The 57,671-nt window shown below is 71.3% G+C and carries 43 protein-coding genes and 5 pseudogenes (2 of these 48 only partly in view); 19 read left to right on the top strand and 29 right to left on the bottom strand.

Going from position 1 to position 57,671, the window contains the following annotated elements; genetic code table 11:
- The 3 genes from HNP84_RS29435 to HNP84_RS29425 form a co-directional block, all read right to left on the bottom strand.
- On the bottom strand, window positions 1–1,640 hold the 5' portion of the coding sequence (locus tag HNP84_RS29435) for a SpoIIE family protein phosphatase (RefSeq protein WP_312925943.1). 721 nt of this gene lie to the left of the window's left edge; only the first 1,640 of its 2,361 coding nucleotides appear in the window; it begins with the start codon at window positions 1,638–1,640; its stop codon lies beyond the left edge, outside the window.
- 44 nt (window positions 1,641–1,684) lie between these two features.
- A complete protein-coding gene (locus HNP84_RS29430) occupies window positions 1,685–5,953 on the bottom strand; it encodes a HAMP domain-containing protein (RefSeq protein ID WP_185053171.1) in 4,269 nt (1,422 codons plus the stop codon).
- A gap of 275 nt (window positions 5,954–6,228) precedes the next feature.
- On the bottom strand, window positions 6,229–6,738 hold the full coding sequence (locus HNP84_RS29425; protein ID WP_185053170.1) for a hypothetical protein: 510 nt from the start codon (window positions 6,736–6,738) through the stop codon (window positions 6,229–6,231).
- Between the two features lie 156 nt (window positions 6,739–6,894).
- Between HNP84_RS29425 and HNP84_RS29420 the strand changes: the two genes are divergently transcribed.
- A complete protein-coding gene (locus tag HNP84_RS29420; RefSeq protein WP_185053169.1) occupies window positions 6,895–7,245 on the top strand; it encodes a helix-turn-helix transcriptional regulator in 351 nt (116 codons plus the stop codon).
- Window positions 7,246–7,280: 35 nt separating this feature from the next.
- Here HNP84_RS29420 and HNP84_RS29415 read toward each other — a convergent pair.
- Together HNP84_RS29415 and HNP84_RS29410 are read right to left on the bottom strand one after the other, a co-directional pair.
- Window positions 7,281–7,634, bottom strand: a pseudogene (locus tag HNP84_RS29415) (zinc ribbon domain-containing protein); the annotation flags it as partial.
- Window positions 7,635–7,880: 246 nt separating this feature from the next.
- Complete coding sequence (locus tag HNP84_RS29410; RefSeq protein WP_185053168.1) at window positions 7,881–8,858, bottom strand: L-threonylcarbamoyladenylate synthase; 978 nt, start codon at window positions 8,856–8,858, stop codon at window positions 7,881–7,883.
- Between the two features lie 444 nt (window positions 8,859–9,302).
- On the opposite strand from HNP84_RS29410, the gene HNP84_RS29405 reads away from it, so the two are divergent.
- Window positions 9,303–9,488 (top strand): hypothetical protein, encoded by a 186-nt coding sequence (locus HNP84_RS29405; RefSeq protein ID WP_185053167.1) that lies wholly within the window; start codon window positions 9,303–9,305, stop codon window positions 9,486–9,488.
- Window positions 9,489–9,972: 484 nt separating this feature from the next.
- On the opposite strand, the gene HNP84_RS29400 is transcribed toward HNP84_RS29405, so the two are convergent.
- A complete protein-coding gene (locus HNP84_RS29400) occupies window positions 9,973–11,304 on the bottom strand; it encodes a prolyl oligopeptidase family serine peptidase (RefSeq protein WP_221336895.1) in 1,332 nt (443 codons plus the stop codon).
- Between the two features lie 627 nt (window positions 11,305–11,931).
- Here HNP84_RS29400 and HNP84_RS29395 point away from each other — a divergent pair.
- On the top strand, window positions 11,932–12,582 hold the full coding sequence (locus HNP84_RS29395; RefSeq protein ID WP_221336894.1) for a TetR/AcrR family transcriptional regulator: 651 nt from the start codon (window positions 11,932–11,934) through the stop codon (window positions 12,580–12,582).
- A gap of 444 nt (window positions 12,583–13,026) precedes the next feature.
- Here the strand turns inward: HNP84_RS29395 and HNP84_RS29390 are convergent, their stop codons facing one another.
- From HNP84_RS29390 to HNP84_RS29375, 4 genes are all read right to left on the bottom strand, one after another.
- Window positions 13,027–13,731, bottom strand: a complete 705-nt coding sequence (locus HNP84_RS29390) for an ABC transporter ATP-binding protein (protein ID WP_185053166.1) — start codon at window positions 13,729–13,731, stop codon at window positions 13,027–13,029.
- Entirely contained in the window at window positions 13,728–16,430 is a 2,703-nt protein-coding gene (locus HNP84_RS29385; RefSeq protein WP_185053165.1) for a branched-chain amino acid ABC transporter permease/ATP-binding protein, read from the bottom strand. The genes HNP84_RS29390 and HNP84_RS29385 overlap by 4 nt, the downstream gene beginning before the upstream one ends.
- Before the next feature lie 6 nt (window positions 16,431–16,436).
- Entirely contained in the window at window positions 16,437–17,666 is a 1,230-nt protein-coding gene (locus tag HNP84_RS29380; protein WP_185053164.1) for an ABC transporter substrate-binding protein, read from the bottom strand.
- A gap of 115 nt (window positions 17,667–17,781) precedes the next feature.
- On the bottom strand, window positions 17,782–18,546 hold the full coding sequence (locus HNP84_RS29375) for an enoyl-CoA hydratase/isomerase family protein (protein ID WP_185053163.1): 765 nt from the start codon (window positions 18,544–18,546) through the stop codon (window positions 17,782–17,784).
- A 339-nt stretch (window positions 18,547–18,885) separates the two neighbouring features.
- Between HNP84_RS29375 and HNP84_RS29370 the strand changes: the two genes are divergently transcribed.
- Genes HNP84_RS29370 through HNP84_RS29365 form a run of 3 tightly spaced genes read left to right on the top strand, consistent with a single transcriptional unit; the run spans window position 18,886 to window position 21,577 of the window.
- A complete protein-coding gene (locus HNP84_RS29370; RefSeq protein WP_312925940.1) occupies window positions 18,886–19,785 on the top strand; it encodes a thiolase family protein in 900 nt (299 codons plus the stop codon).
- Complete coding sequence (locus tag HNP84_RS53625) at window positions 19,704–20,069, top strand: thiolase C-terminal domain-containing protein (RefSeq protein WP_246518842.1); 366 nt, start codon at window positions 19,704–19,706, stop codon at window positions 20,067–20,069. Before HNP84_RS29370 ends, HNP84_RS53625 begins: the two co-directional genes overlap by 82 nt.
- 29 nt (window positions 20,070–20,098) lie before the next feature.
- Entirely contained in the window at window positions 20,099–21,577 is a 1,479-nt protein-coding gene (locus HNP84_RS29365; protein ID WP_185053162.1) for an AMP-binding protein, read from the top strand.
- Between the two features lie 431 nt (window positions 21,578–22,008).
- Here HNP84_RS29365 and HNP84_RS29360 read toward each other — a convergent pair whose 3' ends face one another.
- Window positions 22,009–24,537, bottom strand: a complete 2,529-nt coding sequence (locus HNP84_RS29360) for an FG-GAP-like repeat-containing protein (RefSeq protein WP_185053161.1) — start codon at window positions 24,535–24,537, stop codon at window positions 22,009–22,011.
- A 238-nt stretch (window positions 24,538–24,775) separates the two neighbouring features.
- Here HNP84_RS29360 and HNP84_RS29355 point away from each other — a divergent pair, with 238 nt between their 5' ends.
- Entirely contained in the window at window positions 24,776–28,711 is a 3,936-nt protein-coding gene (locus HNP84_RS29355; RefSeq protein ID WP_185053160.1) for an ALF repeat-containing protein, read from the top strand.
- A gap of 309 nt (window positions 28,712–29,020) precedes the next feature.
- On the opposite strand, the gene HNP84_RS29350 is transcribed toward HNP84_RS29355, so the two are convergent.
- Window positions 29,021–29,473, bottom strand: a complete 453-nt coding sequence (locus tag HNP84_RS29350) for a hypothetical protein (RefSeq protein ID WP_312925936.1) — start codon at window positions 29,471–29,473, stop codon at window positions 29,021–29,023.
- Window positions 29,474–29,613: 140 nt separating this feature from the next.
- Between HNP84_RS29350 and HNP84_RS29345 the strand changes: the two genes are divergently transcribed.
- The 4 genes and pseudogenes from HNP84_RS29345 to HNP84_RS29330 all read left to right on the top strand — a co-directional run bounded on the left by HNP84_RS29345 (window position 29,614) and on the right by HNP84_RS29330 (window position 32,366).
- Entirely contained in the window at window positions 29,614–30,222 is a 609-nt protein-coding gene (locus HNP84_RS29345) for a TetR/AcrR family transcriptional regulator (protein WP_185053159.1), read from the top strand.
- 47 nt (window positions 30,223–30,269) lie between these two features.
- Window positions 30,270–30,416: pseudogene (locus HNP84_RS56810) on the top strand (methyltransferase, FxLD system); the annotation flags it as partial.
- Between the two features lie 338 nt (window positions 30,417–30,754).
- Window positions 30,755–31,183, top strand: a complete 429-nt coding sequence (locus HNP84_RS29335; RefSeq protein WP_221336892.1) for a MarR family winged helix-turn-helix transcriptional regulator — start codon at window positions 30,755–30,757, stop codon at window positions 31,181–31,183.
- A 97-nt stretch (window positions 31,184–31,280) separates the two neighbouring features.
- A complete protein-coding gene (locus HNP84_RS29330) occupies window positions 31,281–32,366 on the top strand; it encodes an FAD-dependent oxidoreductase (RefSeq protein ID WP_185053157.1) in 1,086 nt (361 codons plus the stop codon).
- Window positions 32,367–32,943: 577 nt separating this feature from the next.
- On the opposite strand, the gene HNP84_RS29325 is transcribed toward HNP84_RS29330, so the two are convergent.
- The 9 genes from HNP84_RS29325 to HNP84_RS29285 all read right to left on the bottom strand — a co-directional run bounded on the left by HNP84_RS29325 (window position 32,944) and on the right by HNP84_RS29285 (window position 42,538).
- Window positions 32,944–33,411 carry an acyl-CoA dehydrogenase family protein gene (locus HNP84_RS29325; RefSeq protein WP_185053156.1) on the bottom strand — a complete coding sequence of 156 codons (468 nt, stop codon included), beginning with the start codon at window positions 33,409–33,411 and terminating at the stop codon, window positions 32,944–32,946.
- 235 nt (window positions 33,412–33,646) lie between these two features.
- A complete protein-coding gene (locus tag HNP84_RS29320; protein WP_185053155.1) occupies window positions 33,647–34,861 on the bottom strand; it encodes an FAD-dependent monooxygenase in 1,215 nt (404 codons plus the stop codon).
- Window positions 34,858–36,192, bottom strand: a complete 1,335-nt coding sequence (locus HNP84_RS29315; RefSeq protein ID WP_221336891.1) for an MFS transporter — start codon at window positions 36,190–36,192, stop codon at window positions 34,858–34,860. Before HNP84_RS29315 ends, HNP84_RS29320 begins: the two co-directional genes overlap by 4 nt.
- Window positions 36,193–36,436: 244 nt before the next feature.
- Window positions 36,437–37,147 (bottom strand): YoaK family protein, encoded by a 711-nt coding sequence (locus HNP84_RS29310; protein ID WP_221336890.1) that lies wholly within the window; start codon window positions 37,145–37,147, stop codon window positions 36,437–36,439.
- Window positions 37,148–37,426: 279 nt separating this feature from the next.
- Complete coding sequence (locus HNP84_RS29305; RefSeq protein WP_221336889.1) at window positions 37,427–38,629, bottom strand: DUF3500 domain-containing protein; 1,203 nt, start codon at window positions 38,627–38,629, stop codon at window positions 37,427–37,429.
- A gap of 163 nt (window positions 38,630–38,792) precedes the next feature.
- Complete coding sequence (locus HNP84_RS29300) at window positions 38,793–39,596, bottom strand: alpha/beta fold hydrolase (protein WP_221336888.1); 804 nt, start codon at window positions 39,594–39,596, stop codon at window positions 38,793–38,795.
- A 432-nt stretch (window positions 39,597–40,028) separates the two neighbouring features.
- Window positions 40,029–40,646: a TetR/AcrR family transcriptional regulator gene (locus HNP84_RS29295; protein ID WP_185053152.1), complete on the bottom strand. Its 618-nt coding sequence runs from the start codon at window positions 40,644–40,646 to the stop codon at window positions 40,029–40,031.
- A 108-nt stretch (window positions 40,647–40,754) separates the two neighbouring features.
- A complete protein-coding gene (locus tag HNP84_RS29290) occupies window positions 40,755–41,915 on the bottom strand; it encodes a pyridoxal phosphate-dependent aminotransferase (protein WP_221336887.1) in 1,161 nt (386 codons plus the stop codon).
- Window positions 41,912–42,538, bottom strand: coding sequence for an RraA family protein (locus HNP84_RS29285; protein WP_312925932.1), 627 nt, complete (start codon window positions 42,536–42,538; stop codon window positions 41,912–41,914). Before HNP84_RS29285 ends, HNP84_RS29290 begins: the two co-directional genes overlap by 4 nt.
- Window positions 42,539–42,921: 383 nt before the next feature.
- Here HNP84_RS29285 and HNP84_RS29280 point away from each other — a divergent pair, with 383 nt between their 5' ends.
- From HNP84_RS29280 to HNP84_RS55320, 4 genes are all read left to right on the top strand, one after another.
- On the top strand, window positions 42,922–44,688 hold the full coding sequence (locus HNP84_RS29280) for a gamma-glutamyltransferase family protein (protein WP_185053150.1): 1,767 nt from the start codon (window positions 42,922–42,924) through the stop codon (window positions 44,686–44,688).
- 440 nt (window positions 44,689–45,128) lie between these two features.
- Window positions 45,129–45,626, top strand: coding sequence for a helix-turn-helix domain-containing protein (locus tag HNP84_RS29275; protein WP_185053149.1), 498 nt, complete (start codon window positions 45,129–45,131; stop codon window positions 45,624–45,626).
- Window positions 45,623–45,874 (top strand): transposase, encoded by a 252-nt coding sequence (locus tag HNP84_RS29270; protein ID WP_312925931.1) that lies wholly within the window; start codon window positions 45,623–45,625, stop codon window positions 45,872–45,874. Before HNP84_RS29275 ends, HNP84_RS29270 begins: the two co-directional genes overlap by 4 nt.
- Window positions 45,875–45,969: 95 nt before the next feature.
- Window positions 45,970–46,092 carry a hypothetical protein gene (locus tag HNP84_RS55320; RefSeq protein WP_281396294.1) on the top strand — a complete coding sequence of 41 codons (123 nt, stop codon included), beginning with the start codon at window positions 45,970–45,972 and terminating at the stop codon, window positions 46,090–46,092.
- Between the two features lie 282 nt (window positions 46,093–46,374).
- Here the strand turns inward: HNP84_RS55320 and HNP84_RS29265 are convergent, their stop codons facing one another.
- Window positions 46,375–46,989 (bottom strand): TetR/AcrR family transcriptional regulator, encoded by a 615-nt coding sequence (locus HNP84_RS29265; RefSeq protein ID WP_312925929.1) that lies wholly within the window; start codon window positions 46,987–46,989, stop codon window positions 46,375–46,377.
- Between the two features lie 49 nt (window positions 46,990–47,038).
- Here HNP84_RS29265 and HNP84_RS29260 point away from each other — a divergent pair, with 49 nt between their 5' ends.
- Window positions 47,039–47,989 carry an NADP-dependent oxidoreductase gene (locus HNP84_RS29260; RefSeq protein WP_185053147.1) on the top strand — a complete coding sequence of 317 codons (951 nt, stop codon included), beginning with the start codon at window positions 47,039–47,041 and terminating at the stop codon, window positions 47,987–47,989.
- Between the two features lie 572 nt (window positions 47,990–48,561).
- Here the strand turns inward: HNP84_RS29260 and HNP84_RS29255 are convergent.
- The 4 genes and pseudogenes from HNP84_RS29255 to HNP84_RS29240 all read right to left on the bottom strand — a co-directional run.
- Complete coding sequence (locus HNP84_RS29255) at window positions 48,562–49,746, bottom strand: GDSL-type esterase/lipase family protein (RefSeq protein ID WP_185053146.1); 1,185 nt, start codon at window positions 49,744–49,746, stop codon at window positions 48,562–48,564.
- Between the two features lie 18 nt (window positions 49,747–49,764).
- Complete coding sequence (locus HNP84_RS29250; RefSeq protein ID WP_185053145.1) at window positions 49,765–50,334, bottom strand: TetR/AcrR family transcriptional regulator; 570 nt, start codon at window positions 50,332–50,334, stop codon at window positions 49,765–49,767.
- 188 nt (window positions 50,335–50,522) lie between these two features.
- Window positions 50,523–50,813 (bottom strand): helix-turn-helix domain-containing protein, encoded by a 291-nt coding sequence (locus HNP84_RS51380; protein ID WP_221336886.1) that lies wholly within the window; start codon window positions 50,811–50,813, stop codon window positions 50,523–50,525.
- Between the two features lie 654 nt (window positions 50,814–51,467).
- Window positions 51,468–52,199, bottom strand: a pseudogene (locus HNP84_RS29240) (IS982 family transposase); the annotation flags it as partial.
- A gap of 70 nt (window positions 52,200–52,269) precedes the next feature.
- Here HNP84_RS29240 and HNP84_RS56285 point away from each other — a divergent pair.
- Together HNP84_RS56285 and HNP84_RS53610 are read left to right on the top strand one after the other, a co-directional pair.
- Window positions 52,270–52,407 (top strand): annotated as a pseudogene (locus HNP84_RS56285) (TetR-like C-terminal domain-containing protein); the annotation flags it as partial.
- Window positions 52,408–52,495: 88 nt separating this feature from the next.
- The gene (locus HNP84_RS53610; RefSeq protein ID WP_376771976.1) at window positions 52,496–52,669 is read left to right on the top strand and encodes a TetR-like C-terminal domain-containing protein; all 174 of its coding nucleotides are present in this window, start codon (window positions 52,496–52,498) and stop codon (window positions 52,667–52,669) included.
- Window positions 52,670–52,788: 119 nt separating this feature from the next.
- Here the strand turns inward: HNP84_RS53610 and HNP84_RS55315 are convergent, their stop codons facing one another.
- Both HNP84_RS55315 and HNP84_RS29225 read right to left on the bottom strand, forming a co-directional pair.
- On the bottom strand, window positions 52,789–53,433 hold the full coding sequence (locus HNP84_RS55315) for an ISAs1 family transposase (protein WP_281396309.1): 645 nt from the start codon (window positions 53,431–53,433) through the stop codon (window positions 52,789–52,791).
- A 618-nt stretch (window positions 53,434–54,051) separates the two neighbouring features.
- Window positions 54,052–54,855 (bottom strand): nuclear transport factor 2 family protein, encoded by an 804-nt coding sequence (locus tag HNP84_RS29225; RefSeq protein ID WP_185053143.1) that lies wholly within the window; start codon window positions 54,853–54,855, stop codon window positions 54,052–54,054.
- 133 nt (window positions 54,856–54,988) lie between these two features.
- Here HNP84_RS29225 and HNP84_RS29220 point away from each other — a divergent pair, with 133 nt between their 5' ends.
- On the top strand, window positions 54,989–57,199 hold the full coding sequence (locus HNP84_RS29220) for an ATP-binding protein (RefSeq protein WP_185053142.1): 2,211 nt from the start codon (window positions 54,989–54,991) through the stop codon (window positions 57,197–57,199).
- A 269-nt stretch (window positions 57,200–57,468) separates the two neighbouring features.
- Here the strand turns inward: HNP84_RS29220 and HNP84_RS29215 are convergent.
- Window positions 57,469–57,671 (bottom strand): annotated as a pseudogene (locus HNP84_RS29215) (ATPase, T2SS/T4P/T4SS family) (its annotated part continues 131 nt past the right edge of the window); the annotation flags it as partial.

Raw genomic sequence — 57,671 nt, 5'->3', positions numbered from 1 at the left:
TCGCTGTGCGCGAGCTGGTCACGGGTGGCGGCCAGCGCGACCTCGGTCCAGTGCTGGGCCGAGACGTCCTGGAACGCCCCGCGCACGGCCAGCAGGGTGCCGTCGCTGTCCAGGACGGGCTCGGCGACCACGCGGATGTGCCGCGCCACGCCGTCGGGCCGCTGGAGCCGGAAGGCGGTGGAGGCGGGGCGGCGGTGGTGCAGCAGGGTGCGCAGGAACCGGCCGAGCGCGACGCCGTCGTCGGGGTGGGCGTGCCGCGGCAGCCGCTGGAGCGGGATCGGCGGCTCGGTGGCGGGCAGGCCGTGCAGGGTGTACATCTGCTCGCTCCACACGACGCCGCCGGTGACCGCGTTCTCCTCGAAGGCGCCCACCCGGCCCAGCCGCTGGGCGTGCTGCAACAGGTTCGCCAGGCGGGCGGCCTCGTCCATGACCCGCCAGACCAGCAGCACGTCCTCGCCGACCCGGCTGATGCTGACCGAGGCGACCACGCTCAGCGGCACCTCGTCCACCAGCGCGGTCAGCGTCATACGCTCGGCCCGGAACGGCTCGCCGGTGGCGTAGACACGCTCGACCTTCTCGTACAGGCCGCCCTCGCCGGCCGACATCGGGTACGACTCCAGCAGCAGCGTGCCCATCACCATGCCGCGAGGGCGGCCGGCGAAGTCCACGAACTCCCCGTTGACGTGGTGGATGCGGAAGTCGGCGAGCCGCCCGTCGGCGTCGAGGTGCGGGCGCAGCACCAGCGCCGAGTCGTGCAGACCGTCGGCCAGGTCCACGAGCTCCGAACCCGGCTCGTACGCCACCGGCCGCGAGCCGGTCTCCAGGGTGTGCGCGGCCAGCTCGGCCAGCGCCTCCACCTGCCGCTCGACCTGAGGCGGCTGCGGCGGCACCGGGTGCGGCCAGGCGATCTCCAGCACGCCGAGGACCCGCCCGCCCGTGCCCGCGGGCAGCGCGACGCGCCCCTCGGCGGCGTCCCTGCGGTGCCCGACCGACGGCAGGCCCGTCCGGGACAGATCGGTCCACCACACCGCGCGTCGCTCCAGCAGCGCCTGCCGGGCCGGTGTCGCGACGCCGGGGGGCACGTACCGCCAGCGCCGGGCCTCCTCCTCGCCGAAGCCCGCCGACCCGGCCAGGGTGAGCGAGGCGTCCATGCCCGCGGCCCACACCGCGACGGCGTGCGCGCCGAGCGGCACCAGGGCGTGTTCCAGCAGCGATTCCGCGACCGCCTGGGTGTCGGCGGCGGCCAGCGCGCCGCTCTCGGCGGTACGCAGCCGGACGGCGACCGAGAGCTTCTCGGCGTCGCCGTCGCCGGTGGCCGCGGACAGGAACTCGCCGGCCGCCTGGGTCATGCGGTCGCGGGCCGCCTGGTTGACGATGTCGGCCGCCAGCTCCAGCGGCGACAGCCCGGCCTTCTCGGCGAGCCCGGCGAGCTGCCGGGCCGCCTCGGCCGGATTGCACCCCAGCCGCTCCACCAGGATGCCCTTGGCCAGCTCGATCAGGGCGCGGCCGTCGGCCGCGGCGTGCGCCTCCCGCACCTCGCGCCGCAGCCGCTCCACCGTCGCCGCCAGCCGCCCGAGGCCCATGGTCGCGGGCACGTCCGCGGGCGGCTCGTTCCCGGACGGCTCGTGGGGATCGTGCACGTAACGCTCCTTCGCTGTGGCCGAGGGTTCGCCGGGGGAGGGGGCTATCGGTCGAGCCACCGCTGGATGCACGCGATCAGGTGGTCGGCGTCCACCGGCTTGGTGACGTAGTCGCTGGCGCCGGACGCCAGGCTCTTCTCCTGGTCGCCGGGCATCGCCTTGGCCGTGACCGCGATGATGGGCAGGTCGGAGTACTGGGGCATCTTCCGGATGGCGGCCGTGGCGGCGTAGCCGTCCATCTCCGGCATCATCACGTCCATCAGGATGATGTCGATCTCCGGGTGCTCCAGGAGCGTGTCGATGCACTTGCGGCCGTCCTCGGCGTGCAGCACCTGCATGCCGTGGATCTCCAGGATGCCGGTCAGGGCGTACAGGTTGCGGCTGTCGTCGTCCACCACCAGGACGGTGCGGCCGGCAAGGCCGCGGTCGAGCGTGTGCGGCGCGGACGGCTCGGTGGCCTCCTCCGGCCGTACGAGCGGGAGCACGTCGCCCGGCACCTCGGCCGACAGGTGCAGTGCGATGCGCTCGCGCAGCTCGTCCAGGCTGGACAGCAGCTCCAGCGGCTGGGACGCGGCCCGCGCCTGCAGCCGGGCCTCCTGGTCCGGGTCCAGTCGCCAGGTGTTGTAGGCCAGCACGGGCACGCCGCGGAGCGCGGCGTCGCCGTCCATGTGCTCCAGGAAACGCAGCGCGGCGCCGTCGGGCATGTCCAGCTCCAGCACGATGCAGTGGTAGGCCTGGGTGGCCAGCGCGGCGGCGGCCTCCTGCGGCCCCAGAGCGGTGACCGTCTCCACCGGGATGCGTTGCTCGCCGCGGCCGCGGCGGTCGACCAGGTCGGCCACCGCGCTCTCGGCGACCAGGGACAGCAGGCCCCGGTCGCGGGCCTCCACGACGAGCAGGCGGCGCTGCTGCGGGGCGGGCGGCGGCACGACGGCTGCGGGCTCGCGGTCCCCGGGGGCCTGCGCCGCCGGCGCCGGGGTGGTCTCCTCGAAGTCGGGGCGGGCCACGGGCAGGTAGAGGGTGAAGACGCTGCCCTCGCCCGGCGTGCTGCGGGCCGTGATCGCGCCGCCGAGCAGGTAGGCGATCTCGCGGCTGATCGACAGGCCGAGGCCGGTGCCGCCGTACTTGCGGCTGGTCGTGCCGTCGGCCTGCTGGAAGGCGCCGAAGATGGCCTCCAGTTGGTGCTCGGCGATGCCGATGCCGGTGTCGGCGACCCGGAAGGCGATGGCCGCGCCGTGCGAGCGCACCGACGCGGGCACCTCGGCCGGCGAGGCCGGCTCCACACGCAGCTCGACGCTGCCGGACTCGGTGAACTTCACCGCGTTGGACAGCAGGTTGCGCAGCACCTGGCGCAGCCTGGAGTCGTCGGTCAGCACGTCCACCGGCACGCCGTCGGCCGTGGTGATCCGGAAGTCCAGGCTCTTCTGCGTGGTCATCGGGCGGAAGGTGGCGTCGAGGTCGTCCAGGAGCTGGCGCAGCGGCACCCGCTCCGGGAAGATGTCCATCTTGCCCGCCTCGACCTTGGACAGGTCCAGGATGTCGTTGATGAGCTGCAGCAGGTCCGAGCCGGCCGAGTAGATGATGCCGGCGTACTCCACCTGCTTGGGCGTCAGGTTGCGGGTGTGGTTCTGCGCCAGGAGCTGGGCCAGGATGAGCAGGCTGTTGAGCGGGGTGCGCAGCTCGTGGCTCATGTTGGCCAGGAACTCCGATTTGTACCGCGAGGCCAGCGAGAGCTGGTGCGCGCGTGCCTCCAGCTCCTGGCGGGCCTGCTCGATCTCCAGGTTCTTGGTCTCGATGTCGCGGTTCTGGCTGGCCAGCAGCGCGGCCTTCTCCTCCAGCTCGGCGTTGGAGCGCTGCAGCTCCTCCTGCTGGGTCTGCAGCTCCTCCGAGCGGGCCTGGAGCTCGGCGGTGAGCCGCTGCGACTCCGCCAGCAGCTCGTCGGTGCGCGCGTTGGCGATGATGGTGTTGACGTTGACGCCGATGGTCTCCATCAACTGGTCCAGGAAGGCCCGGTGCACGGGGGTGAACGTGTACACCGAGCCCAGCTCGATGACGCCGAGCACCTGCTCCTCCACCACGATGGGCAGCACGATCAGCGAGGACGGCGCGGTCCGGCCCAGGCCGGAGGAGATGGTCACGTAGCTGGGTGGCAGGTCGTCCATGGCGATGGTGCGCCGGGCCCGCGCCGCCTGGCCGACCAGCGACTCGCCCAGTCTGAACCGGGTGGGCCTGGGGGAGTCGCCGTCGGAGGGGTAGCCGTAGGCGCTGATCAGCTTCAGCTCCACTCCCCCGCCGGTCTCCTCGGCCAGGAAGAACGCGCCGTACTGGGCGGAGACCAGCGGGGCCAGCTCGTTCATCACCAGCTCGGCGACCGCGCCGAGATCGCGGTGGCCCTGCATCAGCCCGGACATGCGGGCGAGGTTGGACTTCAGCCAGTCCTGCTCCTCGTTGGCCCGGGTCGTCTCGCGCAGCGACTTCACCATCGAGTTGATGTTGTCCTTGAGGTCGGCCAGCTCGCCCTCGGCGTCCACGGTGATCGAGCGGGTCAGGTCGCCGGAGGTGACGGCGCTGGTGACCTCGGCGATGGCGCGCACCTGGCGGGTGAGGTTGCCGGCCAGCTCGTTGACGTTCTCGGTGAGGCGCTTCCAGGTGCCCGAGACGCCCTCGACCTCGGCCTGGCCGCCCAGGCGGCCCTCGCTGCCCACTTCGCGGGCGACGCGGGTGACCTCGGCGGCGAAGGAGGAGAGCTGGTCCACCATGGTGTTGATCGTGGTCTTCAGCTCCAGGATCTCGCCGCGGGCGTCCACGTCGATCTTCTTGGTCAGGTCGCCCTTGGCCACGGCGGTGGTGACCTGGGCGATGGAGCGCACCTGGCCGGTCAGGTTGTCGGCCATGGAGTTGACGTTGTCGGTGAGGTCCTTCCAGGTGCCGGCCACGTTGGGCACCCGCGCCTGGCCGCCGAGCTGGCCCTCGGTGCCCACCTCGCGGGCCACCCGGGTCACCTCGTCGGCGAACGCGCTGAGGGTGTCGACCATCGTGTTGATGGTCTGGGCCAGCGCGGCGACCTCGCCCTTGGCCTCGACGGTGATCTTCTGCGACAGGTCGCCGCGGGCCACGGCGGTGGCGACCTGGGCGATGGAGCGCACCTGGCTGGTGAGGTTGGACGCCATGAAGTTGACGTTGTCGGTGAGGTCCTTCCACGTGCCCGACACGCCGCGCACGGTGGCCTGGCCGCCGAGCTGGCCCTCGGTGCCCACCTCGCGGGCCACCCTGGTCACCTCGTCGGCGAACGCGGAGAGCTGGTCCACCATCGTGTTGATGGTCTCCTTCAGCTCCAGGATCTCGCCGCGGGCGTCCACCCGGATCTTCTGCGTCAGGTCGCCCTTGGCCACGGCGGTGGTGACCTCGGCGATGGAGCGCACCTGGGCGGTGAGGTTGTCGGCCATGACGTTCACCGACTCCGTCAGGTCCTTCCAGGTGCCCGAGACTCCCTTGACGTCGGCCTGGCCGCCCAGGCGTCCATCGGTGCCGACCTCGCGGGCGACGCGGGTGACCTCGTCGGCGAAGGAGGAGAGCTGGTCCACCATCGTGTTCAGGGTGTTCTTCAGCTCCAGGATCTCGCCGCGCGCCGAGACGGTGATCTTCTGCGACAGATCGCCGCGCGCCACGGCGGTAGCGACCTGGGAGATGTTGCGCACCTGCGCGGTCAGGTTGCCCGCCATGTAGTTCACCGAGTCGGTCAGGTCGCGCCAGGTGCCGGCGACGCCCTTGACGTCCGCCTGGCCGCCGAGCTGCCCCTCGGTGCCCACCTCGCGGGCCACCCTGGTCACCTCGGCGGCGAAGGAGGAGAGCTGGTCGACCATCGTGTTGACGGTGTTCTTCAGCTCCAGGATCTCGCCACGGGCGTCAACAGTGATCTTCTGCGACAGATCGCCCCTGGCCACCGCGGTGGTGACCTCGGCGATCGAGCGCACCTGGTCGGTCAGGTTGCCCGCCATCGCGTTGACCGACTCCGTCAGGTCCTTCCAGGTGCCCGAGACGCCGGGCACCTCTGCCTGACCGCCGAGCCGCCCGTCGGTGCCGACCTCTCGCGCCACTCTGGTGACCTCGGAGGTGAACAGGGAAAGCTGGTGCACCATGCCGTTGAAGACCTGCGCGATCTCGCCGACCAGCCCGCCGGCGTCGGCAGGCAGGCGGGTGCCGAAGTCGCCGTCCCTGACCGCCGTCAGCCCCGCCAGCAGCATGCGCAGCTCGGGCTCCTCGACCGTCCCGCTCCCCGCCGCCTGGCGCGTCGCGCCGGTCGCCGTCTCTTCCATGTCCGCCCTCGCTTGTCCGCCGCCGAAATGCGCGGAGTTCGTCGTCGACATCGGTGGTGCGGGCCCGGGCCGCCGCCAGGCGGATCGACCAGAAGCCCGATCAGACTTTCGCGAATCCTACTACCACTCCCCTATGTCACCTTATGGCGTTTCACCTGCGTCCGGCTCCCTCAGGGGGAAACGAGGCGCGGATGTCGCGGGGAACCGCCGATTACTACACCAAGCGACCGCCCCGGTCCGCAACGAACTGGGGCGGCTCCCGCACGATCAGCCCTTCAGGGGTCAATCAGGTTCCGTACATGCCGGCCGATGTCCGCATGCCGCTCCTCCAGCGACGACAGCACATACTCGGCCAGCCACCCGCGAGGCACCGACGTCAGCCGATCCAACTCCGCGACGCCGCCCCCACGGACCGACTCGGTCACGAGCCGCGGCCCCATCCACGTCGTTCCTCGCACCGGCACGACCACGACCATGTCGCTCTCGGCCGCGCGGTACAGGTCAGGCGACCCGATGAGAACGGGCGGCCCGAACCGCTGCTCACCCTGGGGCTTTGAGACGCCATACATCGCCAAAGCGTGGACCTCGGTACTCAGTCTGCATTGTGTCCTTTCTTCGACGGCCCATACCTTGGTGTGTCGATCTCGCGCGCAGCCGCCCGGACGTGGCGAGCGCAGGCCGACCTGGTCCAGCTCCGAGTGCACGGTCACGGCCTGGCCCGGTGTGGCCGCAGCCACCTCGATCTGTAGCCGGCGCCGCGGATCGGTCGGGTCCTGCGGGTTCATCGCTTCCCCTTTTCCTTGATCGGCCGGGTCACGGGGGTGGCAAGAGGTGCTGCCGACCCAGTGGTGGCAGGATAGGCATGAGGGATGTTTCACGTAATCGGCTTCGCTCGTGTGGTGTGACGGGGTGTATCACGGGAGCCCGAGGGGAGACGGATCATGCCAGGTGCGCAGGCCGAGCCAAATCGGCCGGGGTGGACGTTCCTGACGCATCACCTGCGGGTGCTGGCCTACCTCGCCGGCCATCCCAAGGCACGGCAGCGGGAGGTGGCCGCCGCGCTCGGCGTGACCGAGCGCACCGTGTTCGCCATCATCGCCGATCTGGCCCGGGAGGGGTATGTGCGGCGCATCCGCGACGGCCGCCGGCTGCGCTACCTGGTGGACCTGCGCCGGCCGTTGCGCCATCCGGCCGACGCCGGGGTGAGGGTAGGCGAGGTCGTCGGGCTGTTCACCTCGCCCGCCGCGCCGACCGGTGTCCCGGCGCGGAGTACCTCCATGTCTCGCTGTTGAATCCTCCCGGCCCTGAAAAGGCAGGGATTCCACGCCGTCGCCGGTCGGGCTTCCTGTTTCACTGCCGGTCGCCCGCCCGACAGGACTCTCGTTGATGTCTTACACCGGCTCCGCAGGCGTTTGACCTCCCCGCCAGCCGGTGGCGAGGATGTTCGCGGCCGCGTTCACATCCCGATCATGGACCGCGCCACAGGCGCAGCCCGTTCCCGGACGTCCAGCGGCATCGTCTTCTGCAGCGCGCCGCATGCCGAGCACAGCTTGGAGGAAGGCGACCATCGGTCCACCACCATCAGCGTGCGCCCGTACCAGGCCGCCTTGTACTCCAGCATCAAGCGGAGTTCCCGCCGGCTCGCATCGGAGATGGCGCGGGCCAGCCGCCCGTTCTTGACCCCGCGTCCTGGCCGGCGCGGCCCCATAGGAGCCGGTGCACTCCACTCCGGCCCGGTGCAGGACGCCGGAGGATCGCGCCCAGGCCAGCAGTTGCGCATAGCCGTCAGGGCCGGCGGGAAAGCCGCGGCTGTCCAGCAAGGCTCCCAGCCCGGTCAGGATCGCGGCTAGTAGCAGCCGGCGGCCTCGAAGTCACCGCCGGCTCCGCATCGTGACCCGAGCACCGCCGGCCGTTGGGGCGTTGCGGGTCACTCGGAGGGCCGGGGCCCCGCGGCGCGGCAGAGCCGGTTGGCGATCGCGAGTCCCAGCCCCTCCTCCACCGGCAAGGACGCGACGATGAGGTCGCACCCCCGCTGGTCGAGCTCGCGCAGAAACCCGTACAGCCCGCGCGCGTAGGCGGCCATCGAAGCGGGGACCGCCACCACGGCGTGCGCCTTCACCTCGGCGTCGGCGAAGGAGGGGGGAAGAAAGACGCCCACCCGGTGCCCCAGCTCCTGCGCGAGCTCCGCTTCGGCGACGACCTTCTCGGGCTCGACGAGGACGACCCGCGCACGTGGCGCGTAGTGTGACGGGTGCTGGCCCGGCACCCGGACGTGGCTCGTCGAGTGGACCGCAAGCGGGCGCCCCAGCACCGCTTCGAGGTCCTCGCGCGTCACCCCGCCGGGCCGAAGGACGCTCGGGGTGTCGCCCGTGGCATCGACGATGGTCGACTCGACGCCGACCTCGCTGGGGCCGCCGTCCAGCACGAAGTCGACGGCATCACCCAGCTCCGCACGGACGTGGTCCGCCGTTGTGGGGCTGACCGAGCCGAAGCGGTTGGCGGACGGGGCCGCGACACCGCCGCCGAAGGCCGACAGCAACGCGAGCGCGACAGGGTGGCCGGGCACGCGCACGGCCACCGTCTCCAGGCCACCAGTCGCTTCGAGGGGCACCCGGCGACCGCGCCGCAGGACCAGCGTGAGTGGTCCCGGCCAGAAGCGTTCGGCCAGCAGGCGCGCCGGCCCGGGCACGTTCTCGACCCAGTCGCCCAGGTGCTCCGCGCCGCCGATGTGGACGATCAGCGGGTGGGAGGGCGGGCGCCCCTTGACCTGGAAGACGCGCGCGACGGCGGCGGAGTCCTCGGCGTTGGCGCCCAGACCGTAGACGGTTTCGGTCGGGAAGGCCACCAGGCCCCCGGCGCGCAGCACACTGGCCGCCTTCTCGATGTCACTGGTTCTTGCCGTCATCCTCCCAATCCTCTCACTGTTCCGCTCTCCACATCCTGCGGTCTCGTCGGCGGTGACGCCGAACCAGGGCCGGGATACCGGGCGTGTGCCCGGACGCATGAACGCCGTCACCACGGCACCGGGGAACACCACCGGGACAGACTGACTCAGCGTAGAACCCACAGGCCCTACCCCGGCCGGTCGGTCACCGTCGGGCGTCGCCTGGTGGTGCAGGACTCCAACCCGGTAGGGCCGGCGCGCACGCAAGGCGTGTATGGCCGAAGACGATGGTCGTAGCCACTCCTCGCGGTGCCCACCGTAGTCGAACCCGTGCGGCGCGGATCATGTCCCTGCCCATCGCGGCCGAGTAGATGCGCTGGCGTACCCACACTCTGAGTACCGCTGCCGGCGTTCGCCGCCCGGCGCAGCGGGAACTCGGCGCGAGCTCGCGTCCTGTGCGGCAGGGTGCTCCACCGCGACCGCGTCTACAGCATGGCCTACCTGATCGACCGGGCCATCGTCTTGGGCGTCTCAGCCGCGGCGTATGACCCGCCGTCCCTGGCCGTGATCGACGCGCTGATGGGAGCACCGTACCCGAGCTGGCCGGAGCCGCTGCGCAGGGTGCTCCGGCGCTGTACCGAGCTCCGTTGACCCTCACCGCCCTGCTGCGAGCTCTACTGGGGCGGATGGTCCGAGTTCGGCGCCTGGCACAGGGTGCTGGTCCCGAACGCCCCGCGGGACCGCCTGGCCGGCTCCCGCAAAGAGAATTCACCAGCCCATACCCGGTACTGGCCCATCAGCTTCACGAACTCCTCGGTCGTGCGCGCCTTCGCGGGTTCGGCTTCAGGTCCTCGTACCCCTCCACATCGCCAACCGGGCCGAACGGCAGCGCCGACGGCCCGACCACCGACGGCGGAGAGATTTCGGCCCGCCTGTTGGAGGCCACAGCCTCCTTCCGAGCCTCGGCATGGTGCGGACCGACCAGGCCCGTACGGGTGCGAGCGTTGAGCGGGTCTGCCCCTCGCCACTGATTCCCGCTTGTTGCTGAGCCTTGCTCCGAGTCCAGCGGGCGCGAATTGGAGTTCCTGGGAAACGGAACGCCTCGCGGCGTTTCTCTCTCAGTCGGCGACCTCCGTCACCGTGCGAGGTCGAAGGGCCGCGGGTACGGTGCCGGCCGGTAGGTCCGGTATGCGTGCGTCGCGCCGGGGTCGAGCCGTGCCGCCGAGGCGTTCAGCGCGTTCGGGCCCGTATCGGGCCACCGGCCGGTGTCCACCCGCTTCTCCAGTGCGGCCAACGCCGCCATGATCTCCCCGGTGGTGAAGGTGCAGTGGCCGCCGCGATGGACGAACGCCTGACGGAGCGACTTCTCGTAGCCGGCGTCGTGTACCGCGTCGGCGTAGGCGCGCTGGCCCTGCACCGGCACGTCCGCGTCCCCGGTGGTGTGGATCGTGAACAGCGGGGTGCCCGGTCGTCCGGTGAACGTCAGGTAGCGGATCATGTACGCCACCGCGCCCGGATCGGCCGAGATCCGAGGTGCCCTGGCAAGGGTCGCGAGGTCCTCCGTGAGCGACAGTCCCGCGCGGGCGTAGAGCGCCTCGACTTCGGGGCGGACGGCGGAGCGGGCGAGCAGGTGTGCGTAGTTCACTCCGGTGTTCCACGACATGTTGCCACCAGCCCAGGTCTCCGCCTCCTGGCGGGCGGGCAGCCCTGTGTAGATGGTGTTGTGCAACTGCTCGTACTGGTTGCGTTGTGCGGTGTCGTAGTCGTCGGGCGCCGGCTCCGGCGACGACGCGGTGGTCCACGCCGGGATGTTGTGCAGTGCCGCGGCGAGCGCGATGCGGGCCCGGCCCTGGGGAGTGGCCTGTGCGGCGTCGAGTGCCGAGGTCAGCTCGGCCGCCGACGCGAGCGCGGAGGCCTGGTCGGGCAGGTCGGCGAGCGGCGTGTTGGACGTCGTCAGCAGGGTTCGGATGGCGAAGATCGGGTCGAGGGTGTTGTTCCAGCTGGCGACGGCGCCTGCCTGCACCCCACACATGGAGAGCGCGCCGGCGAACCGGTGGCCGTGCCGTTCGGCGAGGCCGGTGGTGATCATGCCGCCGAGTGAGGCGCCCCACGCGATGGTCCTGCGGGGCTTGCCGAACCGCTTCGCGAACTCCTCTACCGTGGACAACTGGTCGCGGAGCGCGTGTTCGAGTGCCCAGCCGGTCTCGGCGTACGACGACCCGATCAGGGCGTACCCGTGGTCGAGCGCCGCGGTCCGGACCGCGGCGCTCGGAGCGTTCTGAGCGGGGTTAGGTGTGCCGTCGGGGGTGTAGCCGTGGCTGTACACCAGGACCGTCCGGTTCCAATCCCTCGGCACGTCCATGACGTAGGTCGCGCCGCTCGGGAGCGCACCTTCGACATGGGACGGTGGCGCGGCAGCGGGCGACAGGAGCCCGGCCACGAGTGTGGTTGCGAGCAGGAGCTTCACGATCGTTCCTTTCGGCGGAGCGCGGGCACGGTCCCACGCGGGATGAACACGACCACCAGCGACAACCCGGAGAGGGCGTCAGCGCTCTTCGCCCGGGCGGTAGACGCAGCTCGATCGGCGGGGTTGTGGCCGGAGCTGCGCAAGGAGTTGAGCGATAATCCGTTGGAATTCGGGATTTATGCCGGTCTCGTAACTGATCTCGTGGTTTGTCGCCAGCGGGTGATCAGCCGGTGACGGCGAGGTTGTGCAGGAAGGCGATGCCGGATGCGGTGACGCCCAGGGTGTGGCCGGCGCGGCAGTGGTCGCGCCGGATGTTGTGGGTCTTCATGCGGCCCACTCCAGTGCGGCGCTCTGGTGGCGCAGCCCGTGCCGTTGGACGAGATGGTGACGACTCGATCCCGAGCCGCCGGACCTTGCGGTGACCGGTCATTGGGACGGCGGCGCGTGACCCTTCTCGGGGTTGCGCACGGCCGGCACGACGCGTGCGCCCTTGGCGGCGAGGGCACACGCAGCGGCGCGGCCGATCCCGCTTTGTTCGCACCGGTGACGACGGCGCGACCTTCTGTCATAGCGGGAATGCCGAAGACCCGAATGTTGTCATGAGCTACATTGTAGTCACTGGAAACAATGTTGTCAACGAATACCTTCCGCTATCGTGGGACAGTGCCATCTGCGACCGACGAGCGGCCCTACCACCACGGGAAACTCCGCGCCGCGCTGCTCGAAGCGGCCGAGCGCCACCTGCGGGGACGCGGTGCGGACGAGCTGTCACTGCGCGATCTGGCGCGAGAGCTCGGCGTCAGCCACGCCGCACCGCGCCGGCATTTCGCGGATCGTCAGGCGCTGCTCGACGCGCTCGCCGAAGCCGGGTTCGCCCGGCTGGACACGGCGCTGCGCGCCGCACTGGCCGCCGCGGAGGCGGACTTTCCGGCACGCGTACGGGCCGCCATGACGGCCTACCTGCGTTTCGCCACCGAGAACGCGGCGCTGCTCGATCTGATGTACACCAGCAAGCACCGGCCGGGCGCGACACGGATCGGCAAGGCGGCCGAGGCGCCGTTCGGGCTGATGAACGACTTGATCGCGCAGGGACAGGCACAGGGCGCCCTCGAACCAGGTGCCCCAGAACGGATCGGCATCGTCCTGTTCGCGACCCTCCAGGGCATCGCCTCGATCATCAACGGCAGCATCGTCAAACCGGAACTCCTCGACGACCTCGTCGAAACCGCCGCCCAACAGTTCCTCCGAGGAGCCCGCCCGCTCACCGGGAACTCCTGACGGAATGAGCGTCACCGCCTGGCAGGCAACGCCGCAGTAGATGGTTGCTCACCGATCTCATCCTGAGGCTCTACCAGCACCACACCCCCAGGCTCCTCGGCCGCCCCCTGATGTTGCCCGCGGATAGCCACCTGCTCAGGCTCTGTCGCCGCGCCCCGCCACGGCATCGACCAACTCGATCACTCGCCCAGGCCCGCGCGGTCAACGTCACCGCCCCGGGACCGCGACCCCGGCACCGGAGGCCCCGCCGCCGAGGCCGCCGAGGCCGACCTGGTCGTGCAGTACCAGAAGGTCTCCCTCCAGGAGGCCATGTGGTGGCACCCGGTGCACACCCACGACGCCGCCCACATCTGGCTGCGCGAGACCGCGGCCCGCGTGCGGGCCCCACCGGCCGTACGCGGGCAGGCCGGCATCGCCGTGGCCGCGAGCGTGACCGGCCGGTGCTCATTCCCCGACTCCCAGATAGTCACGGAGCACGACCCGTTCGTCCAGTTCCGCGGACGGCCCCTCGTACGACACGCGTCCCTTGCGCAGCAGGACCGCCGTGTCCGCGAACTCCAGCGCCCGGCCCACGTACTGCTCGACGAGCACCATCGCGACCCCGGTCGCGGCGATGCCGCGCAACGCGGCGAAGATCTCATCCACCACGATCGGCGCGAGGCCCATCGAGACCTCGTCGATGAGCAGGACCTTCGGGTCGGTGACGCAGGCGCGGGCGAGCGCGACCATCTGCTGCTGCCCGCCGGACAGGGTGCCGGCGGTGGTCTTCAGCCGTTCCCGCAGCGCGGGGAACACCGCGACGGCGCGTTCGACGGCCTCGCCCAGGCTCGCGCCGCGGGGGATCTGCAGTCGCAGGTTCTCCTCGACGGTGAGGCCGCGGAATATGCCACGGCCCTCGGGGATCAGGCACAGGCCGCGCCGCGCCCGGCGGTACGGCGGGTGCCGCGTGGCATCGGCGCCGTCCAGGCGGACGCGTCCGGCCGACGGCACGACCGTCCCGGCCGCGGTCCGCAGCAGCGTGGACTTCCCGGCGCCGTTCGCGCCCAGCACGGCGACGATCTGCCCGGTGCCGACGCTCAGCGACACGTCCCGCAACACCGTGGTCGTCCCGTAGCCGGCGGTGACGCCGTCCAGAGCGAGGATGGTCATGTCAGCACCTGGTCCGGGTCCTGGCCGAGGTAGGCGTCGCGGACGGCGGCCGAGGCGCCGGCCTCCCGCGCCGTGCCCTCGAAGATGAGCTTGCCGAAGTCGAGCACGTAGACGTGGTCGCAGAGCCGGTTGATCAGCGCGAAGTCGTGCTCGATGAGCAGGATGCCGAGGCCGCCCTGCCGTACGACGGTGGTGAGGATGTCGCCGAAGGACTCGGTCTCGGCGCGGTCGAGCCCGGAGGACGGCTCGTCCAGCAGGAGCAGTTCGAAGCCGCCCGCCACGCACCGGGCCAGTTCGACCAGCCGGCGCTGCCCGGTGGACAGCGTCGCCACGCGCCGGTCGGCGATGCCGGTCAGTCCGCACAGGTCGAGCGCCGCGCGCGTCCGGCGGTCGATCTCCGCCCGCTGGGCGCGCGGTACCACCATGTGGGTGACGGGGTTACGGCCGGCGTGGCGTCCTTCGCGGCCGAGCGCGACGTTCTCCCGTACGGACAGGGTGTCGAACAGTTCCACACGCTGGAAGGTACGGCCGAGGCCGCGCCGCGCCCGAGCGGCAGTGCCGAGCCGGTCGACGCGCCGCCCGCCCAGCACGACCGAGCCCGTCGCGGGGCGGACGTAGCCGGAGCAGGCGTTGAACACGGTGGTCTTGCCCGCGCCGTTCGGGCCGATGAGCCCGGTGATCCGGCCCGGTGGGACGCTCAGCGAGACGCCGTCGACGGCCACCAGACCGCCGAAGCGCACGGTGAGGCCGCGTACGCCGAGCGACAGGCCGCGTCCGCCGGCCGCCGGCGCCTCCGCCGGATCCCCGGGGCCCTCCTGCTCCGGGGGTTCGGGGGGACGGCGGGGCGCCGGCGCCGCGAGCCGGTCCAGCAGGCGCCGGACCGCGGCCGGCAGGGACGGCGGCGCCGGCTGGATCGCCGCGTGCAGGGCCACCAGGCCGAAGACGAGGGTGAGCGCGCTGGTCACGGTCGCCGCGCCGGACACGTACGCCGGGATCAGGACCTGTCCCGCCGCGGCCACCACCGCGTACCAGGGCAGGCCACCGACGGCGATCATCGTGAGCGCGAACAGTTGCAGCGACACGATCGGCTGGTAGGACTCCGGTCCGACGTAGCCGACGGCCGACCCCGCCAGCGCGCCCGCGACCGCCGCCATCGACGCCGAGAGGCAGAACACCAGCACCTTGGTGACGTTGATCGACGCGCCGGACGCGATCAGGCCCGCCGGGCTGTCGTTCATCGCGCGCAGCAGGCGGCCGAGCCTGCCACGCTCGACGACCACGACGACCAGCGCGGCGAGCACCGCGAAGGCGAGGACGACGTAGAAGTAGCCGGTGTCGCCGGCCAGCGGGCCGACCTCGGGACGCGGCATGGTCAGGCCGAAGCCGAGCGGGCCGAACATGTAGGGCTGGCCGTAGAACATCTGCTGGAGCAGCATGCCGAAGCCGAAGGTGGCCAGGGCCAGGTGCAGCCCGGAGAACCGGATCGCGGGCACGGCCAGCAGGGCGCCCACCGGCGCGGCCACGAGCCCGGCGAAGGCGAGGGCGGGCAGCCATGGCAGGTGGAGGTCGGACATGCCGTGGGCGAAGGCGGCGGCGCCGATGGCCATGAAGCTCACGTGGCACAGCGACACCTGGCCGGACAGCCGGACGAGCAGGCCAAGCGACAGGAACAGGATCGTGTACGCCACGAGCTGGGTCCAGGCCGTGATCTGTGCACCGGCGAAGAAGGGGGCGAGCAGGAGCACCGCGAACAGCGCGGCGAGCCCGCCGGCGCGCACGGTCCACGGAGGCGTCCAGGAGCCGGCCGCGGCACGGGCCACGAGCCTCCCGTCTCCGGGCGTACGCAGCCGGGGCGCGAGGAGCAGAAGCAGGAACAGCACGAGGAACGGCAGCGCGGGCGCGAGGCCGCCCGCCAGGCTGGTCGCGTTGAGGAACTCCTTCTGCAGCAGTGCCTGCCCGACGCCGATGACCAGGCCGCCGGCATAGACGAGGGGCAGGTTGGTGAACGCGCCGAACGCCGCCGCGCCGAAGGTGGTGACGATCAGCAGGGTGAACGTCGTGGAGTCCAGCGGCAGCAGCGGCACCAGCAACACGCCGGAGACCGCGGCGCCGCACGAGCCGAGCAGCCAGGCGACGCGGCGTACCCGGGCCGGGCCGGTACCGAAGGTGTCCAGCAGTTCCGGGTCCTCGACGACCGCCCGCATCTCAGCCCCGATCCGGGCGAACCGCAGCAGGAGGGTCAGGGCGACGGCGGCCGTGAGGGCGAGCGCGACGATGATCACCCGGTAGCCGGCCACCGGCGTGCCGAGGATCGATATCGGCTCCACCGGCAGGAACTGCGGGACCGAGCGCTGGATGCCGGGCTGGTAGATCAGGTCGATCGCGCCCTGGATCGCCAGCAGCAGCCCGATGGTCCCCAGGACCTTGACGGGCAGGGGCCGCGACTGCATGTGGCGCGCCAGCCACTCCAGCACCAGGGCCAGTGCCGGGCCGGCGCCGAGGACGCACAGCGCCGCCGCGACAGGCCAGGGAAGGCCCTGCTGGACGTGCAGGAAGTAGAACAGGAACGCCGAGACGCTGGCGAGCGCGCCGTGCGCGAAGTTGAACACGCCGGAGGTCTTGTAGGTGAGGACCAGGCCCATCGCCGCAATGGCGAAGATGGAGCCGGTCGTCAGGCCGGCGAACACGAAGGTCGTCATCGCGGGTCAGCGCAGCGACGCGAGGACCGGCTCGACCAGCGGGTCGAGCTTCGCGGGATCGACGCAGACGGGCTTGCCGTCGTCCAGGGCCTTGAACTCGCCATAGGGCGACCACCGGAAGTAGCACCTCGAGAAGGTCGCCTTCCCCTTCTCGAAGGCGATCGGCGGGACGATCCCGTCGAGGGTCTGCCCCTTCAGGCCGTATATGGCGTCCCGCAGCGACGCGGAGGTCACGGGCCCCTCGACCGTCGCGGCGGCGGTGCCGAAGACCTGCATGGAGGCCCACGCCCGCAGCGCGACGGAGTTGTCCTGCTCGGTGCCGATCATGGAGGGGGCGTACTTGCTCAGGGCGTCCCGGTACTTCTTGACCCCGGGCACGCCGGTCGCGAAGAAGGGGGCGACCGGGTCGAGCACCACGCTGCCGTCGTAGACCGGATCGGTCTTCCAGGTCAGGTTCGTCAGGGCGCCGCTGATGATCTGCTTGGCCGTCAGGCCCTGCTGGGCGCAGGAGTCGTTCATGCGCTCGGCGAGCTCGTTGGACAGCGAGTTGAACACCGTCCGCACGCCCGCGTCCTTCATCTGCTGGCAGTACGCGGTGAAGTCGGCGGTGCTCGCCGGCACCTTGGTCGCCACGGGCACTTCGACGCCCTGGGCCTTGACGAACAGTTGCATGAGCTGAGCCTGCTGGGCGCAGCTCGGCTGCTCGGCGCAGTAGACGACGCCGAGCGTGCCGCCGAGCGCCTTGGCCTGCTCGCCCAGCCCGTACGCGACGGCGAAGGCCGAGCCCTGGGCGTTGAAGTTGCCGGGGTTGAGATAGGAGTCGGTCTCGGTGACCGCGCTCAGCACGGGGACGCCCTTGCTCGCCGCGTACGGGGCCCAGGCGCTGACGCCGGGATCCTGGTTGGCGACGATGGCGATGACGTGATCCCGCTCGATGAGCTCGCGAACCGCGGTCGGCGCCGCCCCCGGGGACGCGCCGATGTCCTTGGTGACGATCCTGACCCGCTTACCACCGATGCCCCCGGCGCCGTTCACGGTCTCCACCCAGGCGTCGAGCACGCTGGGAACCGCGCCGTAGGTGCTGGAGAAGGTTCCGGTGTAGGGGCCGAGCGCCCCGAGGACTATCTCGTCGCCGGAGGCGCCCCCCTGCGCCCCGCAGCCGGTGGCGGCCGACGCGACGAGGAACGTCGCCGCGGTGACCGCCGTGAATGTCTTGTGCGGACGGTGAGCTGTCACGGTTCTCCTCAAGTGGTTCGAGGGGATGCATGGAGCGGGAGAGGACAGTCAAAGTTGACTGCACGATACGCGCCGAGGGCAGCCGTAACAAGCCCGTAACCGCGGGCGGATTCAATCAGGGCCTGACCTTGGCCCACCGCTCCAGGTCCAGCGCGGCGGCCAGCGAGCTCTGCACGGCGCCGAGCGTCGCGAACTCCTCGGCCATCCCGGCGTCCCGGGCGCGGCGCAGCGCCGCCTTGGCTCGGGCGAGGGCGGGCCGCGACCGGCTCGCCAGCGTGGCGACCATGGCGGAGACGTGCTCGATGAGATCGTCCGCCGGGACGACGGCGTTGACGAGCCCCCATTCCAGGGCCTCCCGCGCGCCGATCGGCCGGCCGAGCAGGACGAGCTCGGCGGCGCGGGTCGCGCCGACCGTACGGGTGAGCATGTGCGCGCCGCCCATCCCGGGGACGAGGCCCACCTTGACCCACGAGCAGTCGAAGGTGGCCTCTGTGGCGGCGACGCGCAGGTCGCAGGCGAGGGCCAGGTCGAATCCGGCGCCGAGGGCCGGGCCGTTCACGGCCGCGATCACGGGCACCTCCGCGGCCGCGATCGCCCTGACGAGCCCCTGGAAGCGGGCGTACACGACGTCCGTGACCGCGATCGGCCCCTGGGCGGCGACCGCGACGAGGTCGGCGCGGTCGCCGCCGGAGCAGAACGCCGGCCCCGTCCCGGTGAGCACCACCGCCCTGACGTCGTCCGGCGGGTCGGAGAGGGCGTCGATCAACGCGCCGGCGAGATCGAGCGTCAGCGCGTTGCGGCGATGCGGGCGGTCGAGGACCACCCACATCCCGGCGTCGCGGCGCTCGACCCGCAGGCCGTCCACTGCCGGCTGGTTCATGGCTCCAGCGTAACAGCCGTCAGTCAGATCTGACTGTCACAGCAGGTCGGGGTGGCCGCTCGCGCGGGCGGCGTCCAGATCCAGGTACACCGGATGGGGCTGGCCGGTGGCCTTGGCGGACAACCGGACCTGCCGCGCTCGACGATCACGGTCGCCGGGGGCCCCGAGGTCCGATGACCGAGGGGAATCGGCGCGGTGCGACCTCCAACGGTGCGGCATGGTCGATCGACGACAGTCAACGAAGACTGCTACTCCTGCCGCCGCCAACCATTGCCTCACCATCCACTCCGGTTCTACTGTGAGTCACAGTTGACTGTCTTCCCTTCGAGGAGGTTCCACGTGAGTGCGGACGTGCGTGTCGCCGGCGTCGGGATGGTTCCGTTCGCCACGCCGAGCGCCGGCAAGCGCTATGAGGACCTGGCCCGCGAGGCGATCCGGGCCGCTTTGACCGACGCCGGGCTTGCGCTCGACGATGTCGGGCACGCCTTCGCCTCGTACGTCTACGGCGACTCGGCCTGCGGCCAGGCGGCGCTCTACGAGGTCGGCATGACCGGGGTCCCTGTCGTCAACGTGAACAACAACTGCGCCAGCGGCTCATCGGCGCTGTGGCTGGCCCGCCAGACCGTCGCGGGCGGCGAGACCGACGTGGCGCTCGCGTTCGGCTTCGAGCAGATGCGGCGCGGCGCCCTCGTCGAGCACTGGCCCGACCGGCTCGGCCCCGCCTCCCGCTACCTGGACCGCCACGACGACCTGTACGGCACCGAGGAGGGCGTGCCCCTGGCCGCCCAGCTCTTCGGCGGGGCGGGCCGGGCGTACATGGAGGAGTACGGCATCTCGGCGGAGGTCTTCGGCATGATCTCGGTCAAGGCGCGCCGGCATGCCGCGCACAACCCGTACGCCGTCTTCCGCGACCCGGTCACTCTTGAGGAGGTCATGGCCTCGCCGCACATCTACGGCCCGCTGACCCGGCTGCAGTGCTGCCCGCCGACCAGCGGGGCCGCGGCCGTCGTGCTCGTCGGCGCCGAGTACGCGCGGCGGCGCGGCCTGCCGGCCACCGGCGCGTCGCCGGTCAGGCCCTCACCACCGACCGCCCGTCGAGCTTCGAGGGCGACATGCGCCAGGTCGTCGGGTACGACATCACCGCCGAGGCCGCGGCCATGGCCTACGAGCGGGCGGGCATCGGTCCCGAGGACATCCCCGTGGTGGAGCTGCACGACTGCTTCACCGCCAACGAGCTGATCACCTACGAGGCGCTGGGCCTGACCCCCGCCGGCACGGCGGAGAAGTTCATCATGGACGGCGAGAACACCTACGGCGGCCGGGTGGTCACCAACCCGTCGGGGGGCCTGCTGTCCAAGGGGCACCCGCTCGGGGCCACCGGCCTCGCCCAGTGTGCCGAGCTGACCTGGCAGCTACGCGGCACGGCGGGCGGGCGTCAGGTCGAGGGCGCCAGGACCGCGCTCCAGCACAATCTGGGGATCGGCTCCGCCTGCGTCGTCACGGTCTACCAGGCCGTGGACTGACCAGGTCCCGCATCGGAAGGTGAGGCGAAGTGACTCCCAGCACTCCCACGACGTTCGGCGAGGCGATCAGGGACCTCGCCGAACAGGCCCCGGACCGGCCTGCCGTCACCTGCGCCGGCCTCACGATCACCCGCGCCGAACTGGACCGGCGGAGCAACCGGCTCGCCCGCGCCTTCGCCGGCGAGGGGGTGCGCCCCGGCGACCACGTCAGCATCGCCCTGGACAACGGCCCGGACTTCATGGTCGCCGCGTTCGCCGCCTGGAAGCTCGGCGCCGTCCCCCAGCCGCTGTCGGCCCGGATGCCGCCGGCCGAGCTCGACGCCGTCCTGGACATCGTCAAGCCCGCCGGCGTCGTCGCGGCCGGGCGGGCGACACGGTTCCCCGCGCTGCCCCTCGACGCCGACGGCGAGGACGACGGCCCGCTGCCCCCGGCCGTGTCGCCGTCCTGGAAGGCCACCACGTCCGGGGGCAGCACCGGCCGGCCCAAGGTGATCGTGACCGACGCGCCGGCGCTGGTGGACACCGTCACCCCGCTCGCCCTGCTCGCCGGGATGCCGCGGGACGGCACGGCCGTCGTCCCCGGCCCGCTGCACCACAACGCCCCGTTCTTGTTCAGCGTGCTGGCGCTGCTGCTCGGCACCCACGTGGTGCTCCAGCATCGTTTCGAGGCCGAGCGGGTCCTCCGCGACCTCGACGCGCATCAGGCCGGCTGGCTCTACGTCGTGCCGACGATGATGCAGCGCATCTGGCGCCTCGGCCCGGAGACCCGCGACCGCTACGATCTCTCCCACCTGCGCCGGGTGGTGCACATGGCCGCGCCGTGCCCACCGTGGCTCAAACGCGAATGGATCGGCTGGCTCGGCCCGGAGCGGATCCTGGAGATCTACTCGGCGACCGAGGGGATCGCCGCGACCGCCATCGACGGCGCCGAATGGCTCACCCGCCCCGGATCCGTGGGCCGCCCCGTCCTCGGCGAGATCACGATCCTGGACGTCCACGGCCGCGAACTTCCGCCCGGCGAAGTGGGCCACGTGTGGCTGCGCCGCGGGCCGGATGCGCGGCCCGGGTACCACTACGTCGGCGCGCGGCCGAGGACCCGCGACGGCGGCTGGGAGTGCTACGGCGACCTGGGCTACCTCGACTCCGACGGCTACCTGTTCCTCACCGATCGGGAGAGCGACATGATCCTCGTCGGCGGCGCCAACGTCTATCCCGCCGAGATCGAGGCCGCGCTGGGCGAGCACCCGGCCGTGCTGGACTCGTGCGTCATCGGCATGCCCCACGAAGACCTCGGCGCCGTGCCGTGCGCCATCGTGCAGACCACGGGCGCCGTGACGGCCGACGAGCTGGCCGCGTTCCTGCGCGGGCGGCTCTCGGCGTACAAGATTCCCAGGACGTTCGAGTTCACGGCCGCCCCGCTCCGTGACGACGCCGGAAAGGTCAGGCGTTCCGCCCTGCGCGGCGAGCGGCTCCGGCGCGGCGTCGCCGGCGCGCCGAGCCCAGGCTGACGGCGACGCCCGGCTGGAACGGGGAGACCGGTGGCTCGCGCGTTCGGTGTCGGCGAGACCGTCCCAGCCGAAGGCGGGCCGCCGGGGCCGGTCCCAGTGCCGGCGCCGCACGCCCAGCGCGCAGGCCAGGAAACCCGGAGCGCCCGCGATCCGCGGCACGCCGCCGAGCCGGCCTGGCCCTGTGGGCCGGACTCGGGCACCTGTATCGCGAGGGGAACGCCCTGTGATTCTCACTTGCCGAGCAGGCCCTGAGGGCACCAGCGTCGGCTTGGCCCGGTCACGATGATGATCAGAACGCCGCAGGCCCCATACCCGATCTCTCGGGCATGGGGCCTGGCTGAGCTTTGTTACTCAATCCCGCTCTTTGGCCTTCCGGCTCTCGCGATCCGGTCCTCACAGCCACCAGATGGTGGTGCATTCAGCAGAGCCGGTCAGCCGATGGCGTTGATCGTCCAGTTGACCCCGATCCGGGAGCGGCTGCCGAATCGACCGTTGTCGTTGCCGGGATAGAACCACAGGTTTCCACTGCCGTCGTGGGCGACCAGGTCGGTCTTGCCGTCACCGCTCAGATCCATGGCCGCGACCTTGTAGTTGCTCCAGCCGGTGCCGGATTGGGTACGGCCGGCAAGAGTGACACCGTTCTGGCTCGTGTTGGCATAGAACCAGAGCTCGCCTGCGGTGTCGATCGCCATGACGTCGGCGCGGTCGTCGCCGTTGAAATCGGCGGGGAAGATGCGGAAATCGGTCCAGCCGCTGCTGCCGATCGCCGTCTTGCCGCCCCCGTCGGGGTAGTAGTACAACGCGCCGTTGCCGTTGTTGATGCCGAACAGATCCGCGCGCGGCGTGCCGTTGGCGTTGCCTGCGGCGTGGACGTAGTCGGCCCAGCCGGTGCCGATCTGCTGCCTGGCGCCGGAGATCAGCTGTCCGCTCCGGTTGGGATACATCCACAGAACGCCGTCGGAGTCCTTCATGACGACGTCGGCCAGGCCGTCGGCGTCCCAGTCGGTGACGATCCATTTCAGGGAACCCCACCCGCTGCCGATCTTCACCCGGTTGCTGACGCTGACGGTGGTCAGTCCCGAGCCGCCCTGGTTCGGATACATCCACAGGTCACCGGCTCCGTCGGTGATGATGACATCGTTGCGGCCGTCCCCGTCGAAGTCGTGATTGTTCAGCGCAGGCGTGAGCGAAAGCCGGTTCCAGGTCTGAAGAGTGGACAGGACGCCCTTGAAGTGGCCGCCGAGGCTGGCGGCGCCGGTCTTGTGCGCGCCCACGCGCAATGCGCCGGTGGCTTTCCACTTCGCTGTGTGGCGGACGCTGGCGACGTTCCGTCCGTTGACCCAGAGGATCACGATGCCGGTGGCGGCCTTGTAGGTCACGGCGACCTGTGACCAGACACCTGCCGGAGCACTTCCCGCGGGTGCGGTGACGGTGTCCCAGACGGGACTGGCCACGTCGGATCGGCTCATGGCGAAGCGCCAGGATCCGTTCTCGGCCCAGAGTTTGAAGCCGGCGGTGTTGACGCCGTCCTGGGACAGAACGGTGCCATCGCCGGCGGGTTTGGCCCAGGCGCTGAGGCTGAAGTCGGCATCGGTGACGACGGCGGGGCCAGCGGCCGAAAGGGTTCCGGTGGTGCCGTTGAGTTCGACGGCCGGGCTGAAGGTGTCGCCGATCTTCCAGGTCGCGCCGGCTGTGTCGGTCAACGGGAGGCCGGTTCCGGTGAAGGCGCTGTCGGCGGCGGCGCTGACGGCGGTGCCCGGAGTGGCTGTGGCGGGCAGGTCGGCCAGGGACCAGGTGTGGTCCGCCGTGGTGGTGGTGATGGCGTTGACCCACGTCGCGAGGTCGTCAGCGCGGGCGGCGGTGAGGGCGCTGCCGTTCCCGGCGGTGTCCGGGCACCCGGCCTGGCCCGCCTGACTGAGCACGGCGGCGATCTTGCCGCCGTGGAGGACGGGCGCACCAGCCATGCCGCTGCACAGGAGCGGGCCGGCCGCGGCGGTCAGCGTTGTAGGGGTGGAGGCGGTGAAGGTGATCTGCGCGCTCTGCTGCCGGTCGGTGGTCCAATCGGTTGCCGTCGCGGCGGCGCGGCTGTGGCCGACGGTGGACAGCTCGACACCGGTGGGAGCGGCGGCGGCCAGCGGAATCGGGGTGATCCCTTCGATCGGGGTGGCCAGCCGGGCGAGGACCACGTCGCGCCCGGGACGCGGGCTCAGCCAGTCGACCTTGGTGGCGGACTTACCGGGGAACGTGACATAGGTCGCGCCGACCGGCGGGCCCTCGGCCAGTTGGGGCTGGTTCGGATCGGTGGCCAGGCAGCTTGCGGCGCCGAGCACCCAGCGGGGTGCGACCAGCGTCGCGGTGCACTCGCGGCCGACGGTGGCGATCTTGCCGACCGCCGTGTGCTCGCCGGTGCCCGGCGCTGGGCCGGTGCCGGCACGTAGCTGCAGCAACATGGTCGGCGACGCGTTCGGGTCGGCGCCCAGACCGACCTGAGTGCTGCCGTCCGGATCCACGTCGACGGTGAGCTGTTCGCCGTCGTCGCTGCGCAGCTGCGCGGTCACCTGGTGACCGGTGCCTTCCCGCTGGCCGTCGCCGCGGATCTCGAACACGCCCGGAACTTCGAGGTTCAGCACGCCGGCGGATGCGGTCACCTTGAAGCAGAGCCGGCCGATCCCGTCAGAGCCGATGGCTTCGTCGGTGGTCCAGACCTTCAGCAGGCCGATGTCGCCCTGTGCCGGCGTGGCGCAGTCGGCCAGAAGGATATGGCCGTCGCCGGAGATCAGCCTGACATTCTGAGCCGCCAGGATCTCCGCCGCGCCGGGGTAAGGGTGGAGGCCGTCGTCCACCAGCGACGGAGGCGAGATCGCGGATGCGCCGGCCGGCGCCGGCCCGACCGCTACGGATAAGGACGCTGCCATCGCTGCGACGACGCCCAGCGTCGCCCAGCGTGGTGGAGAACTCATGATCAGAAACCTCCGGTGACTCCCCCGGCCCGTGCCATCCGCGGGTTGAAACGAGGCTAGAGACGCCCGGTATGCGGATGGTATGTCCGCCAACCTCCGGTATTGCCCGGCATTCAAGCATTGTGTGACACTCCGCAGTGCTGAATGGACGGTGACCGGTTTCGCCTCTTCAGCGCTCCCATGTGTGCGAAGAACCGAGCGGTGACGGAGGCTGTACGTGCATGCGTGGATACCGACCGTGAACGGGCGAACGCACTCCGGTGCGGTGCGTCGGCAGGCGACGATCGCGGTACTCGTAGTCCTGACTCTGCTGGCCGGCATGTTGCGGGTGATGCCGGCACATGCCGAGCAGCCGCTCGCCGCTGATCGCTCCCACGTGGTGGTGGCCTGGCAAGAGGGCGGCCCGCAGGTCCGATTAGCGGCCGAGGCGGCGCTGCTGGGCTCGGACGAGCAGGTCAGCGCGTTCCTGGCCGGAGGATGGCGCCAGGCTCAGCGTCTCGACCAGCGGGACACCCTCGTGAGCGTCATCAGTAACGGTGGCCCCGCGTTGCGCGCGAAGGCCCAGGCCGCCCTGGACGCCGACGCGGCAGGTGATCAGAACGCGATCGCCACGTTCTTGGAAAGCGGGTGGCAGGGCCCGTCGGACATCGACGCGCGCGTGTCGGTGAACCAGCTGATGAGCGCCGGCGGCGAACAGGTCAAGCAGGCGGCGCAGGCCGTACTGGACTCCGGAGATACTCAGGCGCTGCGGGAGTTCCTGGAGTCAGGCTGGCAGACGCAGTGGAACACTGACCAGCGGCTACGGATCAACCAGGCGATGGCTACCGGCGGCCCGCAAGTACGCGCCGCGGGCCAGAAGGCGCTGGACGAGGGTACGCCGGAGGCGCTGGAGGCGTTCCTCTCCTACGGCTGGGCGGTGGCGTCGGCGCGAGACGACGAGACCGCGACGCTGGAAGATCTGCTCGGCCAGGCGGAGGCGGCCGCTGCGCTGGCGAAGCAGGAGACCACCCACGCCACCGGCGAGGCCGACCGCGCCAGGGACGCCGCAGCCGCGGCGCGACGGTCCGCGGCGGAGGCCGCCGAGGCGACCGAAGCTGCGCGCGACAACATGGCCGAAGCGAAGGCGCAGGCCCAGCGGGCGGCCAGGGCGGCGCAGAAGGCGGCCGATGCGGCGCGGGTGGCCGTTGAGGCGGCAGCGGCGGCGAACCGGGCGGCGCGAGTCGCCTCCACCGCGGCGGCGCGGGCGGCGCAGATGGCGTCGAAGGCCAGCCAGAAAGCCACCGCGGCTTACCGGGCGGCCGCCGAGGCGTCAGTGGATGCCAACAGGGCGGATGTCGCACGACAGGCGGCGCAGGAAGCCAATGCGATCGCCCAGCAGACGCGAGATTTCGCCACCCGGGCGGAAGAGGCGGGCAAGGCGCTGGCAAACGGCCAGAAGGCCATCGAATCGGCCAGGGCTGCGGCGGAGCACGCCCTGGCGGCAGCGGCCGCCAATGACGAGGCGGTGCGGTACGCCAACGCGGCCGGCGCGGAAGCCCAGGAGGCGGTCGCTGCGGCGGCGAGGGCGCGGGCCAACGCCGAGCGTGCCGCCCGGGCGGCACGGGCAGCCGAGGAGTATCTCCAGGAAGCCATCAGCGCCGCGGACAACGCGCGGAAGGCCGCCAACCGGGCAGCGGCCAACGCCGAGGCCGCAGCAATCGCGGCCCTCGATGCCGCGGAGCACGCCGGCGAGGCCGCCGAGGCTGCGCAACGCGCCACCGACCACGCCAACGCCGCCACCGCTGCCGCGCAGGAGGCGCTGGACACCGCAGAGCAGGCAGACGCCGTGTTCAAGGCAGCGCGCGCCGCCGACGCCGAGCGCTTGGCGGTGGCCCGGGACGAGGGGCTGGAGATCGCCCGTGCCGCCAACGCCGAGTACGAGGCACAGCAACGCGTCGCAGACTGGGACGTCGACCAAGCCGCCAAACGCGATGCGGAAACCAACAGGCTCATCGCCGTGGTGCTGGACCCGGCCACCGAGCGTGCCGCCGCGGTGGCGGCGGCACGCAGGGTCGCGCTCAACCTGGCCGGCGGCCAGGGCGCCTGGACCAAACAGGCGGCGCTGGCCGCGCTGGGCAGCACCGACGATCTCGTTCTGGAGTTCGTCCGCACCGGCATCCCCAACGCCGTGGCACAGGACAACCGCATTGCGGTGATGAACCTGGCGGTGACCGAGAACGCCGCTTTGGCGACGGCGGCCAGGAGCGCGCTGGCCGGCAGCGATCAGACGGTCGCGACCTTCCTGCGTACTCAGAACTATCCCGGCCGCTACAGCGCGGACCGGTTGAAGGTCAACCAGATCCTGACCGCGGCCAAGGCGTCCGGCGACGTCGTTCTGGCGCAGCGGGCCCAGCAAGCACTCGACACCGACACGCTGCAGGCGTTGCGCGACTTTCTTGACACCGGCCAGTACACGGCGGCGGCCATCGGTGACCGGGTGCGGGTCAACCAGATCCTGGCAAGCCCCCACAGCGGACCGGAGGTGAAGGCGGCCGCGCAGATCGCCTTGGAAGGACCCGCGCCGGGCCTGAAGCAGTTTCTCACCACCGGCCGGTTCACCGCGGCCGAGCGGGATCATGCGAGCGCGATCCATTTGGCTGTGGTCTCCGGTCTGCTCACGAAGATCAGCCAGGCCGCCGAGACGGCTGTGCAGTATGCGCTGGAAGCGCAGGCCGTGGCCGCCCGCGCCCGCGACAAGGCCCTGGAGGCCGCATCGTACACTCAGCAGGCGATCGATTCGGCGCAGCGGGCTTCCGGGTATGCCCAGCAGGCGAGCGACTACGCCGATCAGGCTGCTGCCTCGGTGAGCAAGGCCGCGGCCGCGGTCAAGACCGCCCGCGAGGCGGCCACCAGGGCCAACACCTCGGCTCGCAGCGCCATCCGGTCGGCCACCTGGGCGGTCGCCTCCCACGAGATCGCCATCGACGCCGCCAACAGGGCCTATGCAGCGGCCGGCAGCGCCTACAGGTCGGCCACTGAGGCCGGCCTCGACGCCGAGGCGGCCGTCGCAGCGGCCAATGAGGCCTACGAGGCTTACGAACATGCCGCCGGCGTGGAAATCCACAAATGCATTGTCGAGTACACAAGGGACGATTACGCCAAGCTGGAGGAGTTGTACGGCCTAGAAGAGGGCGGATTCTATAGCAACTGCATCGAGAACGTCATCGGAGATCCGGAGGACCTGGCCACGCGGGCCTACATCAACTCCGCCTTCTGTGACATATATCCGCAAGACAGTCAGTCTTACCAGAACTGCATCAACTCCACCTTGGACCCTGCGTTCCAGGGAATGCAACGATACATTCTCACCTTCCAGGCGATCAAGTACGGGTACACGTTGTTCGCTGCGGGGTGGGCTCCCCTCACCGCGGGCTGCAGTCTCACTCGGGTCTGCGGAGCGGTGCTCACCGTCGTCGAAGTCGGCATTGAGATCTCCCGCCTCATCAATGGTGACCAATCGCTGGGCAAGACGCTGCTCAACATCGGCACGATCGTTCTCGAAGAGCTGGTCGCCGCCGGGATCGGCAAGCTGGTCAGCGCCGGCTTCCGGGCTCTCAAGAACGCCTACACGGCTGCCAGAACGGGCTCGGACGCGGTCTCGGAAATCCGAATAGGCCTTATCAGGAGCAAGGAACAACTGGTCCTCGCGCACGTCCGGGCGATGGAGGCCAGCCTGCATTCCGCCGGCAACTACACCTCCCCCAGCGGCACTGCCTTCTTCTGGTCCGGCCGCACCGAGACAGGAAATGAGAAATACTTGTCCGCGGGACCTGACGAAGCCGCTGAAATCGCGAAGGAAAAGGGCGGAACCACGCTCGAAATGCTCATGGACAGCCGCGGAATCCCACAGGCGATCTGGCGTAGCAGAGATATGGATTGGGACCCCGCGGAGGTGCCATGGGACGCCATTAAAGCCCAGGTGAACGCCGTGTGGAGGCGGGTGTCGCAAGCCTATGCCCGGAATGCCTCCGGCGAGGTCCGAGTAGTGCTCGGAGAAAGCGTGCAACCGTCGGGCGTCTGGAAGACCGTGGAATGCTTCGAGCTGCTGCTCAACCCCAAAGTCACCAAGATCATCGTCATCGACCTGACCACCAGGGAGGAGCAGAGGGTCATCACGGACCGCTCCCAGTGCTAGCCCGACATGCGTCGTCATCCTGCCCGTGTGGTCAGTTTCTTCGCCGACCACACGGGCAGGGCCGGCGGCGCACTCACCCGCTGGAAGCGCGGCATACGCCACTGGACCCCGGCGACGGGCACGTGGCCCGTGCGGTGCAGGCCCTGCCGCAGGCGAATCGGCCCGGCTGGGCTACAACATCGCAGCCTCCACGGTGTGGCAGGCAGCCGGCCCGTAGGGCACTCGATGTAATGGCTCGTCACCTGGGCTACGGTGCGGGTGCGGGTGGCTGTTGGCGACCCAATTGGGCGGGCGGAGCCGAGCGGGTGCTCATGACACGCCACGGCGGCGGCGTTGGTAGGACAGGGTGACGGCGGCGAGCAGCGGTGGCCAGGCCACGAGGGGCAGGTAGACGAGCCCGACGAGCAGCCTTCCGGTCCCGGTCATGTCGGCGTGCGGCAGTGTCCACCAGAACAGGAACGGCGTCCACAGCAGGGTCAGAACCGCGACGCCGAGCCAGGCGGGCACGGTGACGGCCGCGGGCGGGATCGTGCGGCCGCCGAGCAGCGGGATCCAGCGCGGCACCACCTCGCCCCAGGGGCGAACGAGGCCGAGCGTAAGCAGGGCCGCACCCTCGGTCAGCGCGGCCAGAGCCACCAGGTACAGCGGTCCCCACATGGTCGTGCCGATGATGTCACGCAGCCCCTGCTCGGTGTAGCCGAGCGGAAGCCCCATGGCCAGGCCGATTCGCCACAGGCTCGACGGCAGGACGAGCAGGGGCACCGCGTGCGCCCTCCCGACGGCCCATCTCGGGACCGGCCGCCGGGTGCCGGCCGAAGGTGACCATGCCACCGCTTCGTCGATCACCACTGACCTACTTTCAAGACCATAGTTCCGAAACTCTGGTCTCGTATCATGGCGGAATGCATCGCAACAAGCAACAGACGGGGCGGCCACGTGACACCCGCGTCGATGCGGCCATCACCGCGGCCGTCATCGAGCTCCTGGAAGAGGTCGGGTACACGGGCCTGACGGTGGCCGCCGTGGCCGAGCGCGCGGGGATCGGCAAGGCGTCGATCTACCGGCGCTACGCCGGCAAACATGAGATGGCCTTCGCCGCGATCATTCACGGACGGACGCTGGAGGTGCCACCGGATACCGGGTCGCTGCTGGGCGACCTGACCGCACTGGCGCGGGTGATCGTCGGCCACCTGACCAACCCGGGGGCCGCCACCGCGCTGATGAGCCTGCTCGGCGAGGCCGCGGGTGATCCGGCACTGGCCTCACGGTTCACCAGGACCTTCGTAGAGCCGGAACGAGCCGGAAACGCCGAGCTGCTGGAACGCGCGGTGCGGCGCGGCGAGCTGGCGCGGATGCCAGACGTCGATCTGTTCCATGCGATGTTCGGCGGAACCGTGATGTCGTGGCTGTTCATCTGCCACCATGACCCGCACGACCTGCCCGAACGACTCGCCCGGTTCGCCTGTGCCGCACTGCTGTCCACCACGACCACACCGGCCATATCCAGGTGAACCCCTGCAGTGCTGGTTCCTGATCCCCGGTTGACGACCTCGCCGACGGCGCCCGCGAACACCTGGAGGCCGCAGGCATCACCAACGTCGAGGTCATCTGCGGCGACGGGACGGCAGGACATCCCGAGCGCGCTCCGCACGACAAGATCATCGCCACCGTGGGCGCCTGGGAGACACCCACCGCCTGGCTGGAACAGCTCGCTCCGGCGGACGCCTGGTGGTGCCGTTGCGACTGCGTAGCGCCGCCCCGCGCAGCATCGCCCTCGAACGCGGCCCCCACGGCTGGCGCAGCGTGCACAGCGAACTGGCCGTCTTCATGCCGCTGCGCGGCGGCGCCTGCTGACCAACGCGGTCGCGACCTGGACTAGCGACTATCTGGCGCTGACGGTGGCCGCGCTGCGGGCCGAGGGCCGCGGTGCCGAAGCCATCGCCAAGGTCACCGAGGGTCCTCGCACCCCACGGATAGGCCGGACACCAGTGTGAGAGGTATCCCGATTTGATCGTTAACTATGCAACAGTTAGCATGTTAACTATGAAGGAGAGCACGTTGGAGCTGATGCGGTGGGTTGTGTGGGGGCAGCGGCGCATCGCCGATGACTGGATACGGGAACGCGGCCTCACCCACGAGCAGAGCGCCGTGTTGGCGTACCTGTCAAAGAACCCGGATGCCATCCAGCGTGACGTCGCCCGGGCCACGCGTACCAGCGCGCCGGGCGTCTCGCGGCTCCTGGCCGGGCTGGAGCGGCGCGGACTCGTGGAACGCCGGACGCAGGAGGGTGACACGCGCAGCCGCCGGGTGCATGTCACCCCAGCGGGCTCCGAGCTGATCCAGGGCTTCGAAGAAGCCATGGACCGCGTCGAGGAGTCGATCCTCGCGCCGCTGGACGCCGAAGAGCGGGCGCGGCTCCACGACCTCTTGGAGCAGCTCGCATCCCGGATCGAGCCGCCCAGCTTCCCCTGACCCGGCAGCCCTGTCACTCCGCTTGTTCCGCGAGGCGGCCGGGAGCCCCCTGCGGGCAGGACCGCCGGTTCATCCCAGAGCAGTAAGGAACGCATGCATGACCCAGATCACGATCATCGGCGCCGGTCTTGCGGGACTGACGCTGGCCCGAACCCTGGCGGTTCACGGAATCCCGTCCACGGTGTACGAGGCGGAGCCGTCCGCGCAGGCCCGCGGCCAAGGCGGCATGCTCGACATCCACGACTACAACGGACAGCACGGGATCCGCGCCGCCGGCCTGATGGACGGCTTCCGATCCCTCATCCTCGAAGGCCGCCAGGCATCCCGCGACGTGGCACCTGACGGCACCATCCTGGCGGACCAGCCCGACGACCCCGCCGCAGGCCGCCCCGAGGTACAGCGTGGCGAGCTCCGGCAGTTGCTGCTGGAATCCCTCCCCGCCGGCACGGTCGTCTGGGGCCACAAGACGCAGAATGTCCGGACCCTCCAGGACGGTCGTCACGAAGTCACCTTCGCCAACGGATCGACGATTGTCACCGACATCCTCGTCGGTGCCGACGGCGCCTGGTCGAAGGTCCGGCCGCTGCTGTCCGATGCCACACCCGCCTACGCCGGACGCTCCATGGTCGAGACGTACCTGTACGAGAGCGACACCCGGCACCCTGCCACCCTGGCGCTGGTCGGCGGCGGGTCGATGACCGCCTACGACGAAACCACCCGCATCGGTCTCGGCGTGCAGCGCGAGCGCGCGGACACCCTGCACTCCTACGCCATGTTCGACCGGCCGCTCGACTGGTTCGATGGCATCGACTTCAACGACGGCCCTGCGGCCGCCCGCACGGTCGCGGCCATGTTCGAGGGGTGGGCGCCGGAGCTCGTCGCGCTGGTCGCGGACAGCGACATCCCGCCGGTATTCCGCCCCTTGTACGGGCTGCCGATCGGGCACCGCTGGGAGCATGTACCCGGGGTCACGCTCATCGGAGACGCCGCCCACCTGGCTCCGCCGGACGGCGAAGGAGCGAACTGGGCGCTGTACGACGCCGGCCGGCTCGGCAACGCCATCGCCCAACAGCCCGAGGACATCGACGCGGCCATCCGCGCCTACGAAGCCGAGCTGTTCCCGCGGAACATCGACACCGCCACCGCAGCCGCGGCCTACTACCCCGACTTCAAGCCGTACTGACACGGCTACCCCAGGCAAGCGGCGTCGCCGCGGAGCGCTGGTCGGGCCTGGCCGTAGGAGAGGCAGGCCAGGCCGGTTGTCGGGGCTTGACCGGCAAGCGAACGACCAGTGGCGGTAGTGAGCCGAAGCTGACGAAGTTGCCCGCCGTCCAGCGGTGCGATGCGGGCGGAGCCGCTGCCGAGCAGGGCCCGTTCCACCAGCGCCTCGTCCGTCTTGCCTTGGCCCGCGGCTCCCGGGCCGACACCGCCTGGTCGAACAGAGCCACCACCTCATCCAGTTGGTCCACCGCGGCCTGGGCGAGGAAGGCCGGCAGGGATCGGGAACTTGCGGTCCTTGCGCCGCTCCAGCCCTTGGTTCGTCGAGCACCGCGCCACCTGGGACAGGAACCGGCGCCGCTCGGCGTGCACCGATCCGGAAACCGCGGCACCGCCGCCCCCGTCACCGATGATTCGAGAGGGCGGTACGGCCCTCCCCGACCGCCGCGGCGGTGGGCCGGTTCGCCCGGTGGGCGAGCGGCCGCTGGTCATCGCGGCCACCGGCCGCCGCCCTGCATCAGACGTGGCTACGCCGCACGTGGTCATCGACCAGGAACACGTCCCGGCCCGAGTAACGAACTCAAAGGGTAGGGTCGTCGCCGGGAATGCCGATGCGGTGCGGCCGGCCAGCTCCTAGTTGGCCGCCGACAAGATGGAGGTGCCGCGGCGTGGCCGTCGCGGAAAAGCCTGCCCAGCCGGCTCCACTCGTACAGCGCGGTCGAGCCGCCCAACTCGTACATCGAGATGAGTACGGCCCGCGCGGTCTCGGCCGCGTGGGGCAACGCGCCCCGTACGGCACCGCGCTCGGCCTCCGTCGAGGGGCGGCCCTCCGCCGCGGCGGCATCCAACTTGCCGAGCGTGGCCAGCAGCAACGCCACGGCGGCGTCGACCCGCGCGCCGGCCTGGCCGAGGACGGCCTGGACCCGGCGCTGCTGCGCGAGCGGCACGCCGTCCGGCCCGGTCTTGGTGCGCGACAGCGCCGCCACCTCGTCGATCGCCGCCCGCGCCATGCCCAGCACCACAGGCCGGTCGCGTGCCAGGTGTCCCGCACCGTCACCGACGAGCGGGGCACCAGGCAGAAGCGCCAGTCCGGGCCGGTCTCGGTCATGCGTGGCTGCCCGTCGCGGGCGACCGGCCGCATCACCGCGTAGGCGGTCGTGCGGAGCCGATGCGCGTGCGGCCGCACCGAGTTCACTCTCCACGCAATGCGAAACGCCGGTCTCTGGCCACCAGGGGCGTCCGTCGTCAGCGGGCGTACCCGGGCGTCACAGGCGGGAGTTCGGGCAGGGTGAGGGCCGAGTGGGCCGGTCGTCCCGCCGAGGAGGGCATGGCGGTGAGTTTGCGCAGCCTGTCGTTGCGCTGCCGCAGGGCCTCGGCGGTGGTCGGGAAGAGGGTGGCGCCGCCCTCGCCGACCAGCCCCTGGTTCAGGGTCACGAACTCGCGGGTGTCCTGTTCGTAGGCGGCGAAGCCCGCGGCATGGTCCCGATCGGCCAGGGAGTGGGCGAGCATGTACGCGCCGACGAGCGCGAGGCTGGTGCCCTGCCCGGTGAGGAAGGAGGGCGCGTGCGCGGCGTCGCCCACCACGGCGACCCTGCCGCTGGACCAGCGGGGCATGCGGATCTGGGCGACGGCGTCGAAGAACACGTCGTCCGCGTCGCGCATCGCGGCCAGCATGCCCGGGACCTCCCATCCCGCGTCGGCGAAGACCGAGGCGACCAGCTTCCGCTGGGCTTCCGGGTTCGGGAACGCGTCGAACGGCGGTTCCGGCCGGGCGAAGGTCAGGAAGGCGTGCACGTCGTCGTCCCCCGTGGCGTAGAGAGCCGCGGCCCGGCCCGGGGTGTTCCACATCACGGTCTCGTGGGAGAGCCCGAAGGTGTTGCGCATGGTGAACACGGCGAAGCAGTAGCCGAGGTACCGGTGGAACGGCTCCTCGGGGCCGAACACCATCTCCCGCGTGCGTGAGTGCATGCCCTCCGCGCCGAGCACCATGTCGAACCTGCGGCTGCCGCCCCCGCGAAAGGTGACGTCGACCCCGTCGCCGGACTGGTCGAGGGTCTCGATGCAGTCGTTGAACATGAACTCCACGTGGTCACGGACCGCGGCGTAGAGGGCCTCGGTCAGGTCCCCGCGCCGCACCTCCAGGTCGTGCCCCGCGACGCCGCCGGTGACGTTGTGCGGGTGGACCGAGGCCACCTCGCTGCCGTCCTCGTTCAGGAAGGTCAGCCGCCGCAGGTCGATGTGCGCGTCCCGCAGCCGCGGCAGGATTCCCATCCTCCGGACGACCTCCAGGGCGGTGCCGCGCACGTCGATGGGGTAGCCACCGGCGCGGATCGTGCCCGCCTTCTCCACCACCGTGACGTCGTATCCATAGCGGTTCAGCCAGAACGCGAGGGTGGGCCCCGCGATGCTGGCGCCCGATACCAGGACCTTGCGCCTCGGCGTGGTACGGATATCCGTCATTCCTTGACTCCTTTGTCCAGCTTGCGAACGGCCAGCAGGGACAGCACCGCGATGGCGCCGCCGATGACGAAGCCGGTGACGAAGGCCGATTCGGTTGGGATGTTCGACCCGGAAGGGGTCCCGGCGGTGAGGAAGGCACCGCCGATCTGCATGCCCGCGGCGGCGGCGACCACGCGAATCACCAGGACCAGGCTGGTGGCGGTGCCGGTGTCGCTGTGATCGACGGCGGTGGCGGTCTTGACGACCACCGCCGTGACGCAGACGCCGCTGGCCAGGGCGACCAGCACCTTGCCGACGACGAGGTGCCAGATCTCGCCGTGGAGGAACACCATGGCGATCAACGCGGCCATCATGCAGACGACTCCGACGATGACCGCGGCACGCGAGCCGAAACGCCGCACCGTCACCCCGGCGACGGGGCCGGCGACCGCCGCCGCGGCGGCGCCGGGCAACAGGTAGAACCCGATGTCGGTGGCGCTGGCCCCGAAGCCGTACCCGTCGCCGGTCGCCGCGAGCAGCTGCGGAACGAGATGCATCGACAGGCTGGTGCCCAGGCAGACGGCGAATGTGATCACGTAGGAGCTCCAGATCGCCGGCTGCGCGAGCAGGCGCAGATCGAACATCGGCGCCCGGGACCGGCGCTCGACGACGATCCATCCGGTCACGAGGACGCCCAGGAGCACGACGAGGGCGCCGAGCTCGATCGGCTGGCTGCCGGCCTCGGGCACGATCGCGAGCACCAGCATGAGCGTCAGCAGGATGCCGCTCATGAGAAGCAGGCCGGGCCAGTCGATCCGGGAGTCCGACCGGGCCGGCGGGTCGTCCGGCATCAGCCTGTGGACGAGCAGGGTCGCCACGACGATCCCGATCGTCGGGATCGCGAACATCCAGTGCCGGGACAGCCCCTCCGCGATGGGCCCGGAGATCAGCGTGCCCAGCATGCCGCCGGCCAGGAACAACCCGCTGACCACACCGATGGCCACCGAGGACTCGCCCTGGGAAAGGTACTTGCGTACCATGATGAACGAGAGCGGCAGCGCGCCCAGCATCGCGCCCTGCAGTACCTGACCGAGCAGCAGCAGCGGCAGGTTCGGCGCCAGCGAGGACACCAGGCCGCCGACCACCACCACCCCCATCAGCCGGGTCATGACCCGTTTCCCGCCGAAGCGGTCACCGAGGTTGCCCGTGATGGGCAGGAGGATGGCACCGGTGAGGTACAACGCGATGCCGACCAGTGCCCCTTGTGCAGGAGTCAGTGACAGTTCGCGCTGCAACAGCGGCAGCGTCGGTGTCAGCGCCGACTCCAGGGCGCCGGTGGCGGCGGCCAGCATGCCGAGAGCCGCGACGGCGGCCTTACCGATGCGGACCGGGGGAGCTTGGACTGTGCTCATGGACGTCCTCCGTTGGCGCGGTCGCGGTGGGCGGTGGTCCGGTCGTCGATTGTGGATATGGACTTCGTAGGGGTCTTCATCACGGGTCTCCGTCGGCGATCGCCGCGAACGCGGTCAGGGGTGGAGGTGTCGGTGTCGTCGCGCCGAAGCTGGGGAAGGTGGGGCCCGGGCCGTGGCCGACGGCCTAGGAACTGCTCGTCGGGGAGGTCATCGGTTCGGCCGTGGCCGCCACGTGGTGGGGGGAGCGTGCGGACGCGTGGCCGAGGCCGGTCACGGCCAGCACGGCGAGCGCTGCCGCCGCCACCGCGAGACCTTCGTGTACCTGGCACAGCGCCGCGCCGGCGGCCGCTCCGGCGGTGATGAGGGTGACGGCCGCGACTCGGCGCCGTGCCCCTTGACCGCGGGCCGCTCCCAGCGGGGAGTCCGCCGCGAGGCCGGTCAGCGTGGAGGTGACGACCACGGTGGTGACGTCCTTCACCGCCAGGTGGCGGGCCGTCGCCGCCTGTGCTCCCATGGCCAGGGCGAGGGCCGACGCCATCGACGCGCGGGCGGCGGGGGTGCCCGGCCCGGTCACGGCCAGGCCGAGCGCCGTGGCGGCCAGGACCAGTCCGACGCCGCCCAGCAGGCCCGTGCAGCGATGCCCCCAGCCCGGTGCGGCGGTGCGCAGCACCCGCCCGGCCGCCGCCGCGCCGACGAGGAAGAAGACCAGCGCCATGACCGGACCGAGCACGGGCAGCCCCGTCCCGCCGGTGGCGGCCATGCCGAGGATGACCACGTTGCCGGTCATGTTGCCCGCGAACACCTGGTCCAGGCGCAGGTAGCCGACGGCGTCGACGACGCCCGTCGCGAAGGTGAGGGCGAGCATCAGACCCAGCGGGGTCACATGCCTTCGCACGAGCCGGTCGCTTATACGGGTGCCGGAGCGGTCGCGTGCGGCACCAAGGCGCCGGCGGTCGCCGCGCCGAACGCGTCCAACGCGTCCAACGCGTCCGAGGCGTCGAACAGATCGAATGCGTCTGATGCGTCGCCACCCTGCTCCCGTACGGGCCGGGTGGTCGCGGAGGCCGGCCGGTGCGCCGGCACCACGAAGGATTCCCGCGGTCCGGGGCACGGCTGGTGGAGGGGAACGTCGGTGGGTGGAGGTTGTTGACCGTCCATGTCCTCACATCCCGTTCTAATGGCGATGGTGAGCGGCGTGATGGGCGGCGAGGACGTCGCCGCCGAAGTCGGTCTCCGGGTCCCGCCACACGGCGTGGGCGTGGTTGACGCCGCGGTGGACGTTGGTCCACTCAACGAGCAGCCGCGGCCCCTGCAGGCGGTAGTAGTGCGGCTCGCCCGGGGTGGTGGAGCCGGCCCAGGCCAGGTGCACGGCGTCCAGCGCCGCCGGGTCGTCGTAGCGGGGCAGCGGGGACACCCCGTCCGGGACGCGGTCGAGGTAGGTGCCGAGCAGGGCGCGCAGCAGCTCCCGCTGCGCGGCGTCGAGCTCCGCGCCCGGCACGCCCTTGGGCGCCGGGGTGAGGGCCAGCGCCTGGCGGTCCGCACCGTGCAGGCCGGTGGCCGGGTGATCGGCACGGTCCGGGGTGTGCTGTCCGGGGCGCCAGAGTTCCCCGCGCGTCAGCACGCGGTCGTCGATCCGGCTGCTGTTGCCCGCAACGACGTCGTTCGGAGGACGGGTCAGCAGCACCGCGCGGGCGGCGAGCTCGGGGCGCAGGGAGCGGACCAGTTCGCGGGCCAGGTCCTCGGCCGCCCCCAGCGGGCGCAGCGTCGCCCCGCCCAGCAGCGGCGACGCGGCCGGGTCGGCGCCCAGGAAACACGGCGTGGTGGCGGCGACGCGCCCGTCCACCACGAGGTGGTTGAGCGAGACGTGGTGGCCGCCGAACCGCCATCCCCACGGCCGCGGCCCGCCGGGCTCGCCGAAGACCCGCAGGTAGTACATGCCGGGGTCGCGGGTGCGTTCCCGCCCCCAGTTCACCGAGAAGCCCTCGACCCGATCGAGCACGTTCTCCAGGCCGAGCACGGTGGCGACGGTGTTGTACCCGGCTTCGGACAGTCCGCTCGCGACCAGCCGCATCACCAGCCGGTGCTGGGCGGGGCGCTGCTGGTGGAAGGTGAGGCCGCCGTGATCGGTGGGCGTGTAGAACCAGCGGGTACGTTCGTCCTCGGCACCGCCGCCGGTGCCCGGTGGCGCTCCGACCGCCGCCTTGCGCTGCTCGGCGTCCAGGGAGTCCAGCCACGCCCGGGCCGCCTCGGCCATCCGGTTGGCGACTTCACGCCCGGCGTCGATCACCGTCGCCCCCCGGCTGATCGCGGCCGGCACGACCACCGCGGCGATCGCGAGGGCGAAGAGCGCCCCGGCCGGTACGACGTGGCAGCACATCCCCGCCGCACGTCACGTCCCCACCGGAGCGGTGGCGCCAGGAGGGCGGCACCTGCCCGAGGAGGCTCGCGCCTGACACCGGCACCCGCCGACGGGGGGCGGGCGCCGCCCCCGGCAGGCTCTGATGTCAGGGTGTGCCGGAGGTGGGCGTGTGTCGCGTCGCTCACGCTGCTGACACTCCGAGGAACTCGCGTATGTAGCCGGCGATCGGCTGCGCGAACTCCATCGCGATCGCGTGGCGCCCATCCTCGATCGAGCGCAGTCGGGCGTTCGGGATCCGCTCCTTCATCAGGAGGGCGCCGGAGTAGGGCGCCAGCAGGTCCTGCGTGCCGTGCACGATCAGGGTGGGTGCGGTGATCTCCCCCAGCCGGTCCCGGACCTCGTGCTGCCGGGCGGCAGCGTGGCGGCGGTCGGCCTTATCAGGATCACGGTAGGCCAGCGTCTGGGCGGCCCGGTTGTGCAGATCGGCCCGGCCCTCGGGTGTGACGAAGTAGTCCTTGACCGCCTTCTGCCGGTCGTCGTGGGACATGTCGAACAGTTCCCCGACCTTCTGAGGACACAGCGCGAAGCTCGGCGTGGTGGCGATCAGGACGAGGGATGCGACCCGCTCGGGATGCCGGATCGCGGTGTGCTGCACGACGGCACCGCCGAAGGAGGTGCCCAGCAGGTGCGCACGCTGGAGCCCCAGCGCATCCAGCAAGTCGACGAGGTCGTCGGCGAGGTCGCCCATCGTGTACGGAATCGGCGGGTTCACGGTGATCCCCGAATCGCGTTGATCGTAGGAGATCGCCCGAATTCCAGGGCCGAGGTACGAGCGGAGTGTGGCGTACTGGGTGCGGTCGCTCTCGCCGCCATGAACGAGCACGAGCGGCACGCCGCTGCCACCGTCGTCGATGATTCCGACTTCGAGCTCACCCGCCCGTATGGTTTGGGCCGATTCGGCCGGTTCGTGCTCCACCTGATGCATAGCCACTGCTGGCCCCCTTGGTCGGACAGTACGTAGACACGGCTACGAATTGAGAAGACTGTATCAGTTCATCGTGTGCTTAGGGAGGCATATCACAAGATCGAGGACGGGGCGCGTCCCCGTCGAGCTACCAGGCGTCCACCGCGCCTGCGTGGAACGGTACATCCTGCCGCTCGTCGCCGTTGAGCCTCGAAGCGCCCGGACATCGCAGGGTCGACCACCACCTCAGGGCGTCCGCGCCGCCCGTGCGATCCGCCGCTCGTCGCCCGCGGCGGGCGCGACGCCGGCGCCTTGGATGGTGGCAGAGCCAAGAAACCGCGTTCCGCGTAACTCGCCGAGCTGGAGGCGGATTACGCGCAACGCGGGAAGTATGCGGGAGCCAGACGCCGAGCTCGTCGGCACCGGGCCGGAAGCGCCGGCGTCCAGGGATGATCAGCCGGCCCGCGCCCACCCGCGCAACGCGCCGCGGTAGGCCTCGGTCAGCCGGATGATGACCTCCCGGCGGGACAGGTCCGTCTCCTCCAGCAGGTCCTGGATCTCCCGCGGGTCGTACATGATGTTGTTGAGGAACAGGGCGTACTCGAGCATCTCGCCCGGCAGGCCGAGGTCGTCGAGCAGCTCCCGCACCGGCCTGGCCCAGGCGTCCCGCATCGCGACGATGATCTCGTTCCCGTTGTGGAGCCGCTTCAGGTACCCCTGCCGGGATCGAAGCTGCACCAGCGCCGGGCCGTGCTCGGCCAGCAGGTCCACCCACTTGTCCACGACGGAGTCGAACAGCGGTTGCCCTTCCGCGGTCGAGGCCGCGCTGTAATCGCGGAGCTCTTCGACGACGCTGAGCACGTAGGCCGCGAGCACGTCGTCCACCGTGGAGTAGTAGCGGTAGGCGGTGGCCGGTCCGATCTCCGCACGGGACGCGACGGCCTGCATGGTGAGCTGGTCGGGCGCCTCCCGGGCGAGCTCGCCGACGGCCTCGAGGAGGCGCCGGCGGTTGCGGCGGGTGTCACTGCGCAGCTTGTCCTCCTCCCGTCGGGCGTCCCGCTGACCGGGCACGGGCGTCCTGCGCCCCCATTGAAGCGCAGGCGAAGGATACCCCGTGTGGCCGGCACGCCCTCGGCCGCTCGGACATGTGCGGGGTGAGGCGTCGCTCGTCCGGCCTCGTCAGCATCTCCCGCCGCCGAGGTGGCGGACGATGCGGGCCAGCCCGGTCCGCAGGTCGTCCTCGGAGGCCGCGAACGAGATCCGCACGTGCCCCTCGCCCGAGGGCCCGTACTCGGCGCCGGCCCGGACCAGCACCTTGCGCTCGGCGAGCTCGCGGGCGACCGCCTCGGAGGGCAGGCCGGCGTCGTAGCGGAGGAACCCGTAGAACGCCCCCTCCGGCGGGACCAGGTGCAGGCCGGGAACGCCGGACAGCCGCCCGACCACGAGCTCGCGACGCCGCCGGTACCTTTCGACCATGGCGTCGACGACGCCATCCGGCAGGTCAAGGGCGGCGAGGGCCGCGTGCTGGACCGCCGTGTTCAACGAGCCGTTGTGGGTCCGGTGCACGTGGGCGGCCGCGTCCACCACCTCGCGCGGCCCGGTCAGGTACCCCACCCGCCAGCCGGTCATCGCGTACGTCTTGGAGAACGTCTGTACGTACACCGTCCGGTCGCGCAGCGAGTCGACCTCCAGCGCCGAGGTCATCACATGCCCCGGGTAGACCAGCCGGTGGTACGCCTCATCGCTGACGACCAGGGTGTCCGAGCCGTCCAGGAGATCCCCGAGGGCCTTGAGCTCCTGCTCGCGGTGCACGATACCGGTCGGGTTCGACGGGTTCGAGAAGATCATCATCGCGGCCCCGGGCAGCGCCGCGGCCAAGGCGTCGAGGTCCCAGTGCAGGTCCGGGGCGAGCGGGACGAAGTCCACGGCGCCCCCCGCGAGGACGACCAGGTCGGCGTAGAGCGAGTAGGCGGGCTCCGGGACGACCACGCGGTCGCCGGGCCCGATCATCGCGAGCACGACGGCCGCCAGCGCGGCCGTGGCGCCGTGGGTGACCACGATGTCGTCCGCGGTCCAGGCCCGGCCGGGGTGCCCCGGCAACCTCGAGGCGAGCGCGGCGCGCAACTCCGGCAGGCCCTTCTGATCGGCGTAGTGGGTGTGTCCCGCACGCAGGGCGGCCGCGGCGGCCTCGATCACCGGCGCCGGCGTCGGGAAGTCCGGCTCGCCCATGGCGAGGGAGACGGCTCCCGGCGGGGCCGGGGCCAGGGCGGGGCGCCGCGACCAGCGGCGCAGGTCCTCGATCCGGGAGGCAAGCGGCATGACGGTCATCGGGCCGGTCATCGGGCCACCGCCGTGCTGCGCGCGGCGAGGATGCGTTGCCGCAGCGCCTCCTCCTTCTCGACGATCCCGCCGACCGCGTCCACGACCTCCTGCACGCGGTGGCGGGGGATGACGACGACGCCGTCGGCGTCACCGGCGAGCACGTCACCGGCCGCCACCACCACGCCGCCGACCGCCACCGGCACGCCGATGGCGCCGGGCCCGTCCTTGAAGGGTCCCGCTGGGGTGATCGCCCGCGCGTAGACGGTCACCCCCATCTCCGACAGCGCCCGGACGTCGCGGACTGCGCCGTCGACCACCGCGCCGGTCACCCCGGCATTCACCATGATCTCGCCGATGAGGTCGCCGATCAGCGCACGGGTCATGTCTCCGTGTCCGTTGACGACCAGGACGTCACCCGGCAGGGCTTCGTCGAGCGCCCGGTGGATGGCGAGGTTGTCACCGGACCGCACGTCCACGGTCAGGGCGTTCCCAAGCAGCGTGGCGCGCTCGGTGACCAGCCGGATGCCGCCGTCCATGACGGTCATCCGCCGCAGGGCGTCGCCGACGTTGGCGGCCGGCACCTCCCCCAGGCGGCGAATCTCCTCCGCTGCCACGCGATCCCAGCTCGGAGCGATGGACACGCTGTCCGTCGCCGCAGCAATGAACACTATGATGCTCCAATCTTAAATGAGATATCTTTCTCAAGTGGAACGATCGTAACCCTTAAGGTGTCGACCTACAATGACTCGAGTCGCCGGACTGCTCCACAGGCCTGGAGCAGGCGGATACGGAGGGCGACCCGGTCGTGGTCACCGGGTGGTGCTCGGGGGCGACGCACCTGGCGCCACCGATCCGCCATCCCCACCCGCCCGCTGTCATCCGAAGACCGCCGTGCGGCGGAACCGCGAGTCCACCGACCCGCGTACGGCCGGTCACCTGCTCACCCCGGAACGCGTCCCCGACGCCGCAGCCGAAAGGATCCAGTGTGTTCACCACCCGGCCCGAACTTGCGGGAAGTTTCGGAATGGTCGCCAGCACCCACTGGCTCGCCTCCGCGACGGGCATGAGCGTGCTCGAAGGCGGCGGCAACGCGTTCGACGCGGCGGTCGCGGCCGGATTCGTCCTTCAGGTGGCCGAACCACACCTGAACGGACCGGCCGGCGAGGTGCCGATCCTGCTCTGGGACGAATACGCGCAGAAGGTGTCCGTCGTCTGCGGCCAGGGCGTCTCCCCCGCCGCGGCGACCATCGACCACGTCACCGGTCTCGGCGTCAAGGTGATGCCGGGCACCGGTTTGCTCGCCGCCACCGTGCCCGGGGCGTTCGATGGCTGGATGCTCATGCTGGAGCGCTGGGGCACCTGGCCGGTCGCCGCGGTGCTCGAACCCGCGATCTACTACGCCGAGCACGGCGTGCCCGTCCTGGGCCGCATCTCCGCCACCATCGAGACGGTCGAGCGGTTGTTCACCGACGACTGGCCGACCTCGGCGGCGACCTGGCTGCCCGGCGGGAAGGTGCCCGCCCCCGGGTCGCGGCTGACGAACCCCGTGCTCGCGGACACCTATCGCCGCATCGTCGCCGAGGCGGTCGGCAGCACCAGGGAGGCGCAGATCGCCGCCGCCCGCGACGCCTGGTACCGCGGCTTCGTCGCCGAGGCGATCGCCGAGTTCAGCACCACGACCGCGTGGCGCGACAGCTCGGGCGAGGCGCACGGCGGGTTGCTCACCGCCGACGACCTCGCCTCGTGGTCGGCGACCGTGGAGGAGCCGCTCACGTTCGACTATCACGGCCACACCGTGTGCAAGACCGGGCCGTGGGGTCAGGGGCCGGCGTTCCTGCAACAACTGGCGTTGCTGGCCGGCTACGACCTGACCGCGATGGGCCACCTGAGCGCCGACTACATCCACACCGTGATCGAGTGCGCCAAGCTCGCCTTCGCCGACCGCGAGGCCTGGTACGGCGACGCCGCCGACGTCCCCATGAGCGACCTGCTCAGCGACGCCTACAACGCCGAGCGCCGCGGCCTCGTCGGCGCGCGTGCCTCCTTCGACCTGCGTCCGGGCTCACCGGGCGGCCGCGCACCGCGGCTCCCCGACTACCCGGATCCCGCGACCCTCGCCCCCGGCCTGTCGGGCGCCCGCGGGCTGGGCGAACCGACGGTCGGCCCCGTCGCGTCCGAACCCGTGGTCGCCGCCGACGGAAGGGTGCGGGGGGACACCTGCCACATCGACGTCGTCGACCGGCACGGCAACATGGTCTCCGCCACCCCGAGCGGCGGCTGGCTGCAGAGCTCCCCGACGATCCCGTCCCTGGGCTTCAGCCTCGGCACACGCGCCCAGATGTTCTGGCTCCAGGACGGCCTGCCCAACTCCCTGCGTCCCGGGATCCGCCCTCGCACCACCCTGTCCCCGTCGTTCGCCCTGCGCGACGGCGAGCCCTGGATGGCCTTCGGCACCCCGGGCGGCGACCAGCAGGACCAGTGGAGCGTGAACTTCTTCCTCGCCCTCGTCCACGGCGGCGGCCTGAACCTGCAGGAGGCCATCGACGCCCCGATGTTCCACTCGGAGCACTTCCCCGGCTCCTTCTACCCGCGCCGGTCCCGCCCCGGCGTCATGTGCGTCGAGAACAGGATCGCCCCCGACGTCGTGGCGGAGCTCCGCCGCCGCGGCCATGAGGTGGAACTCCGCGACCCGTGGTCCCTCGGCAGGCTCAGCGCGGTGTCCCGCGACGGCGAATTCCTTCGCGCGGCGGCCAACCCCCGCGGCGCCCAGGGCTACGCGGCCGGCCGCTGACCACCGTCGGCCTCGCGGGTCGGACGGGGTGAAACGCTTTTGGCCGAGTACGACCAGCGGCTCCAGCTGCGAAATGGCATTGTTCGCCCTGTCCTTCGCCGCTGCGGCGGGGCGCCGTTGGGCGAGGTGGGGGTCGCCGCCCCGGCTCAGGCACACATTCCGTGATCTTCCTGCGCGCCGTTGCCGTACTGGTTGATCATGATGGGTGAACGTCTCAGAGCTGGTCGCGACCTTCCTCCCTCACCTGGCCCGAATCAGCGTCGCCGTTACCAGCGGCGGCTGTCCGACACCGCCATCGGCGGCCAAGAGATCCTGATCCACCTGCAGGTGACCCGGTTCGCGTGCCGCAACCCCGGCTGCGCCAGCAAGACCTTCGCCGAGCAGGTACCCGGCCTGACCGAGCGCTACGGACGTCACAGCATCGCTCGCGTACCGGCCGTGTGCCCGACCGCACCCGCCGCCGCCACGCCCAGATCCATGATCTGCTGGATCGCGGACACAGCCTCAAAGCGATCGCCCGGGACCTCGGCCTGGCCCGCAACACCGTACGCCGCTTCGCCCGCGCCACCGACCCCGAAGAACTCCTGGTCAACGACGGAACCGGCCAACGCCCCAAAATGCTCGACGCCTTCGAGCCCTACCTGCGCGAACGCTGGAACAACGGCTGCACCAACGCCCAGCAGCTCTACCGGGAACTACGCGTGCCCGGCCATCGCGGCGGCCCCACCTTCCTGCGGCAATACCTGCGCCCGTGGCGTGACGGCCTGCCCCGGCACCAGCCGCCGCCCCGGCCTCCCTCAGTACGGCGCGCCGCCGGGTGGCTGCTCCGCGACCCCGCCGGCCTCGACAACGACGAGCGCCGGCAACTGGACGCTCTCACCGCCTCCTGCCCGCCTTGGCCGCCCTTCGCGACCACGTCCGCGATTTCGCCCGGATGATGCTGGATCGCCAAGGAGACAAGCTCGAACGCTGGATGACCGCGGTTGAGGCCGACGACCTGCCCGAACTGCGGTCCTTCATCACCGGGCTCCGCCATGATCTGGACGCCGCCCGTGCCGGCCTGAGCCTGCCCTACAGCTCCGGCCCGGTCGAGGGACACGTCAACCGCATCAAGATGCTCAAGCGGCAGATGTACGGCCGGGCCAAACCCGATCTCCTGCGTAAACGCGTCCTGCTCGCCGATTGAATGATCGGCTCACGGAATGTGTGCCTGAGCCAGTTTTCACGTGTCGTCGACAGGATGGCCAGGTAGTGCTCCCCGCGCCCGTGGGGGTGATCCGCGTGACGCGAAGACGGCCGGGCGGTGGATCCGGGGCCGAGGAGCTGCAGCGCCTGCTCGGGGTGGACTACAGCACGGTGCCGCGGACCCGGGCGGTCAGCGGCCTGGCGCCCCGTACGGGATGAAAGGGCATGAACCACCGCGTCTAGGACTCTGGCGCAGGCGGTGGGTCAGTGAGGCCGGGCACGAGGTGGAGCCCGTGGTGCTCAACGGCCGTGCCCTGCTGCGGCTGTGCCAGTGGTTCGGTGCCAACCGGTACTTCATCGCCTACTGCACGACCGTCGCCGAGTTGGCCGCCCATGTGGATCTGGCCGAGCTGACCGAGGTCATCGATCTGCGACCTGCGCTGGACCGGGTTCCGCACCGCCGCGAGGCCGTGAGCCGCCGCACTGCCACCGGCAGAGGCGTTACTGAACGACGGGCAGCAGCCGGACCGGCGGCGGAAGCGGCGCGGGGACGGGGCCGGCGCGGAACGACTGGATCATCAGGGCCGCGAACCGGCGCGACGCCGCCAGGCGCAGTTCCGGCGACTCGGCGCGGATGCCCTCGTTCGCCATCATCGCCAAGATGAAGTCCTCCAGGACGAAGTCCGCCCGCAGGCCGCCTGCCTCCTTCGCGCGCCGGACGAGTCGGAGCAGCAGCCGGATCGTACGGTCGCGGTCGGCGGTGAAGTACGGCAGCCGCGAGGTGAACCCGCCGGACACGCGCCGGTCCAGGGCGTGCGCCTCCATGAGCTTCTCGATCACCAGGCAAAACCCGCGCCAGGGGTCGGCCTGCGCCAGTCCTTCCTCCACGACCGCCGAGCACAGGGCCATCGGCTCGGCGAAGACCTCGCTGAGCAGCGCGTCCTTGGTCGGGAAGTGCCGGTAGACGGTGGCGGCGCCCACCTGTGCGCGCCGGGCGATCTCCCGGATCGGCACGCCGAGGCCGTCGGCGGCGAAGGCCGCGCGGGCGACCGCGAGGATGCGCGCGCGGTTGTCGCGGGCGTCGGAGCGCGACTTCTGCCTCACTTCGGCCGTCACCGCTCTCACTTTAGTCAACCGGACGGGGTGTTCCGTTACGGTGCGGCGCATGAGAGCTGTCCAGTTTTCCGAGTACGGCGCGCCCGGCGTGGTGCGTGTCGCCGAGGTCGCGGAGCCGCACGCCGGGCCGGGGACGGTCCGCATCGCGGTACGGGCGTCCGGATTGTCGGCGGGAGAGACCTACATCCGCTCGGGGAAGATGCGTGATGTGGTGCCCGTGAGGTTCCCGTACCGGACCGGGTTCGACGCCGCGGGCGTGGTGGACGAGGTCGGCGACGGCGTCACGGGGGTCGAGGCCGGCGATGAGGTGTTCGGCATGACCGCGATGACCGCGCGCGGTGCCAACGCCGATCACGCGGTGCTGGTGGCCTGGGCGCCGAAACCGGCCGCGTGGAGCTGGGAGGAGGCCGGTGGTGCCGCGGGCAGCGTCGAGACGGCCACCCGGGTGCTCGACCGGCTCGCGGTCGGCGCCGGGCACACCGTGCTGGTGCAGGGCGCGGCCGGCGGGGTCGGCACGGTCGCCGTGCAGCTCGCGGTCGCCCGTGGCGCCACCGTCATCGGCACGGCCGGGGAGCGCAACCACGACTTCCTGCGCTCACTCGGCGCGGAGCCGGTGACGTACGGGGCGGGGCTGGCCGGACGGGTCCGCGCGCTGGCCCCGGGCGGGGTGGACGCGGTGTTCGACTGCGCCGGAGGGGCGTTGCCCGACCTGATCGAGATCGCCGGGGACCCGGCGCGTGTGGTGACCATCGCCCCCGACCTCACCGCGGCGGCCCTCGGCGTGCACCTGTCGCACGGCGCGCCGGCGGGCGACACGGCCGCGGCCGTCGGAGCCGCCGACCCGCTGGCGGTGCACGGCCTGGGCATCGCGGTCGAGCTCGCCGAGCAGGGCCGGCTGCGGGTGCCGGTCGCGGCGGCGTTCCCGCTCACCGAGGCGGCGGCTGCGCACGAGCTCAGCGAGAGCCGCCACGCCCGCGGCAAGATCGTGCTGGTGCACTGACCGGCCACGGCAGGAAACCCCTCGCCGCAGATCCCCGGTACGACGCCCGCGCATGCCATCGGAGGTGACAGGCATCTTCTGGTGACTCGCTAAGATCCTCCACACCATTACTCGAATCTGGGGCACTGCCCGGCGCCCGCGCCGCCGCGTGCCGAGGGGCTGTGGGCCGTCTCCGGGGTTTCGGCCTGGTTCCGGGGGGTCGCCCTCGCGCTCTGCTTGATCGGCGTGCCGGCCCCGGCACTGGTGTTCTTCCTCGACGACATGAGCTACCAGGTGGCCGGCCTGCTCGGGCTGGCAGCCCTCGGCTGTACGGTGATGCTCCTCATCGCCGCAGCGGCCGCCTGGTCGTACCGCCGTACTCGGAGGGCCGTGGCGGCGGGGCGTGGAAGCGGCTTCTCGACCTGGCCGTCGAGGGCCCCGGCCGCTATCGGATGCGCGTCTATGCCCGCGTGTTCGAGGGGGACGAGAGCGACCCCGACGCGCCCGTCGAGGAGCATCTGATCGTGGTCTACCCCGGCCGTTCCGGGAAGAAGATCGTGCATCGGGCGTGGCGGTGACCGGTCGTCTCCCCCTCAGACGTCGCCGTTCCTGAAGGGGCCGGTGGTGGTGAAGGCCAGCCTGGCGAAGCGTTCGCCGATGCGGCGGTGGGCGGCGGCGTCGGGGTGGAGCCGGTCGGGCAGGGGAAGTTCGGTGAAGTCGGCCTCGCCGTAGAGGTCGCGGCCGTCGAGGTAGTGGAGGTTCGGGTCCTCGGCCGCCCGCTGCGCCACGATCCGGGCCAGCTCGTCGCGGATGACGCGCAAGGTCAGCTTCCCGCTCGCGACCTCGGCGGGATCGCCGGTGGCCCGGAATCCCAGGCGCCGGGCGCTGAGGGCGGTGAGGTCCAGCGCGCCGGGGCCGGGCGTGTCCTCGTGGATGGGGCACAGGATCGGCGATACGACCAGCAGTGGGGTGCCGGGGTGGCCGTCGCGGATGGTGTCGAGGAAGCCGTGTACGGCGGGGCCGAAGGCGCGCAGGCGCATCAGATCCGCGTTGACCAGGTTAATGCCGATCTTGAGGCTGATCAGGTCGGCGGGGGTGTCGCGCATGACGCGGGCCGTGAACGGGTCGAGCAGGGCGCTGCCGCCCAGGCCGAGGTTGACCAGTTCCACACCGCCGAGGGCGGCGGCGAGCGCGGGCCAGGTCGTCGTGGGGCTCGCGGCGTCGGAGCCATGGCTGATCGAACTGCCGTGATGCAGCCACACCCTGCGGTTCCGGGCGGGCGCGGGCTCAACGGAAGCGTCGGCGCGCAGGGCGATGAGTTCGGTGGTCTCGTTGTGCGGCAACCAGATCTCGACGTCCTTGAGGCCGCCGGGCAGGTCGGTGAAACGGAGCGTGGCCACGGGGCCGGGCCGATGCTCACTGGTCCAGGTGGTCATGTCGATGGTCAGGTTGTCGCCTCCGGTCGCACTGGCCTGGGCGGCCAGACGGCCGTCGATCAGCAGGTCGTACACGCCGTCGGGGCGGGGCGGGGCGCCGGCGTAGACGCGCTTGGTGGGCAGCGTGTCGAGTTCGACCGCGGTGGCCCGGGTGCGGAAGGCCAGCCGTACTCCGGAGGGCTGCGACTCGGCCATGAGCAGTTGCCCGTCGGCGCACTGGGCGCGGGCCCACGCGGGCAGCCGGTGCGGCAGCAGGCCGCGTCCGGTCCGCTCCAGGTCGAGCGCGCCGCGCAGGAGGTCGGCGGTGATGGGGATCGTGATCAAGTTCATGTGAGTTTCCATCTGGTGTGGGGCGCCGTGTCAGGGCGCGGGCCAGTTGCGCAGCAGGGCGTCGAGCGCGTCGAGGACCCGGGTCCAGGTCTCCTCGGTGTCGGGGGCGCTGTGGCTGAACCCCCCGCCCATCTCCAGGCTGACGTAGCCGTGGAAGACGCTGCCCAGCAGCCGCACGGCGTGCGTCTGGTCCGGCTCCGTGAGGTCGTAGCCGCGCAGGATCGCCCGCGTCATCTGCGCGTGCCTGCCGCCGGCGCTGGCGGCGGCACTCTTGGGGTCCAGCCGGAACTGGGCGGCGGCGTAGCGGCCGGGGTGCTGCCGGGCGTAGTCGCGGTAGACGTTGGCGAGGGCGGTCAGCGCGTCCTTGCCCGCCCGCCCTGCCAGGGCCTCGCCGGCCCGGTCGGCCAGCTCCTCCAGGGCGAGCATGGCGATCTTGGTCTTGAGGTCGTGGGAGCTCTTCAGGTGGGAGTACAGGCTCGCGACCTTGACGTCGAACCGCCTGGCCAGCGCCGAGACGGTCACCTGCTCGAACCCGACCTCATCGGCCAGCTCCGCCCCGGCCCTGGCCAGGCGGTCCATGGTGAGTCCCGCACGCGCCATAAGCTTCCTCCCATCTGCCTGAACCGATTATGCATCTTCCTAATAGATTTAGGAAACCCGCTGCCTTGGTCGGGCCGCACGGCACGGAACCGGCCGGCCGCGGAGCCGCTGATCGGCCGTACAGGAAGTGGTCCGCGCGCGGACGTCCTCGCCACGTGGCGTGTTGGCCCCCTGCTGTCGGGGGCGACTCAGGACGACGGCCTGTTCGGATCGGCGAACAGAACGGCGCCCAGTTCGGCGCGCGATGTGATCCCGGTCTTGGCGAAGACGTTGTGCAGGTGATACTCGACCGTGCGCGGGCTCACGAAGAGCCGGCTGCCGATCTCAGGATTGGCGAGGCCCCCGCCCGCGAGCCGGGCCGCCTGGACCTCGCGCGGGGTGAGGTCGCCGATGGTCGTGACGCCGCTTCGCCTGCGTACGGTCTCCCCGGTGGCCCGCAGTTCGCGGGCCGCGCGGTGGGCGAACACGTGCGCGCCCACCGTCGTGAACAGCTCGTGGGCGACGTGTAGCCGCTCACGCGCCTCGGCGCGGCGCCGCTCGCGGCGCGGCCATTTCGCCGAACAGGAGGTGGGTGCGCGCGAGCTCGGCGCCGCAGAAGGTTTCGTGCCTCTGATCGGTGGTGCCGACGCGCGACGAATCACGAACTGTCACGCCGCACACCGCCAGTGGGGCGGCTGTGTCGACGGCCACGTTGGAGCGCCGGGCCCAGGAAGCCGAACAGTAGGTGCCGAGTGTCAGGGCCCCCGCACCTTAACCCGTGCGGGGGCTTCTCGCCCGCGCCAGAGTGCGGCGTGCCAACTCCTGCTCTGCACAGTTGTTCAGGAGGCGCCCCCCTTCCGCTTGCCCTCGCTCAGATACCCATGCGCAGCAACGAGCCGCTGGAAAAACTCGCGGAGCATGCCACGAGCGCGGTCCGTTGAGCGAAACTCGTCGCCACCGAAGCGCCCCCGTGTGACTCCTTGACGAAGCCACACGCACGAAGCCACACGCCTTGGCCACGCGCAGGGAGTACGCGATGGCCCGCCGCCGGTCGGGCGCCTCAAAGATCGTGTACGCCCGCCCCACTCCGTTCGGCAGCCCTCGGAAGGCGGTCAGCGCGACCGCTTCGGGATGGAGTTCCGGGAGGTCAGCCAAGTGTCCTTGACCGATTCGATGAGCTGGCGGATCGGCTTGAGCAGGTGCTCACCGGGGCGGGGTGTGCGGTTGCGGTAGGACGGGCGCAGCAGCCGCACACCGCGCTCGGCCAGGAAGGCGTCCAGTCGGCGGAGATGTAGCCCTTGTCGGCGATGATGAGCAGGCCGGGGCGTTCGATGAGCAGAGCGGGGTCGTGGTCGCAGATGGCCATCAGCACCTGGCGCTCGTCGATGTTCGGGGTGGCCAGGGCCCAGGTGATGGGCAGTCCGGCGGGGGTGCAGATCAGGTTCAGGCGCAGGCCCCAGAACCAGCGGGAGTGGGAGCGGCAGTAGCCGTGGCGGCCCAGCCGGCCAGTTCGAGCGGCGGGTGGTGGGGCGTGAGCGGCCGCATTCGACGGGCGTGGAGTCCACCACCCATACCGGGTCGTGCCAGAGGTCGGTGTCGCGGGCCAGGGCCCGGATGGCGTGTTTGAGCAGGGGCAGGGCCTTGTGCAGGCGCTTGTTGTAGCCGGATTGGCCGGGCAGGTGGGGGAAGGCGGCGGGCAGGTGGGCGGGGACGTAGCGCAGCCATCGGGTGTGGGAGTGGATGCCGAGCAGTGCTTGGGCTACCGCGAGGGTGAGCAGTTCGGCGTCGGTCAGTTTGGGTGGGCGTCCCAGGCGGGGTGGCCGGCCTAGCCAGTCGTCGATTGTCACGTACAGTGCGGTGAGAAGGGTGTTGAGGTCCGTAGTCACGTACCGATCGTCAACACCCTTCGTGATTTCCGCCCTCCACCCCGCAGCGAGTTAGGACTTACTCGTCTAGCTGGCATGCTGCCGCGCCGTCCGCACCTGGGCCCTCGCCCACCCCCACGAGTACGCGCTGCTGTACGGCTCCCCCGTGCCCGGCTACCAGGCCCCCGACGACACCATCCCCGCCGCCATCCGCGACACGGTCGTCTACGGCCGCATACTCGCCGACGCGCACGAGGCCGGCGCCCTCACCCCACCGGAACTCGGCCCCCAAAGACGCCGACCGCCTGCGCGAAATCATGCCCGGCATCCCGGACGACATGGTGGCCCGCGCCGTAGCCGCCTGGACGACCTTGTTCGGCATGGTGAGCTTCGAACTGTTCGGCCAGTTCAACAACACCATCTACGCCAGGGACGCCCTCTTCGACCACACGATGACGCGCATTGCCGTGTTCATGGGCATCCCGACGTAGGTCACCGAGGGTACGCACCCGCGCCGGCGTCACAGAGCGACGACGCGGGTCAACTCCATCGATCATGGACAGAATCCGTTACCGGGTATCGGCGTCCCGAGCACAGGGCCGAAGCGTTCTCAGGTTGTAAGACCGAGTAGGTGAAGGCCATCGGCTGGGTGGCTGAGGTAGTGGTCGGTGGCTGAGGTGATGTTGGTCCAGCCGAGCAGGCGGGCCAGGCCGATGGCGAGGTTGCGCAGGCCGGCCATGATCCGGGGTGCGGTGCCGGTGCGGATGCGGGAGGCGTCTTCGCGGTAGGTGACGTCGCGGGTGTGGTGCAGGGCCTCGATGCTCCAGTGGCCGCGGATCAGCATGGCGAGCTGGGCGTGGGTGGTGCGGCCCGGTGGGAGGCTGGTGATGGCGTAGATGGTGACGATGGTGGTCTTGCCGGTTCTGCGGTCAGTGCGGCGGCGTTTGACCTGGATGGCCTGGGTGGCGTGGGGGAAGGGCAGGCCGGGCCGGGCGGTGCAGATCTTCATGCGTCGGATCTCGCGGCGGCCGTGGCCTTGCTCATCGGTGCGGTCGTTCAACACGGCTTGCGCCAGGGCAGGGCCTTGAGCCGGCGCAGGAGCGTGGGCTGGTCGCCTTTGACGATGAACAGGTAGTGGCCGCCGGCTGCGACGATGTGCCGGGCGTGGTCGTGCTGGGTGTGCAGGGCGCCGGCGGTGATGACGGTACTGGCCAGGTCCAGCCCGGACAGCAGGGGGTGAAGGCGGGGATCTCATTGCTGCGGTCTCGATCCGGCGTTGGGCCAGGACGGTATGGGTGTCGTGGCGGGTGGCGGCCAGCAGGTGGGCCGCGCCGTCGCGGGTGCGGCTGCCGCGCAGGGTCTTGCCGTCCACGGCCAGGCCGAGCAGGGGTGGTCGGGTGGATGTCACCTGTTCGGGTGGGTGGCAGGCGGCCGGCGCGGCGAGGTAGCCGCAGGTCGCGGTGTCGAAGGCGTCACCGTCCAGACGGGCCGGCAGCCGTCCCAGGGTGGAGGCGGCCAGTCGCATGGAGGGCGGGAGGCCGAGCCGGGTGCGTAGGCCGGGGTCGTACCCGGAGATGAGTCGGGTGATCTGCGGTGACGTGCTCTGAGTGGCGGGAGAGCACGTCTATCGGGGATGATGGCACGCGAACGCGGCCCCTGTTCTTGATCGACCGGCTAGACCGACGATCATCAGGGGTCGCGTTCGTCATCTCCGCGTTAGGTACCCTTACTCGGTCACTCGACCCAGGGGTGCAGCAGTCTCACCAGCCGAGAACGCAACGGCCTTGGCCCCTGTGTCGCCATGACCATTGAGGACCGTCGCGCAACGTCGCCTCAGCCGGTACACGGACGGTGCCCGAGTCCTTCGGCGGCCCTATGCCACCGCCGCGGCCAGGCGGGTCAACGACCCGTCGAGCTCGTCGGCGGAGATGGCCGGCAGGCGAGGCACCTCTGCCGGGTGGGTGACCGCCGCCCAGTCGTAGGTCTGGGTCACCTCGGTGTGACCGTCGTCGATCGGGATGAGCTTCCAGGTGAAGCGGTGACCGGCCGGGCGCTGACCCGGTTGGCCGGGGGCCCAGGCGATGACCCGGTTCTCGGTGAAAGCCACGACGTGGTTCTCGATCAGGTAGTCGCCAATCTCGTCGTTGTGCATTGCCATGACGAAGGTGTCGCCGACGGCGTCGATCAGGTGGGAGGTTCTGGCCTGCCGCAGGAGGCCCGTGGCGTCGAGTTCGGGGTGGCGGCGGGGGTCGCGGAGCACTGCGAAGATTCGTTCGGCCGGGGCGTCCAGCACCCGGGAGACGGTGGTGTGGGTCGGGCCGGCCATGGTGACCGGGTCGGGGTAGAACCGAGCCCATGCGATCCGTCCGTCGCGGGTGGTGAGCACCACCGGGCCGCGCAGCACCACCGTCGCCCCGGTCGGGGCGGTACCTCGCATCTCCCACTCCGACCACAGCTCGTCGCCGTTCTGGGCGTGGCGCAGGATCTCGGCCTGCAGGTCGGGCAGCCCGGCCAAAATCTTCGTCCAGTTCGCGGCGACCTGGTCGGAACCGATGAACCCCTCGGCCGGTCGCAGCGGTCGTTCGGCCACGTAGTCCTCCGTGAAGCAGCCGGCGATCCGCTCCGGGACGTGGGAGTTGATCGCCTCGCGCAGAGCGTGGAGGGCCTGGGGCAGCATGCCGTCGATCTCCTAGCTGTCTGGTTCGTTCTGACACTCTCGAGCATGAAGATCGGTGGTGCTGCCCGGCAACCGGACAACGCCCGGACAACGCCCGGACACCGCCCTGGCGCTGGCGAGCATAATTCAGCTCATGAACGATTCGTCGAGACCGGCGCGGAAGACGAGCAGCTTCGCGGCCATGCTGCGTGACCTGCGGGAGGCCAGGTCGCTGACCCAGCAGGAGCTGGCCGCCGCCGCCGGACTGTCCGTCGACGCGGTCAGCGCGTTAGAACGCGGGCGGCGGACCCAGCCGCAGCCGCACACCGTGCGGTCGCTGGCCTCGGCGCTGCAGCTCCGCGACGCCGACCGCATAGCGTTGCTGTCCACCCTGGGCCGGGCCGGGGACGGGGCCCTCGAAATGCCGCCCCGCACGTTGACGCCCCACCGGCCGTCACCTCCTGCCGTCCCGGTGTTCGGGCGGGACGACGAGGTCGCCGAGATCGTCGCCGCCCTGCGCACCACGCGGGGCCGGCTGGTGACGCTCACCGGCCCGGGCGGGGTGGGCAAGACCACCGTCGCGCTGGTGGCTGCCGATATGGTGGCCGCCGATCACCCGGGCGGCGTGTACTTCGCCGACCTGACCAATGTCACCGATCCCGACGACGTCGTCGCCGTCGTGGCCCGCGCCGCGGGATCCCACGCCGACACGGTGACCGGCCTCGCCGCGCACCTCGCCGGGGCGTCGGTCCTGCTCGTGCTCGACAACCTGGAGCGCGTGACGGCCTGCGGCCCGCAACTGGTCGAGCTGCTGGCGGCATCCCCCGACGCGGTGATCCTGGCCACCAGCCGCGTCCCACTGCGGGTGCGCCGGGAACGTGAAGTGCGCATCGCCCCGCTCGGCCCGGCGGCGGCCGTGCGGCTCTTCGACGAACGGCTGGCCGCCGCCGGCGTGCCACCGCCCACCGGGAGCGAGGACGACGGTGCCGTCGCGCAGCTGTGTCGACGGGCCGACGGGCTGCCACTGGCCATCGAGCTCCTGGCCGCCACGGCCGCCCGACTCGGGCCACGGGCACTGCTCAAGTGGGTCGATCAGCTGCCGGATCTGCCCGTGGCCGGCCCGCGGGACCTGCCGGCGCGGCAACGCACCATGGCGGCCACCGTCGAGTGGAGCTGCCGGATGCTCGGCCCTGCGGCCCGGCGACTGCTCCCCCGGCTCGCCATGGTCCCGGGCAGCTTCTCCCTCGACACCGTCGACGCGATCGCTGCGCCGGACGCGACGGGTGCGGCGGGTGCGGCGGGTGCGCTCGCCGAGCTGATCGAGCACTCACTGGTCACCCGCAGCGACGACGCGGGGCTGGTCGGGCGGTTCCGGCTGCTGGAGCCGATCCGCCGGTACGCGCTGAAAACACTCGAACCGACCGACCGGGAACAGGTCCGTCGGGGTGTGGCTCGATGGGCCCTGCGGACGGCGCGCGAACAGGGTGCGCGGATCCGGGGCCACGGCGACATGACGGCGGTCGAGCAGGTCGAGGTCGATCGCCACGTGCTGCGGCTCGGCTTCGACCAGCTCGTCGACGACTACCGGCACGACGACGCCGCCGAGCTGCTGTGGTCGGTGTGGCTGCCGCTGTGGATGACCGGGCACAGCCACGAAGGCCTCACCTGGACCGACCGCCTGCACGAGGACGCCCTGAGCGAGCGGGCCAGGGCCCGCTGGTTGGTGGCGCGCGCCGGGTTCAACCGCGTCGCCGCGGACCTGTTCGTCACCGCGGAGCGGGCGATGCGGCTGGCCGAGCGGATCGACGACGCCTCGCTTGCCGCGGAGGCGGCGATCTTCGCGTCGGCGGCGGCGCTGCGTTTGGAGGACTTCGATGGTTCGGAGGCTCTGCTGGCCAGGGCAGAGGCCGCCATGAAGACGCGCCTCGACGTTGAACGCGACGTGTGGGCGGCCGTGCACGTGCCCATCGGCCGTGGTGACGGTGCGCTGCTGCGCGGGGACCGGTCCGCGGCGGCGCGACACTGGCGGGCGGCCGCGGCCACGGCGCAGGAGCTGGGCAGCGGGTTCTCGGTGGCCGCGGTCCTTGCGGAGTGCGCGCAGGCCGCCCGCGGCGAAGGACGCCTGGACGACGCGGCCGTGATGCTCGCCGTCGCCGGCGAGCTGGCCCCCCAGCGGGACGGTCACCGGCCGAAGGCACACCTGGCGGGCGTGGCCGCGGCCGTGGCGGCCGACCTCGGTGACGTAGCGTCGGCGCAGTGGTGGGAGGGCGTGGCGGATTCCGCAGCCGCGTTGGACACCGATGAGCTCGGCGAGCGGTTCCGGGAGCTTGTCCGACGTGCCGACACCGTCTCCGGGCGGGACTGAGCTCGGCCGCCGGCTCGCCGCAAGACGGCGGGTCACGGTCGTCAGCGGCGGCCGGCGGCTGGTTCACCGACATGGCGCCCGCGCAGAACGCCATGCTGCAGGAGGTGTCGGCGAACAGCCGCACGCCGCCGTCGTCGACGGGATCGCGTTCTACGGGGGCAGACCAAGTACGAGAGAAAGGGATGGTCATGCCGCTGACCAGGGCGATCACACGGCCCCGCCCAGCGTGCCGCACGGCCGCGATGGGTGTGCTCTAGAGCTGACGATGTTCACGCAGGTGCGGCGGAGTCGGCGGTTGTGGTGGGCCCACCACCGGCGGCAAGGGGGCGGCGCCTGCCGTCCTGACGGCCGCGGGTCAGATGGATCACCACGTCAAGCGCCGCGGCCAGCTGGCTGTGCACGGCCTGCCCGCTCAGGCCGGCGGCACAGCCCAGAGCCTCCAAGCGGGCTGGGACGTCGGCCGCGGTGTTGG

It is taken from the genome of Thermocatellispora tengchongensis (genome assembly GCF_014202315.1).
In the GTDB taxonomy this organism is placed as follows: Bacteria; Actinomycetota; Actinomycetes; order Streptosporangiales; family Streptosporangiaceae; genus Thermocatellispora; species Thermocatellispora tengchongensis.
Note: the sequence above shows the minus strand (reverse complement) of the source record. Positions and strands in the feature narration are given on the sequence as shown.

Coding starts and splice junctions, on each gene's coding strand:
- HNP84_RS29430 (WP_185053171.1), bottom strand. CDS start 5,953: ATGGAAGAGACGGCGACCGGCGCGACGCGCCAGGCGGCGGGGAGCGGG.
- HNP84_RS29425 (WP_185053170.1), bottom strand. CDS start 6,738: ATGAACCCGCAGGACCCGACCGATCCGCGGCGCCGGCTACAGATCGAG.
- HNP84_RS29420 (WP_185053169.1), top strand. CDS start 6,895: ATGCCAGGTGCGCAGGCCGAGCCAAATCGGCCGGGGTGGACGTTCCTG.
- HNP84_RS29410 (WP_185053168.1), bottom strand. CDS start 8,858: ATGACGGCAAGAACCAGTGACATCGAGAAGGCGGCCAGTGTGCTGCGC.
- HNP84_RS29395 (WP_221336894.1), top strand. CDS start 11,932: ATGTTGTCAACGAATACCTTCCGCTATCGTGGGACAGTGCCATCTGCG.
- HNP84_RS29390 (WP_185053166.1), bottom strand. CDS start 13,731: ATGACCATCCTCGCTCTGGACGGCGTCACCGCCGGCTACGGGACGACC.
- HNP84_RS29385 (WP_185053165.1), bottom strand. CDS start 16,430: ATGACGACCTTCGTGTTCGCCGGCCTGACGACCGGCTCCATCTTCGCC.
- HNP84_RS29375 (WP_185053163.1), bottom strand. CDS start 18,546: ATGAACCAGCCGGCAGTGGACGGCCTGCGGGTCGAGCGCCGCGACGCC.
- HNP84_RS53625 (WP_246518842.1), top strand. CDS start 19,704: ATGGCCTACGAGCGGGCGGGCATCGGTCCCGAGGACATCCCCGTGGTG.
- HNP84_RS29360 (WP_185053161.1), bottom strand. CDS start 24,537: ATGAGTTCTCCACCACGCTGGGCGACGCTGGGCGTCGTCGCAGCGATG.
- HNP84_RS29345 (WP_185053159.1), top strand. CDS start 29,614: ATGCATCGCAACAAGCAACAGACGGGGCGGCCACGTGACACCCGCGTC.
- HNP84_RS29335 (WP_221336892.1), top strand. CDS start 30,755: ATGAAGGAGAGCACGTTGGAGCTGATGCGGTGGGTTGTGTGGGGGCAG.
- HNP84_RS29330 (WP_185053157.1), top strand. CDS start 31,281: ATGACCCAGATCACGATCATCGGCGCCGGTCTTGCGGGACTGACGCTG.
- HNP84_RS29325 (WP_185053156.1), bottom strand. CDS start 33,411: ATGGCGCGGGCGGCGATCGACGAGGTGGCGGCGCTGTCGCGCACCAAG.
- HNP84_RS29320 (WP_185053155.1), bottom strand. CDS start 34,861: ATGACGGATATCCGTACCACGCCGAGGCGCAAGGTCCTGGTATCGGGC.
- HNP84_RS29315 (WP_221336891.1), bottom strand. CDS start 36,192: ATGCTGGCCGCCGCCACCGGCGCCCTGGAGTCGGCGCTGACACCGACG.
- HNP84_RS29305 (WP_221336889.1), bottom strand. CDS start 38,629: ATGTGCTGCCACGTCGTACCGGCCGGGGCGCTCTTCGCCCTCGCGATC.
- HNP84_RS29300 (WP_221336888.1), bottom strand. CDS start 39,596: ATGCATCAGGTGGAGCACGAACCGGCCGAATCGGCCCAAACCATACGG.
- HNP84_RS29290 (WP_221336887.1), bottom strand. CDS start 41,915: ATGACCGGCCCGATGACCGTCATGCCGCTTGCCTCCCGGATCGAGGAC.
- HNP84_RS29280 (WP_185053150.1), top strand. CDS start 42,922: ATGGTCGCCAGCACCCACTGGCTCGCCTCCGCGACGGGCATGAGCGTG.
- HNP84_RS29270 (WP_312925931.1), top strand. CDS start 45,623: ATGATGCTGGATCGCCAAGGAGACAAGCTCGAACGCTGGATGACCGCG.
- HNP84_RS29260 (WP_185053147.1), top strand. CDS start 47,039: ATGAGAGCTGTCCAGTTTTCCGAGTACGGCGCGCCCGGCGTGGTGCGT.
- HNP84_RS29255 (WP_185053146.1), bottom strand. CDS start 49,746: ATGGAAACTCACATGAACTTGATCACGATCCCCATCACCGCCGACCTC.
- HNP84_RS29250 (WP_185053145.1), bottom strand. CDS start 50,334: ATGGCGCGTGCGGGACTCACCATGGACCGCCTGGCCAGGGCCGGGGCG.
- HNP84_RS53610 (WP_376771976.1), top strand. CDS start 52,496: ATGCCCGGCATCCCGGACGACATGGTGGCCCGCGCCGTAGCCGCCTGG.
- HNP84_RS55315 (WP_281396309.1), bottom strand. CDS start 53,433: ATGAGATCCCCGCCTTCACCCCCTGCTGTCCGGGCTGGACCTGGCCAG.
- HNP84_RS29225 (WP_185053143.1), bottom strand. CDS start 54,855: ATGCTGCCCCAGGCCCTCCACGCTCTGCGCGAGGCGATCAACTCCCAC.
- HNP84_RS29220 (WP_185053142.1), top strand. CDS start 54,989: ATGAACGATTCGTCGAGACCGGCGCGGAAGACGAGCAGCTTCGCGGCC.